The sequence below is a fragment of the Kribbella sp. NPDC006257 genome (assembly GCF_040613535.1).
In the GTDB taxonomy this organism is placed as follows: domain Bacteria; phylum Actinomycetota; class Actinomycetes; order Propionibacteriales; family Kribbellaceae; genus Kribbella.
In genome coordinates, this window is record NZ_JBEXSJ010000032.1 from 57,672 (window position 1) to 98,723 (window position 41,052).

Genomic DNA, 41,052 nt, shown 5'->3' on the forward strand with positions numbered 1-41,052 from the left:
AGTCCGCGAACGCCTTCGGCCAGTCGTACTCGATGCGCTCGACCTCGTCGGTGAGCGGCGAAACCTCGGCAAGCTGCCGCGTACTGGCGAGGCAAAAGGATTGACGGCTGTGCCCCTGAAGCCTCTGATCGAAGACCCGACGCCGTACGTCGAAGCGCCCGGCGACAGCTTCGTCATCATCCGCGACCTCCCGGCGAACACAAGACCGTCGGATGTACCGGCGGTTCTCCAGAAGTATGAAGAGGATCTGCAAGCGCTGCTCTCAAAAGAAGCGTTCGGCAACATCGTCGAGGCCGAAACCTCGCCGACTGCGATCCGATGGCTGGTGCAACTACCACGCGCCAACGATTAGCCAACCTGCAGCTCCCAGCAGACGCCAGAACCCCCTGATAGCTGCCAGGCATGCGCGTCACGGCCTAACCGTGATCTGCTGCGCGATCTCCACCACCCGGTCGCGGTCCACCACAGCGTCGTGCGTCGATCCCGGCGGCATCTGAGCAGCTGAGCCCACGTATACCTGAATTCTGTCTGGTCGGACCAGTCGCACGCTGTACTGATGTCCGCCTAGCGCCGCAGAATCGCGGATGAAGGCTGTGCATCCATCCGCCAGCTTGCGAACCTCTGAGCAGCGCCGGCTGGACGGTGCGTCCATGCCGTCACAGACACGCGGCACGGGCTGCCAACCCGTCGTGACCTCAACGGTCAGATCCACCAGATTCGCCACGGAGCCGAGGGGATATGCCCAGTTCGCTCCTGCCCAGAGGTGGCCCAGTTGCGTGCCGTCAATCTTCAGGGTTTCTGAGTCGCCAAGCACAGCACCGGGTAACCGCATGATCTCCGGGGCAACCCGCACCAACTGGCGGCCAGGGGGACGGGGCTAACCAGCGGGGATGCTGCCGCCCACGGCCCAAGGGCTCGCCGCCTGATCCGGGGTAGAAAAGACGAAAGGCCCCCGGGTGGGGGCCTTTCGCGTTTTGAGCGGGTGACGAGAATCGAACTCGCGTAGTCAGTTTGGAAGACTGGGGCTCTACCATTGAGCTACACCCGCATGCACCCACCGGAGTGGGTACGCCGCCATGATTCCACATCGGCCGGGGTGGTCTCAAACCGGTTCCGATGAGGTCTGGATCACGGGCTGGGGGAGGGTGGGGGCGCGAGCACTCCTCCGCGTCCACTAGACTCGTGCGGTCACTGCGGGGCGTAGCGTAGTGGCTAGCGCGCCTGCTTTGGGAGCAGGAGACCGCAGGTTCGAGTCCTGTCGCCCCGACAAACCCCTGCAGCACCCTGCAGCGTGGCCTGCCCGGTCACGGCTGTGAACGTCACCAACCAAGGAGAACCGCCACCGTGAAGAGCACCGTCGAGTCCTTGAGCCCGACCAAGGTCAAGCTCATCGTCGAGGTGCCGTTCGAGGAGCTCAAGCCGAGCCTCGACGCGGCGTACAAGAGCATTGGCAGCCAGATCGTCGTCCCGGGCTTCCGCAAGGGCAAGATCCCGCCGCAGGTGATCGACCAGCGCGTCGGTCGCGGCCCGGTGCTCGAAGAGGCGATCAACGACGCGCTCCCGAAGCTCTACTCGCAGGCTGTCCAGGACAACCAGGTCAAGGCGATCGGCCGGCCTGAGGTCGACGTGACCGAGTTCAACGACAAGGAGAGCCTGCAGTTCTCCGCCGAGGTCGAGGTCCGCCCGGAGATCACCCTCCCGGACCTGGACGGTATCGAGGCCGGTGTCGAGGACATCGCGATCAGCGACGACGAGGTGAACGAGCAGATCGAGGCGCTGCGCCAGCGGTTCGGTTCGCTGAACCCGGTCGAGCGCGCGGTCGCCGACAAGGACTTCATCACGATCGACCTGTCCGCCACCAAGGACGGCGAGAAGATCGAAGAGGCGCAGGCGACCGGCCTGTCCTACCAGGTCGGCTCCGGCCAGCTGCTGGACGGTCTGGACGAGGCCGTCATCGGCCTGTCCGCCGGCGAGTCCGCGACCTTCACCACCCAGCTGGTCGGTGGCGAGCTGAAGGGCGAGGACGTCCAGGTCGAGGTCAAGGTGACCGCGGTCAAGGAGCAGGAGCTGCCGGCGTACGACGACGACTTCGCGCAGACCGCGTCGGAGTTCGACACCGCCGACGAGCTGACCGCCGACGTGAAGGCGCGGCTGGAGCGGGGCAAGCGCCTCGAGCAGGCCGGTGACGCCCGCGACGCGGTGCTCGAGAAGATCCTCACCCTGGTCGAGGTGCCGGTCCCCGAGGGCCTGCTGACCGACGAGCTGGCGGCCCGCCGGGAGAACCTCGAGCAGCAGCTCGGGTACTCCGGGATGACGTTCGCGCAGTTCCTCGAGGGCGAGGAGCAGACCGAGGAAGAGTTCGACGAGGACCTGAAGAAGCGTTCCGAGGACGCGATCAAGGCCCAGTTCGTGCTCGATCTGGTGGCCGAGCAGCAGGAACTGAGCGTCAACGACCAGGAGCTGACCGAGCACATCGTCCGGCACGCGCAGCGTTCCGGCGTCAGCCCGGACCAGTTCGCCCAGCACGCCGTCGAGAACAACCTGGTGCCGAGCCTGGTCTCCGAGGTCGTCCGCGGCAAGGCGCTCGCCCACCTGGTCGAGAACGCCAAGGTCACCGACGCCTCCGGCAACGTGGTCGAGCTGAAGACGCTGCAGCCGGACGGCACCTACGCAGACCCCGAGGCTGAGGCCGCCACCGACGAAACCCCGGTCGAAGAGCCCGCCAAGGCCTGATAGATCGCTGACGGCCCCGGAGTCCTCCTGGATTCCGGGGCCGTTGACGTCGTACGCCGTACGCAGGTCCTGCTGGGCTACAAAGCCGGCGATGAGCTCGTCAGCACCCTGGTGCCGTCGCTGTGTTCGCCATCAGAGTCACCGCGGTTTGGGACAGAGCCCGGCCCGGTGTGAGTTTCGCGCCGCTCTGGGCCACGATGCCGGTCTTGCCGAGCGATCCTGGTGCGCGGCGGAGATCACCGTGCGGTATCTGGTCCGCAGCCATCCGCTACGTCGCGTGTCTCCTTGACTCCGCTATGTAATCACGGAGTGGCTCAATGCCCAGGCCTGGCGGCACAATGACGGAAATCATCGCTCGGGCAGAGGCGCAAAGTAGTTGGCTGAGGGCAGATGACGTGCGCCGTGAGCGAACACTTGCCTACCGGGCTCCGGTCTGTCGTCGCCGACCAGTAATGTCGGCTTCGTGAACGAGACATTTGCAGCCAGCCCCACCGCCGCGGGCGGCAACGGATCCGGCGGACTCGACGACCACATCTACCAGCGCCTGCTGAGCAACCGGATCATCTTCCTGGGGTCCGAGGTTCGCGACGACAACGCGAACGCGATCTGCGCTCAGATGTTGCTCCTCAACGCCGAGGACCCCAACAAGGACATCTGGCTGTACATCAACTCGCCGGGTGGCTCGGTGGACTCCGGTATGGCGATCTACGACACCATGCAGTGGATCTCCAACGACGTCGCCACCGTCGGTATGGGCCTCGCGGCGTCGATGGGGCAGTTCCTGCTCTGCGCCGGTGCGAAGGACAAGCGGTTCGCCCTCCCGCACGCGCGGATCATGATGCACCAGCCTTCCGGCGGCATGGGTGGTACGGCCTCCGACATCAAGATCCAGGCCCAGCAGTCGCTGCACATCAAGGCGCAGCTGTTCAAGCTGATCGCCGAGCACACCGGCCAGGCGCTCGAGCAGGTCGAGACCGACGCCGACCGGGACCGCTGGTTCACGGCTGACCAGGCGAAGGACTACGGCTTCATCGACCACGTCGTGGCGAGTGCTGCTCAGCTGAGCAGCGGCAGCCCCAACTCCTGATCTCCCACTCTGTAGTAAGGACACGAGCATGAACTACTTCATCCCGCAGTGGGAGGAGCGCACGTCGTACGGCATGCGCCGCGTCGACCCCTACACCAAGCTGTTCGAGGAGCGCACCATCTTCCTCGGTACGCCGATCTCCGACGAGATCGCGAACGCCGTGATGGCGCAGCTGCTCTGCCTGGAGTCGATGGACCCCGACCGCGACATCAGCATCTACATCAACTCGCCGGGCGGCTCCTTCACGGCGCTGACCGCGATCTACGACACGATCCGCTACATCAAGGCCGACGTCCAGACGGTCTGCCTCGGCCAGGCGGCGTCCGCCGCCGCCGTGCTGCTCGCAGCCGGTACGCCGGGTAAGCGGATGGCGCTGCCGAACAGCCGGATCATCATCCACCAGCCGGCCACCGAGGGCACTTACGGCCAGTCGAGCGACATCGAGATCCAGGCGAACGAGATCCTGCGGCTGCGCTCGCTGCTGGAGAAGATGCTCTCCGACGCCAGCGGGAAGTCGCTGGAAGAAGTCTCCCGCGACATCGAGCGGGACAAGTTCCTGACTGCCGAGCAGGCTGTCGAGTACGGCCTGATCGACTCCGTGCTGGAGTCCCGCAAGACGCCGCTCGCGGTCGGCGCCTAGTTTTCTGCAAGATTTCTGCGGTGCCGCCGCCTGGCGGCCGGGACGTTCGCCACGGGCGTAGACACGACGCGTGGGAGAGGGCAGCGTTCGGACTCCAGGCGCGGTACCGTCGGAATCTAGGTTCGGGTTCCGGCCCGGCCCGGCCTCAGCTAGTGAGAGAAGGGATCTGTCCCGGTGGCACGCATAGGTGACGGCGGCGACTTGCTCAAGTGCTCGTTCTGCGGGAAGAGCCAGAAGCAGGTCAAGAAGCTCATCGCCGGTCCCGGCGTCTACATCTGCGACGAATGCATCGATCTCTGCAACGAGATCATCGAGGAGGAGCTGAACGAGGGCTCCGAGGTCGGCCTCACGGAGCTGCCGAAGCCCCGCGAGATCTACGACTTCCTCAATGCCTACGTCGTCGGACAGGACGTGGCGAAGAAGGCCCTCGCGGTGGCCGTCTACAACCACTACAAGCGGGTGCGCGACGGGCAGGCATCGTCGACCGCGGGCCGGCACGCCAAGGACGAGGCCGTCGAGCTGGCGAAGTCGAACATCCTGCTGATCGGGCCGACCGGGTGTGGCAAGACCTACCTGGCGCAGACCCTGGCCCGGATGCTGAACGTCCCGTTCGCGATCGCCGACGCCACCGCGCTGACCGAGGCGGGTTACGTCGGCGAAGACGTCGAGAACATCCTGCTGAAGCTGATCCAGGCCGCTGACTACGACGTCAAGAAGGCCGAGACCGGCATCATCTACATCGACGAGGTCGACAAGATCGCCCGTAAGAGCGAGAACCCGTCGATCACCCGCGATGTCTCCGGCGAGGGCGTCCAGCAGGCCCTGCTGAAGATCCTGGAAGGTACGACGGCCTCGGTGCCGCCGCAGGGTGGCCGCAAGCACCCGCACCAGGAGTTCATCCAGATCGACACCACCAACGTGCTGTTCATCGTCGGCGGCGCGTTCGCCGGGCTGGACCACATGGTCGAGCAGCGGGTCGGCAAGAAGACCCTCGGTTTCAGCATGTCGCGGGAGACCGAGAAGCCGCGCGAGGCCGGCACGTACGCCGACGTGATGCCGGAGGATCTGCTGAAGTTCGGCCTGATCCCCGAGTTCATCGGCCGGCTCCCGGTGATCACCACCGTGTCGCCGCTGGACCGCGACGCGCTGATCAAGATCCTGTCGGAGCCGAAGAACGCACTGGTCAAGCAGTACCGGCGGCTCTTCGAGATCGACAACGTCGAGCTGGAGTTCAGCGAGGACGCGGTCGAGGCGATCGCCGACCAGGCCCTGCTCCGCGGCACCGGGGCCCGCGGCCTGCGCGCCATCATGGAAGAGGTGCTCCTCAACGTGATGTACGAGGTGCCCAGCCGTGAAGATGTCGCGAAGGTCGTCGTCACCGGCGAGGTCGTGCTGGAGAACGTCAACCCGACGCTGATCCCGCGCGACCAGATGGAGCGGAAGCGCGAACGACGCGAGAAGACCGCCTGACCCTCTTCCAGGGGCACTCTTCGTGAGGGAGGCCGGAGTCCGCTGCAAGGCGGACCCGGCCTCCTTTCTCGTGGCTCATCTTCCGGTCGCTGCACTCGACGGCGCAGTGGCCTGGCTTGGCGGATCTCTTTACCCAGTTGGCCTCAGCGTTTTCAGAGAAAGTTGCTGCTGGCAACTTTCCCGCGGTGCCGCAGAGCTCAGGGTTACTTCATTGCGTTGAAGGCTTCGTCGGAGATGGGGCCGACCTCGTCGACGGTGACGCCTTCGTTGCCGGCCTGGGCGATGACGGTGAGCTTGTTCGAGCTGCGGTAACACTGTGCTTGCAGGGTGGCGGTTGCCTCGACGCAGATGGACTTGCCGACCGTCTTCACCTTGTCAGGTGTGACGCCGGAATCCTTGATGGTCTTGTCGACATCGACACTTCCGCGCACCGCGATCACGACGAACAGCCGCTTGCCGTCGACACTCCCGTACGCCTCGACCGTCGCCTGCTTGCCGTCGTTGAGCCGGCTCAGTTCCTCCCGCGTCTGGTCGAGCTGCAGCTGGCTGCGGATCTGCGAATCCGTGATCCGATCCAACCCACCCAGCTTCGCCGGCGGATCGATCGTCCGCGCAGTGTTCAACCGGCTGAGCGGCCCGATCCCGCTGAAATACCCAAGCGCAGCCACCAGCAGCAACACCACCACAACCCCACCCACCACAACCCACGGATTCCTCCGCACCCCCACCTTCTTCTTCTTCTCACTCCCCACCCCGTACGCCGAACTCGCACCCGCAGCGGTAGATGAGCCAACCCCACCCGCACCTGCAGCCGAGCCGGAACCACCCCCACCTGCAGCCGAGCCGGCCCCACCCGCACCTACCGAACCCGCTGCCGCAGACCCGGAGGCCGACCCAGCCGCACCAACCTTTGCCACCGAACCCGACCCAGCAGCTGCGGAGGCGACCCCGCCGCTACCCGAGGCCGCCGAGCTGGGCGCTCCGGCTGAGGAGCCCGGTGTTGTCTTGTCCGAGGTCGAGCCAGCCGCAGTACCTCCCGCCGCCGAACCTGATCCGGCAGCAGCGGAGGTGATTCCGCCGCTACCCGAGGCCGCCGAGCTGGGCGCTCCGGCTGACGAGCGCGGTGTTGTCTTGCCGGTGTCGCCGGGTTTGGTTGCCGACGCGGACCTGTCTGCTGCGGCAGCCGGAGGTGTCACACCAGGCGCGCCCGCAGGCGAGCTGTTGGTGGTCGAGCCAGCTGTGCCGCTGCCCGGTGCGGCCGGTCTCGGAGCAGGCGTGGGGCTGCTGCTGAGCGGGGTTGTGGGGCGTGAAGTTGCTGGGGACGAGCTGGTGGGGGTGCCAGAGGCAGGCGTGGAAGGCGGGCGGGGAGTGGACGGGGTTGCTGAACTTGGGGCGGGTGTTCCGGTAGGCGTACCTAGTGAGGGAGTGCCCGAAGTAGAGGTTGGTTTGGTGCTCGGGGCGGCCGACGCTGAGGTCGGCGTGGGTGTACCTGGAGCCGCGGCCGAGGCGGCTGGAGGAGTGGAACCGGCGGTCGAGGTAGACGTGCTCGGGGTTTGGGGAGCTGCGTCCGAGGGCGTGGTGCTGCGGGTGGAGGCAGGTGCCGGTGCGCCGTTGCCTCCTGTGGGGGCTGGTGCTGGAGCGGAGGTGGTGCGGGGGCGGGCTGTGGTGCTTGCGGCGGCTGCGCTGGAGCCGAGGGTCGGTCCGGCTGGAGGCGTCGCCGGGGGAGTTGGGGAGGGAGCGCCTGAGGATTCCTTGGGGGAGCTTGGATCAGTCCTGCTAGGCGTTTCTGTTGGTGCTGTGCCGGAGGACGGCGTGGTGCGGATGGGGGTTTGGGCGGGGAGCGGAGTCTGGGCAGGCAGGGGTGTCTGCTTGGGGAGCGGGGTTTGCGTCGGCATCGGAGTCTGCCGGGAGGTCGTTTCCGGGGCTCGACTAGCGGGTGTTGCCTGGGAGGTGGACGCGGAAGACGACTTCGATGCGGGACCGCTCCCAGATTCCTGTACTTCGGGCGCTGTGGCCGGCGTCGCCTCATCGGTGGCGGCGTCGAACGGCAAAGGCTCCGGAGCCGGCGGCGTGGAGGAGGTGTTTTTGGCAGCCGCCCTGGCCGCGGTACCCGAGGTGTTCGCGCTACCCGAGGCAGCTGGGGTGGCGGGGCTAGCTGAAGTGGCCGGGTTGGGTGGGGTGGTGGAGGCCGCAGGGGTAGCCGGTGTGCCTGGGGCCGGGGTGGTGGTGGAGTTTGCGGCGGGGGTCTTCGCCGGCGGGGTGGTGGGGGAAGGCTTGGGTTGGGCGGTTTTGCGGGGGGCTCGTTTGCGAGGGGTGGCTGACTTCTTCGCAGCCGCCTTTTTGGTGGGAGCGACCTCGGGCGGGGTGTCGGATGCCGGGGTGGGGCGGTCCGAATCGGCCGGGGTGTTCGGGTCGCTCATCAGGCATGCTCCTCGGGACAGATCACGGGCCAGCCCGATGCTTGCACATCGGGGCAAACTGGTTCCGCAGCGTAGCTGTTCGGTTCATAGCAGTAGCGCCCGCCTCCGAAGAAGCGGGCGCTACCAGTGTCTGCTGCTGAGGAGCCGGACGGTCAGAGGGCCGCGATCACCGAGACCGCGTCGGACTCGTCCGGGCTCCAGACGATCTCGCCGATGATCCGGCCTGCGGCGCGCAGGTCGACCTCGGCCTGCTCGGCCAGGGCGAGCCGGTCGGCGAGGCCGCTGACCTCGACCTTGGAGACCTCGGTCTTCATCGAGACCTGGGCGGTCGACTTCGCGCCGCGGATCCCGGCGAGCACCTCGGAGACCGCGTCCAGGACCGCCGGGTCGTGCGGGGTCGAGGCAACGTCGACGTCTGCGACCGGCCAGGAGGTGAGGTGGATCGAACCGTCCTGCCACCACGACCAGACCTCTTCGGTCGCGAACGGCAGGTACGGCGCGAGCAGGCGCAGCTGGACGGACAAGGCAACCGCGAGCGCGGCCTTCGCCGAAGTGGCCCCGGTCTCGCCGTGACCGCCGTACGCGCGCTCCTTGACCAGCTCGACGTAGTCGTCACAGAAGGTCCAGAAGAACCGCTCCGCGACTTCCAGCGCACCGGTGTAGTCGTACCGGTCGAAGGCCGCGGTGGCTTCCTCGACGACCGTGCGGAGCTGAGCCAGCATCGCCAGGTCGACCGGCTCGGTGACCGCGCCGGCGTCGACCGAGGTCGCACCGAAGCCGAGAACGAACTTCGACGCGTTCAGAACCTTGATCGCCAGCCGCCGCCCGACCTTCATCTGCGACTCGTCGAAGGGCGAGTCCAGCCCAGGGCGAGCCATCGCCGCACGCCAGCGAACAGCGTCCGACCCGTACTTGTTCAAGATGTCGTCCGGCAGCGCCGCGTTGCCCTTGGACTTGCTGAACTTCTTCCGGTCCGGGTCGACGACGAAGCCCGAGATCATCGAGCGCTTCCACGGCAGCGTGCCGTTCTCGAACTGCGCGCGGACGATCCGGGAGAACAGCCAGGTCCGGATGATGTCGTGCGCATGCGTGTTCAGGTCCATCGGGAAGGTCCGGGCGAACAGGTCCGGGTCTCGCTCCCAGCCGGTGACGATCTGCGGCGTCAGCGACGACGTCGCCCAGGTGTCCATCACGTCCGGATCGGCCTGGAAACCGCCCGGCTTGCCGCGCTGCGACTCGTCGTACCCCGAAGGGACCTGGGAGGTCGGGTCGATCGGGAGGTCTTCCTCGCGCGGCAGCAGCGGGTGGTCGTAGTCCGGCTCGCCATCGGCGTCGATCGGGTACCAGACCGGGAAGGGAACGCCGAAGAAGCGCTGGCGGGAGATCAGCCAGTCGCCGTTCAGGCCGTTGACCCAGTTCAGGTAGCGGTGCCGCATGTGCTCCGGGACGAACTCCTCCTGCTCGCCGAGTTCGATGAACTCGTTGCGCAGGTCCTCGCTGCGACCGCCGTTGGCGATGTACCACTGCCGGGTGGAGACGATCTCGAGCGGCTTGTCGCCCTTCTCGAAGAAGTTCGTCATCCGCTGTGTCGGCTTCGGCTCACCGTCGAGATCGCCGCTCTCGCGAAGTTTGGCGACGACCAGTTCGCGGGCGCTGAAGACGGTCTTGCCCGCCAATTCGGCGTACAGGGAAGAGCCCTCGAGCCACGCCGGGGTCTCACGCAGCAGCCGGCCGTCGCGGCCGATGACCGTGCGGACCGGGAGCTGCAGCTCGCGCCACCAGACGACGTCGGTCAGATCGCCGAAGGTGCAGCACATCGCGATACCCGCGCCCTTGTCCGGCTCGGCCGCCTCGTGCGCCAGAACCGGGATCTCGACGTCGAACAGGGGCGAGCGGACCGTCGTACCGAAGAGATCTTTGTAGCGCTCGTCGGTCGGGTGCGCGATCAGCGCGACGCAGGCCGGGATCAGCTCGGGACGGGTGGTCTCGATGTAGATCGGGCCGGTCGGGCCGTGGAACGCGATCTTGTGGAAGGCGCCCGCGTACTCCCGGGCCTCCAGCTCGGCCTGCGCAACGGCGGTCTGGAAAGTGACGTCCCAGAGCGTCGGCGCCTCCGAAAGGTACGCCTCGCCCCGGGCATAGTTGCGCAGGAAGGCACGCTGCGACGTACGACGCGAGTCGTCCGAAATGGTCGTGTAGAGGTACGACCAGTCGACGCTCAGGCCGACCTGGCGCCACATCCGCTCGAACGCCTGCTCGTCGATGTGCGTCAGCTCACCGCAGAGCTCGACGAAGTTCTGCCGGGAGATCGGGATCTGCTTCTTCGGGTCCGGCTTCTCCGGCGGGACGAACGACGCGTCGTACGGCAGCGTCGGGTCGCAGCGGACGCCGTAGTAGTTCTGGACGCGACGCTCGGTCGGCAGGCCGTTGTCGTCCCAGCCGATCGGGTAGAAGACCTTCTTGCCCCGCATCCGCTGGAATCGCGCGATCAGGTCCGTGTGGGTGTAGCTGAAGATGTGGCCGACGTGCAGCTTCCCGGAGACGGTCGGCGGCGGGGTGTCGATCGAATAGACGTCTTCGCGGGAAGCGGTCCGGTCGAAGGCGTAGGTCGCCTGCTCCTTCCATACGGCAGCCCATTTCTCCTCGAGGCCTTCGAGGGTGGGCTTGTCAGGAACACGGGACGCTTCGCTCATGCGCCAATCCTAGTGGTTGTCAAGGGGTGCTCTCGACGGGTTATCCACACCCCCTCCTAGACTGGGCAGCCTGATGAGTGACCTTTCGTACGCCGAAGTGTCGGCGAAGCTCCAGGCCCGTTGGCCGGAGACCAAGATGGACCCGAGCCTGGACCGTATCCGGCGCCTGGTCGAGCTGCTCGGCGATCCGCAGAAGACCTACCCGGTGGTGCACCTGACCGGGACCAACGGCAAGACCTCGACCGCGCGGATGGTCGACTCGCTGCTCCGCGAGGCGGGGCTGCGGACCGGCCGGTTCACCAGCCCGCACCTGGAGTCGGTCCGGGAGCGGATCACGCTGAACGGCGACCCGATCGACGAGCAGCGGTTCGTCGAGGTCTACACCGAGATCGTGCCGTACGTCGACGTGGTGGACAACGAGTTCGAGCACCCGTTGTCGTTCTTCGAGGTGATGGTCGCGATGGCGTACGCCGCGTTCGCCGACGCACCGGTCGACGTCGCGGTCGTCGAGGTGGGCCTGGGCGGCGCATGGGACGCCACGAACGTTGCCGACGGCATCGTTTCGGTGATCACCCCGGTCGCGGTCGACCATGCGCACATCCTGGGCGCCGATCCGGTCACCATCGCGGGCGAGAAGGCCGGCATCATCAAGCCCGGCGGCACCGCGGTGATCTCGCAGCAGAGCCTCGACGTACTGGAGGTGCTGCAGCGCCGGGCCAACGAGGTCGGCGCCCAGGTCGCCCGGGAAGGGCTCGAGTTCGGCGTCACCAGCCGGACGGTCGCGGTCGGCGGGCAGCTGATCTCGGTCCAGGGGCTCGGCGGCACGTACGAGGAGATCTTCCTGCCGCTGTATGGCGAGTACCAGGCGCACAACGCGGCCACGGCGCTCGCGGCGGTCGAGGCGTTGCTCGGGGCGACCGCGCAGACCGAGGGCCGGATCGACAACGAGCTGGTCCAGGCGGGCTTCGCCGAGGTGACCAGCCCGGGCCGGCTGGAGGTCGTCCGGACCAGCCCGACGGTGATCGTCGACGCGGCGCACAACCCGCACGGGGCCGAGGCGACGGCGGCCGCGGTGACCGAGGCGTTCGCGTTCAACCCGCTGATCGGCGTACTGGGCTGTATGAAGGACAAGGACGTGTACGCGATCCTCGAGGCGTACGAGCCGATCATGGAGACGGTCGTCTGCACCCGGAACTCGTTCGTCGACCGGTCGATGCCGGCCGAGGAACTGGGTGAGCTCGCCGCCGAGGTGTTCGGCGAGGACCGGGTGCTGGTCCGGCCGAAGCTGCTCGACGCGATCGACGACGCGATCCGGCTGGCCGAGGAGAACGCGATCGCGATGGGCACCGGCGGCGTCCTGATCACCGGCAGCGTGATCACCGCCGGCGAGGCCCGCACGCTGCTGGTCCGCAAGCCGAAGGGCGCGCAGAACCCGTACGGCGAGCAGCAATGAGGTCGCTCGCGTCGATCGTGCTCGCTTTCGAGGCGTTGGTGCTCGCCCTGGTCACCCCGGTGATGATCTCGGTCGCCGACGTGAAACCTGGTACGGCGATCCCGCTCTGCCTCGGTCTGGCCCTGCTGGCGATCGTCGCCGCCGGCCTGCTCCGCAACCAGGTCGGCTACGTCCTCGGCTGGGCCATCCAGGTCGCCACGGTCGGCCTCGGCTTCGTCGTACCGGTGATGTTCGTCCTGGGACTCGCGTTCGCCGCGTTCTGGGTGCTGGCCTATGTCCTCGGCAAGCGCATCGACGAAGCCAAGAAGGCGCAGCAGGCCCAGGCCGGTTAGGCTCGGCGCCCGATAGAACTGCCGCCCCAACTCGAAGGAAAGAGTGGAGACATGTCGCAGCGCACCCTGGTCCTGCTGAAGCCCGACACGGTACGCCGTGGGCTGGTCGGCGAGATCCTCGGCCGGTTCGAGGCGAAGGGACTGAGCATCGTGGCGATGGACCTGCGCACGATCGACGGTGAGATGGCCGACCAGCACTACGCCGAGCACGTCGAGCGGGACTTCTACCCGCCGCTGCGCGAGTTCGTCACCAGCGGCCCGCTGGTCGCCCTGGTGCTCGAGGGCGACGAGGCGATCGAGGTGATCCGCGGCCTGAACGGCGCGACCGACGGCCGGAAGGCGGCACCCGGCACGATCCGCGGCGACTTCTCGCTGTCCAACCGCGAGAACCTCGTGCACGGTTCCGACTCGCCGGAGTCCGCCTCCCGCGAGATCAAGATCTGGTTCCCCGACCTGCCGTAGAACAGGTGCGGTACTGCGCTCGATCGGTTCAGGTGTCGATCGAGCGCAGTTTGCTGTCCAGGGTCTCCGCAGCGGGGTGGTTGAGATCGGTGAGGAGGTCCAGGGCCTGCTCCCACCAACCACCAGCCGACTCGAGGTCGCCCTGGTCGTACTCGACATCGCCTAGGTTCTGCAGCATCAGGGCTTGGTAGTAGCTGTCGTGAAGTTCTTGATAGAGCTCCAGTGCTTTCTGATAGCAGCTGGCCGCTTCGGCGAGGTTCCCTAGACCGCGGTGGGCGTAGCCGAGATGGTCCCAGGTCGCTGCCTCACCGAGCTTGTGGTCGACCTCTTGGTAAAGCCGCTGCGCCTGCGTGCAGTACTCAACAGCCTGGTCGTACTCCCCGAACGTGGAAGCGTGCAGCCATCCCAACGAGTTCAGTGCGAGTGCCTGACCGGTTCTGTGCCCACTGGCCTTGAACAGCTCGGACGCGATCAGGTCGTGGTCATACGACTCCTTCAACCGCTCCTGCTGAGCCAGCACGAACGCCACAACCCGCTGACACCACGCCTGCGCTACCTGATCACCAGTCCGTACTGCGAGGTCGAGGGCGGACTCTGACTCCGCGAGTGCTTCGTCCAGGCGGCCCTGGCGAGCCAGAGCATGCGCCCGGTAGCGGTGAGCCATCACCTGGCCGTGCACGTCCCCGGATCGCCTGGAGGCATCCACTGCGGTCCGCATGATGTCGATCCAGTTGTTCCAGAGCCCACGACGCTCCAGGAACCCGGTGATCGTCCGGGCGAGATGCGTCGCGTGACTGTCGAATCCCTCGCGTGCGGCGTGTTCGATCAGCACGAGCAGGTTGGGGTGCTCGGCCTCGAACCAGTCGAACGCCTCCTGGTAGCCGTCGAAGCTCAGGACGTACGGCGTACCGGTGGCTTCGGGTAGTACGTCGGGATCGCGGTGTGGGCGGAGCCATTGGTCGCCTGCATCCGCAGTACGGAGGTAGTGGTCGAGGAGGCGCCACAGTGCTTGGCGGCACTCCTGCTCCTTGTCGACGGAGCCGGCCAGCTCCGCGGCGTACACGCGGAGGAGGTCGTGTGAGGCGTAGCGCTGCGGTGCGAGCTGGCTGATCAGGTGTGCGCGCTCCAGCTCGGCCAATGCGAGCTGGACGCGCTCTGGCGTAGTACCGGCTAGGGCCGCTGCTGCTGCGACGGACAGGTACGGTCCGGGGTGCAGTCCGGACAGCCGGAAGACGCGGGCCGAGGTGCCGGTCGCCAACTGGTACGACCACGAGAACACCGCGCGCAAGTCGGTCATCTGATCCTCACCGGTGAAGGCGTCAAGCCCTTGTCTGGTACGCCGTAGGTCCAACGCCACTGTCTCCAGAGACCAGGTCGGGTGTGCCGCCGCGTGAGCAGCCACGAGCGACAGTGCGAGTGGCAAGCGAGCGGAGAGCGCTATGAGCGACTCGGCAGCTGCCGGCTCGGCAGCGATGCGTGCGGCGCCAAGAGCGCCGACCAGGAGCGACTGGGCCTGGTCCCAGTCCATCAGGTCGAGCGACACCGGACGGGCGCCCTCGCTGGCGAGCAAGCCTGGCAGGCGGTTCCTGCTGGTCACTAGTACGCGACAGCCACGACCACCAGGCAGCAACGGCCGTACCTGCTCCGCACTACGAGCGTTGTCGAGCACGATCAACAGCCGTCGATCCGCGAGCAACGTCCGGTAGAGCGCAGCCTGCGCAGTCGGTCCGAACGGAATCCGACCAGGCGCAGTCTGCAGTGCATCGAGAAAGCCCCGTACTGCGTCCTCCGGCGAAACCATGTCGCCCGAGGGATCGAAGCCGCGCAGATTCACGTACAGCTGTCCGTCGGGGAACTCCGCCGAGACCCGCTCACCCCATGCCACCGCCAACGCCGTCTTGCCGACCCCTGCTGTCCCGGAGATCACTGCGATCGAGGAGGTAGGACCAATCGACCCCAGCAGCGCCTGGTCGAGCTCGGCCAACTCTCTGGACCGCCCGACGAAGGTACGCCCGACAGAAGGCAACTGGTGCGGCACAACCTCCCGAGAAGTCCGTACTGCGGCTGCCCGCGCGTCTGTGGCGAGCACTGTCTGGTGGAGACGGCGCAGCGCCGGACCAGGGTCTAGACCGAGCTCGTCGGCCAGCCGTCGGGACGCTTCGCTGTAGGTGGCGAGTGCGTCGGCGGGTCGCCCAGACCGGATCTGTGCCTCCATCAGTAGAGCCCAAAGCGGCTCCCTGAGCGGGTGGCGCTTGGTGAGACCGCTCAGCTCGGATGTCATCTGCGCGTGTTCGCCAAGCTCGAGCCGGGCGCCAAGCAGCAGCTCAGTCGCATGCAGGCGCTCCTCGGCCAGCACTGGAATCGCCTCCCGGATCAGTGCTCCTGCAGCCAATCCAGCTAGCGGCTCTCCGCGCCAGAGGTTGAGGGCTTCGGTCAATAGCCGGGTGCGTTCGTGCGGCTCGGCGGTAGCCGTAGCTGTTGCGACCAGTGCACGGAAACGAGCCAGGTCGACTTGCGCCGGGTCCACCCGGATCAGGTAGCCGGCCGACTCGGTGCTGATCATCGGCGTACCGAGCATTGTGCGCAGTCGTGAGATGTAGGTCTGCAGTGCCGACCGTGGTCTGGCCGGCAGCTCGTCTTCCCAGAGCGTGTCCACCAGAGCTTGGGCGCCGACCACCCGGTTCGGCTGCAGCAGCAGGGCAGCGAGCAGCACCCGCAGCCGGTTGGCGGCCAGCTCGATCCGCGCGCCGGAGTCGTCCACCACCTCCACCGGACCCAGCAGCCGAAACTCCATGCGGGCCATTGTCACCGGGAAAGGGTGACGGCGCTCGTGGTTGCGTGAAACCACCGCGAAAGCGTGGTGAAGGAACCGCGCGTCAAGCTACCAACGCGGGGGATAGCCGGCCTGACCGTACCCGGGCCCACCGTGGGAGGAACAGGGCTCGCCCGTCAGGGGAGGGGCGAGCGCTGGGGGCGAGTGGTGCCGCTGCAACAGGGAGCAGCGGTACCACTCGATACTCCCAGCCCGCCAGTTGCCTACGGTGAGTCACCGGATACCATCTGTGCCGGGCGGACGGGGACGTGTCGGTCCCTCGGTGGCGCACGCTGCGCGCTTAGCCTGAGATCTACGAGCAGCAGGAGGCGCCTGCGATGGCGAACAGCATGCTCGGCCGCGACATGGCGGTCGACCTCGGCACAGCGAACACCCTCGTCTACGTACGGGGGCGCGGTGTCGTCCTCAATGAACCATCGGTGGTCGCGACCCGGACCGACGAGCCGCGCGAAGCGGTCGCCTTCGGGCACGAGGCCAAGAAGATGATCGGCCGCACGCCGGGCAACATCACCGCGATCCGGCCGCTCAAGGACGGCGTGATCGCCGACTTCGACGCGGCCGAGCAGATGTTGCGCTACTTCATCCAGCGCGTGCACCGCCGCCGGTACTTCGCGAAGCCGCGGATCGTGGTCTGTGTGCCGTCCGGGATCACCGCCGTCGAGCAGCGCGCGGTCCGCGACGCCGGCTACATGGCCGGGGCGCGCAAGGTCTACATCATCGAGGAGCCGATGGCCGCGGCCCTGGGCTCGAACCTCGAGGTCCGTGACGCCACCGGCAACATGGTGGTCGACATCGGCGGCGGTACGACGGAGGTCGCGGTGATCTCGTTCGGCGGCATCGTCACGTCGCAGTCGATCCGGGTGGCCGGCGACGCGATCGACAAGGCGGTCGTGAACTACTGCAAGAAGGAGTACTCGCTGATGCTCGGCGAGGCCACCTCCGAGCAGATCAAGATGACCATCGGCTCGGCCTTCCCGACCTCCGACGGACCCGACTCCGAGATCCGCGGCCGGGACATGGTCTCCGGCCTGCCGCGGACCGTGAAGGTGTCCTCGGCGAGCATCCGGCAGGCGATCGAGGAGCCGATCACCGCGATCGTCGACGCGGTCAAGGCGACGCTGGACAAGACGCCGCCCGAACTGGCCGGCGACATCGTCGACCGGGGCATCGTGCTGACCGGCGGCGGCGCGCTGCTGAAGGGTATGGACGAGCGGCTCCGGCACGAGACCGGTATCCCGATCCATGTCGCCGAGAACCCGCTGGACGCCGTCGTGCTCGGCGCCGGCAAATGCGTCGACAACATCGAGACGCTGAACCGCATCCTCGTCACCGACCGCCGCTGAACCATGCTCAAAGACCTCGGTACCCCCGCCAGAGGCCTGGTCAGGTCGGCCGGCCTGCCGCGGGAGATCCGCCGCCGCCGGGCGATCCTGGCGCTGGTGATCCTGGCCTCGTTCACGCTGATCGTGCTCGACGCGCGCCGCTCGGCCGGTTCACCGGTGGAGCCGCTGCGGCAGGCCGCGGCGTCGGTCTTCGGTCCGCTCGAGTCGGCCGGCTCGTCGGCCCGGCAGCCTGTGGACAACCTGCGGGACCGGTTCGCGGAAGTGGATAGTTTGAAGGCTGAGAACGAAAAACTCCAAGCCGAGAACGAGAAACTCACCACCGAGCTGCGATCGACCGACTACGCGCGCAACCGCGCCGCGGAGCTGGACCGGCTGCTCAAGGTCGCCCCGTCGTACACGATCACGCCCGCGCGGGTGATCGGGATCGGCGGCGCGCAGAGTTTCGACCACACAGTGACCATCGATGCCGGAACAGCGGACGGGGTGAGACCGGACATGACAGTACTGAACGGCGACGGCCTCGTCGGCCGCGTGGTCCGTACGACGGAGGGCACGGCGACCGTGCTGCTGATCGGCGACCGCAACTCCACCGTCGGCGGACGGCTGAACTCGACGCTCGCGCTCGGGTTCGTCTCCGGCCGCGGCGACGTGACCGGTTCGCTGGACTACAAGCTGGTCGACCTGCGTGCCCGGCCCAAGGTCGGCGACCGGATCGTCACCTGGGGTTCGAGCGGCAACGCGCCGTACGTGCCGGGCGTGCCGATCGGCGAGATCACCACCGTCACGCCGAACGAGGGGACGCTGGGGTCGACCGCGGTGGTGAAGCCGTTCGCCGACCCGACCCGGATCGACACGGTCGGCGTGGTCACCGGTCCGCCGGCCCGGCCGCCGCGCAGCACGGTGCCGCCGCAGAAGGGCGGCTGAGATGACCTCGCTCCGGATCGTGATCGCCGCACTGTTGCTGATGATCGCCGTCACCGTGCAGACCTCGATGCTGCCGCAGCTGGCGGTCGCGGGCGTGACGTGTGACCTGGTGATGATCGTTGTCGTCGCCCTCGGATTGGCCCGTGGGCCGGAATGGGGTGCGATCGCCGGCTTCGCCGGCGGGCTGCTGCTCGATATCGCGCCGCCGGCCGATCACACCGCCGGACGGTGGGCGCTCGCCCTCGCGCTGTCCGGGTATATCGCCGGGATGATCCGGCGGGAGGCTTCGGCCGGACCGGTGGGGCCGCTCGGCGTTGCACTGACCGTCGTGCTGGCCGCCGCGGTCTCGCTCGTCGTGTACTGCGCGACCGGTTCGCTGCTGCACGATCCGGCGGTCGACTGGAGTGAGCTCGGGGTCCGGCTGGGGATCGCGGCCGGGTACGACGTGGTCGGGGCGATCGTGGTGATTCCGCTGGTGCTGTGGGTGATGCGGCGGTTCGTCCCGGTTCGGGAGCGGCGGGTGCTGCCATGAGTTTCGACAGCTTCAACCCGGCCCCGCTGAAGCCGCGGCTGCGCCTGTTCGTCATCGGGGTGCTGGTCTTCTCGTTGCTGAGCACGTTGTTCGCGCGGCTCGTCTACATGCAGGTGCTGTCCTCGGCGGACTACTCGCAGGCGGCGACCCAGAACCACACTCGCGAGGTGCTGATCCCGGCACCGCGCGGAACGATCGTCGACGCGGCCGGCCGGACCCTGGTCGGCAACCGGGTGTCCCTGGTGATCACGGTCGACCGATCCGTGCTGGCCAAGCTGCCCGACGCGCAGCAGCAGGCGATGCTGGTCCGGCTGGCCAAGGTGCTCGGTCAGAAACCGGCCGACCTGAAGGCGCGCACGATGCTCTGCGGTGAGCCCGGCGCCTCGAAGCCGCCGGCCTGCTGGAACGGTACGCCGTACCAGCCGATCCCGGTCGCGAAGGACGTCAGCGAGCAGATCGCGATCGAGGTGATGGAGCGCCGCGAGGACTTCCCGGGTGTCGCCGCCGAGTCGACCGCCTTGCGGGCCTACCCGGCGCCTTACGGGGTGAACGCGGCGCACATGCTCGGGTATCTCTCGCCGATCACGACGGACGAGCTGGACGCACTGGACAAGGCCGGGCAGGACTCGGTCGGGCACCGGTCCGATCTGGTCGGCCGGGCCGGTCTCGAGCGCACGTACGACGCGATGCTGCGCGGGACACCAGGTGTGAAGAACGTGGTCGTCGACGCGGTCGGGTACACGACCGGCGTGAAGAGCCAGACCGCGCCGGTGCCGGGGTCGACCTTGATGACCAGCATCGACGCGCGGGTCCAGGCATCGGTCGAGAAGGAGCTGCGCGGCGCGATCATGACCGCGCGCAAGCAGACCGACCCGGTGACCAAGCGGAAGTACGTGGCCGACTCGGGCGCGGCCGTGGTGATGGACACGCACACCGGCCAGATCGTCGGGATGGCCAGCTACCCGACCTACGACCCGGGCGTCTGGGTCGGCGGTATCTCCCAACGCGAACTCGACGCCCTGTACTCACCCCAAGCCGGTACGCCGTTGCTGTCGCGCGCGTTGCAGGGCCAGCTCGCGCCCGGTTCGACCTTCAAGCCGATCACCACCGCGGCCGCCCTGGCGAACGGCTACAGCACGAAGACCCGGCTGGACTGTGCGCCGTCGTTCACGGTCGGGGACCGCAAGTTCAAGAACTACGAGACCACCCCGTTCGGGATGATCGGTTTCCAGCAGGCGCTGGCGATCTCCTGCGACACGTTCTTCTACCAGATCGCCTACGCCCTGTGGCTGCGCGAAGGCGGCAACTCCGGCGACATCAACGTGCGCGATCCGCTGGTCGAGATGGCCAAGAGCTTCGGGCTCGGCCGGCCGACCGGGATCGATCTGCCCGGCGAGGCCTCCGGCCGGATCGCGGACCGGAAGTGGAAGAAGCAGTACTACGACGCCCAGAAGGACTACTACTGCAAGCTGGCCGACAACCCGCCGGCCGGGACGTCGTCCTTCCTGAAGCAGTTCTCCCGGGAGTTCTGCGCCGATGGGTACCGGTACCGCGCCGGTGACGCGGTGAACTTCTCGATCGGGCAGGGCGACACCACGCTGACTCCGTTGCAGTTGGCAACGGTCTACTCCGCGCTCTCGAACGGCGGCACGCTGTGGGAGCCGCGGGTGGCCAAGAAGGTGATCGGGGCGAACGGCAAGGCCAAGGCGATCCCGCCGAAGGTGGCCGGCCGGCTGCCGGTGCCCGCGTCGACGCTGAAGTTCATCGACAAGGGCCTGCTGGACACGACCCGGATCGGCACGGCGGCGTGGAAGTTCACCGGGTTCCCGCTGGACCAGGTGCCGGTGCGGTCCAAGACAGGGACGGCCGAGGTCTACGGCAAGCAGACGACGTCGTGGTTCGCGACGTACACCGATCGCTACGCCGTGGTGATGATGATCAGCCAGGCCGGTAGCGGTTCGGGCGCCTCGGGAACGGCGGTGCGGCACATCTACGAGACGCTCTACAACATCAAGCCCGCGCCGCCCGAGAAGAAGGCGAAGCAATGAGTCTGCTGACGCCGCTGCGGGCGTCCCGGCCGAGGGTGGATCGACGCTCGGCGTTGTGGCAGGCCGACTGGGTGCTGGTGATCGGCGTGCTCGCGCTGGCGGCGATCGGCAGCCTGCTGATCTGGTCGGCGACCTCGCACCGCAGCTCGCTCACCAACGGCAACCAGCACGAGTTTCTCGTCCGGCATGCGCTCAACTTCGCGATCGGCCTGATCCTCGCGATCGGCGCCGCCCTCACCGACCACCGGCGGGTCCGCATCCTCGCCCCGGTGCTGTACGCCGGATCCGTGGTCGGGCTGATCCTGGTGCTGGTGCCAGGGGTCGGCGCGGTGATCAACGGATCCCGGTCGTGGATCGAGCTGCCCTGGATGTCGATCCAGCCGAGCGAGTTCGCCAAACTCGCGGTGATCGTCGGGATGGCCCTGCTGATCGCCGAGAAGGGCGAGACGAACCACCGGGAGAACGCCCGGACCATCGACATCGCCCAGGCGATCGCGGTCGCCGCCGTCCCGGTGCTGCTGGTGATGCTGCAACCGGACCTCGGCACCGTGATGGTGCTCGGCTCGATCGTGTTCGGCATCATCGCGGTCTCCGGCGTCCCGAAGCGCTGGATGCTCGGCATCGTCACGGCGGCCGTGGTGATCGCGGTGCTGGCGATCCAGTTCAACGTGCTGAAGAAGTACCAGATCGCCCGCTTCACCGCGTTCGCCGACCCGTCGCACGACACCCAGGGCATCGGCTACAACGTCAACCAGGCCCGGATCGCGATCGGCAACGGCGGCGTGTTCGGCCAGGGGCTGTTCCACGGCTCGCAGACGCAGAACGCCTTCGTGCCCGAGCAGCACACCGACTTCGTCTTCACCGTCGCGGGGGAGGAGCTCGGCCTGATCGGCGCCGGCGCGATCATCATCCTGTTCGCGGTGATCCTCTGGCGCGGACTCCGGATCGCCGTCAACGCCCGGGACGCCTTCGGCCGGCTGATCGCCACCGGCATCGTCTGCTGGTTCGCCTTCCAGGCCTTCGAGAACATCGGCATGACCCTGGGCATCATGCCGGTCACCGGCCTCCCCCTCCCGTTCGTCTCCTACGGTGGCTCGTCCATGTTCGCCGGCCTCCTCGCCGTAGGCCTCCTGCAGAACATCCACCTCCGCTCCCACCAGATCTGAAGCGGTAGCTCGTCAGGGCCGAAGCGGTGGCTGAGCAGCTGGTGCGGTGGGGATCCACTGGGCGATCCCATGGCGCGACTCGACCAGAAGCTTGCGGCGAGTGTTCTCGAGATGCTTCTCGACCGTGCGCACCGAGCACACCCGGCGCCGGGCGATCTGGGCGTCGCTGAAACCCTGCGCCGCCAGCAGCGCGACCTGTTGCTCCGTCGGCGTCAGCTCGCCCCAGCGGCTGCCGCGACCCCCCGACCGGCTGCCCTCGGCGTTGCCACCGCCCAGCCAGCTGCTGCCCTCGGCGTTGCCCGCGTCCGGCCGGCTGGCCTTGGGGTTGTTGTCCACGCCATCGGCGGTGCTGCTGTCGGTGTTGTCGTCAGGGGCGACCAGCGCCGCGAGGTCGGCGTACTCGCGTGCTTGGGCGGCCTGGAAGGTCTCGTCGAAGCAGGTCCGGCCGAGGATCTGGACAGCGACCCGTTCGGCCTCGGCGTTCGCGTCCCGGAAGGGAGGGAGCACGGAGAGGGCGACGCGATACCGTTCGCCCAGCCGGTGAGCGCCACCCAGAGCGCGAGCCGCCCGGAGCGCGTTCGCGTGGTCCGACTCCGGCCCGGTCGGCTGATGCTTGATCACCGCGGCTGCCCTCCAGGCGATCAGATGGATCAGGTAGAGCAGCCCCCAGTGGTCTCCCGGCTCTTTTCTCGGCCGTTCGATCGGCGGCAAGTCGCGTGGGTTGCCATGCCAGATCACGGCGAGACCGCACGCCAGCAGCGCCCACGCGTACGCCCAGTTGGCACCGACGGCCTTCGTCTCCGCGGCGTACCGGCTCGTGAGTTCTGCCGCTTGCTCGTCCGAGCCGTACCAGTCGGCGGCCAGGCCAGCGAACAGCAACGAGGTGGCGCGTTCCCCGGCGTATCCCGGTCCGGCTTGCTCGAACAACTCGACGGAGTGCTGCAGCGCGGCGATCGACCGCGGATCACCCTGGGCGAAGAAGGCGTAAAGACCGACGAACCGTGCGGTAAGCGCCGCGGTCACGATGTCGTCCGGATCGACGGGCGCTGCTCGGCACAGCGTCAGCATGTCGTCGGCAGTCTTGAGATCGCCCTGGCAGAGCGCGGTCACCCCGGCCAGAGTCACTGCCCAGAGTCTCAGCTCTGCCGGCCCGTCGGGACCGACAGCAGTCAGGCCGTCCCGCAGCCAGTCGATCGTCTCGCCGGAATTGCCGAGGTAGAACTGCAATCTCAATCGCGCCAGGGACACTGACAACTCAAGGCCGGCCGCTTCCTCGCCGGGAGTCGCCGTACTCCAGGCCAAGGCCGCCCGAAGGTTGGCCAGGTCGGAGTGGGCCCGCCGGAGGTATGTCAGCTCATGCTCGCCGAACCATTGATCGGCGGCTTCCCGGGCAAAAGCCAGCAGGTAGTCGCGATGGCGGCGCCGTAGCTCATCGGCGTCGGTGAGCTGGGCGCTGCCGTACTGCCGCAGCGTTTCCAGCATCCGGTAGCGCGTCGTGCCGTCGCAGCGGTCGGCAATCACGACCGACTTGCCGACAAGCTCGGTGATGACGGTCAGCACCTTGTCCACCGGCAGATCCGGTCCGGTGCAGACCGCCTCGGCAGCAGCCAAGTTCCAACCGCCCTCGAAGACGGACAGACGGGTCCACAACGCCTGTTCGGCAGTTGTGCAGAGCCGGTAGCTCCACTCGACGACCGCCTGGATGCTGTGATGCATGGGGTGAGCGCCATGCCGGGGTCCTCCGGTGAGCAGCCGGAAGCGCTGGTCGGCCGGCGTACCGTCCAGCCGGGCCAGAATCTCGTTCACCGACTGGCTGCGGAGCCCAGCCGCAGCCAACTCGATGGCCAGCGGCAGTCCGTCCAGCCGTTGACACAGCTGCGCGGCTGCCTCCCGCTCAGCAGCCTGGACAACCACTCCGACGGCCTTCGCCCGCTGTTCGAAGAGCTCGAGCGCCTCGGACTGTCCACCGCCGACTGTCAACGGTGGTACGTCGAACAGCTCCTCACCGGCACACCCGAGCGCCTCACGACTGGTGACCAGAATCTGCACCTGTTCGTCCGCCGCAAGCAGCGCGCTGACCAAGGAGCCGGCGGCGGCCACTACGTGCTCACAGTTGTCGAGCACCAGCAAGACCGGCTCATCGCACTCGGCGAGCCGATCGAGGATCATCCGACGCGCCGAATGCTCGGTGAGAAGCTCGGCCCCGAGGGCCTCCGCCACGGTTCGCTCGACGCTCGCGGCATCGGGAGCATCCTGGACGTCGCTCAAGGAGCACCACCGAACCTGCGTCCTGACCCGGGTCCGGGCCAGCGCGCGGACCAGCCGCGCGGCGAGCCGCGTCTTGCCGACGCCACCTGGACCGAGCAGCGTCAGCAGCCTGGTTCGCTCCAGCCGGACCAGCCCGGCGCGGATCTGCTGCTCGCGACCCACGAACGACGTGACCTCGACCGGCGTCCTGGACGAATCAGCAGCTGCCCCCACGGCCTCGGTTCTACCGCCTGATCGGGTCAACCTACGTACCCGGCTACGTACAGATACGGTCGCGCCAGACCGGTCTGGACCAGCAAGCTGGCCTGCGGTGACAGACCAGTGAGCAATGGAGTGAATGTGAAGATTCAAGTCAGAGTTGCGTCGGTGTTCCTGGCGCTTGCGGGGGTGATCGGCGGATCGGTGGTGGTCCCGGTGGCAGCGCAGGCGGGACCGATCGTCTGCTTCGAGCACTACCACGTGGAGAAGTACCGCTCGTTCGAAGGGCGAGAAATCGAGCTGCGCCGCTGCGAGTCCGACCATCCCGGCTCGTACTCCTACCAGGCCTGGCTTCTGAACGCGAAGCTGGGTGACGAGATTGCCCTGTACTACAACCCGTATGGCAAGGGTTACGTCGCGGGCTCTCGCAATGAGAACCGGCTTGGGGACGGCGAAACGGTCGCGACTCCGGCGTACTACGGGTTGATCGGTGAGCTGCAGCCGTGCCTGGTCGATGGCGACCGGGTCATCGCCTGCGCCTGGAGCTGATCCGGAGGGACGCCGTGATCGAGCCAGGGCGTTCGGCTCGATCACGGCGCGGCGCGGTGGACCGACCACACGGTGGACGCTCGGTGCGGCTCGGGCTGGTTGTCGGCGCAGGGCTGTAGGCTGCCGTTCTTGTTGCGGGATCCGGCCCTGGAAGGGACCATGTCGAAAATCGTCTCGTTCTCGCTCGTCGCGCTGATGGCCTTGTCGCTCGCATCCTGCGGGGACGACAAGAAGACCGGTACGCCGGCTCCGACGCAGACCCCGACGGCACCGAGCTCCAGTACGCCGACCGCCCCGGCGGATCCGACCACGACGCCGTCCACCGGTGGTCAGCCGGTCGAGCGCACCAAGGCCCAGCTCACGAAGGCGCTGCTGGTGCTGGCGGACCTGCCCAGCGGGTTGTCGGTCGTGCCGGACGATCCCTCGGACGCTTCGGCCAAGCCGTTCTCGTCCAAGGACGCGAAGTGCAAGACGTTGGTGAAGTACCTCAACGCCGACGTCGCCCCCGGTTCGACGGTGAGCGTGTCTCGCTCGTTCTCCGCCGGGCAGGAAGGGCCGGACATCGACTACGGCCTGGACGCGATGGGCGACGCGAAGAAGGTGCTCGCGCTGCAGACGGCGTACAAGGCGGCGGTGAACTCCTGCAAGAAGGTCACTCTGAAGGTCTCCGGTCAGGGCACCTCGTCGATGGTCGTGGAGGAGATCTCCGCGCCCAAGTTCGGCGAGCACCCGTTCGCCTTCCGGCTGACCGGCATCAGCGGACCGCAAGAGGGCGGCGAAGCCACCGCGGCCATCACCGGGGTGAACGACGTCATCCTCTCCGTCTTCATCTACGCCGGCGCCCCCGGCGAACTCGACGGCGCCACCAAACTGGCAGTCGACAAGGCCAAAAAGGTCCTCGGCGGCCCCAAGACCGGCACCTAGCCAAGCCCCACCACCAGCCTGCGGCGGCCGCCAACAGCGCGCGCGGTACGTCGTGGTTAGCGGTTGGGGAGGGGCATGACGGTGGTGCGGCGGTGGTGTTCGAAGACTACTGAGCTGCGGATGTCGGCGATCTCCTGACGTTTGGCGAGGTTGAGGACCAGGTCGCGGAGGGCGGTGGTGTCTTTGACGGCTACGTGGGCGAGGAAGTCGGAGGCGCCGGAGACCATGAAGATCTCGAGGGTCTGCGGCAGGTTCTGCACGTAGTCCTGGAACGTGAGCGCGACCGCCATCGCCTGCGGGCGGAGCTTGATCGAGATGATCGCCTGGGTCGAGCGGTCGATTGCCTTCAGCTCGACCTCGGCGTGGTAGCCGCTGATGACGCCGCGGTCGCGCAAGCCCCGTACCCGCTCGAGACAGGTCGACGGCGCGATGCCTAGCTCGGCCGCCATCTCGCGGTTGGTCCGCCGCGCGTCGTTCTGCAGGAGCCGCAGGAGAGCCGTATCAAGTTCGTCCATGACGCTCAGTTTCGCAGATTCGCCGAATTTCGTTCGGCAGGCGGGAAAGTCAGCCGATGATCTGCCTAGTGTTTCCGCGTTGGTCCGGACGAAGGAGACAAGGGTGCTGGCAGAGAAGATGGTCGTGGTGATCGCCGACGAGGCGCCGATTGGTGTCGCCCTGAACACCGCCGCATTGCTCGGCGTCGCGCTGGGGCATCACCACGACGACGTCGTCGGCAAGGACACCGTGGACGGGTCCGGCGGCATCCACACCGGCATGTGCGCTCACCCGATCCCCGTACTACGGGCAAGCGCCGAGCAACTCCACGAGCTCCGGACCCAGGCAGTCACCCGAGATGGCGTGACCGTGCACGACATGAACCAGGTCGCGCAGAAGGCCCGCACCTACGAGCAAATGTCGGCAACGCTCAGCGGAACGAAGTCCGAAGACGTCGAATACCTAGGCCTGGCCCTCTACGGCCCTCGCCCCACCATCGACTCCCTAACCGGCGCCCTAAAGCTCTACCGCTAGCCCCCGACCCAAGCCGAGCTGCCCCGGGCTGAGCCCGAGCTGCCGCGGGACGGCCCGGGTTGCACTGGGTTCGGCCCCGCCCGTGCCGGGTCTGCGCGTGAGCGGGGCTTTCCGAGCCAGGTGGTTGGCGCGCTAGAGCTTCACGATGATTTCGCCGACCGGTAGGCCGCCGCCTAGGACTTGGACCCTGCGGAGTTCGTCGGCAGCGGAGACATCGAGGCCGCATTTCTCCAGCAGCGCCAGGCCGAGGGCGGTGGTCGCTCGGGGGTTGCCGTCGATCACCTTCACCGCGACTGCGTGGCCGTTGGGGGCGGCCATGGCTATGACGCCCTCGGCGCCGCCCTTGGCGATGACGCCGGGGAGTAGGCGCATCACCTCGGTGTTGAGGTGGCCGTGGCCGCCGACGAGTGCTGGGTAGAGACGCATGGCGGCGGCTACGCGGCTGTCCGGCGTACCGGGTGGTGCTGTTGCCAGGCGGCCGAATGCGCGGGCCAGGCCGTCCAGCGGCATGCCGAGGAGGGGTGCGCCGCAGCCGTCGGTGGTGACGATCCCGGTTGCCGCGCCGGTGAGGCGTTCGATCTCGGCCGCGATCGTGCGCTGGACGGGGGAGTCCGCGTCGAGATAGCCCACGGGGTCATTGCTGCCAGCAACTGTTGCCATCAGCATCGCGGCGTGCTTGCCGGAGCAGTTCATCCGGACCGGCGACGGACCGATGCCCTCGGCAATCAATCGGAACCGGGTCGGCTCGTCCTCCGGCCGGTCCGGCGGGCATCCCAACGCGTCCCGGTCGAGCCCGGCCGCGGCCAGCATCCGGTCCACCAGCGCGACATGCCGATCGGTACCAGTATGCGAGCCGGCCGCGATCGCCGCCTCCTCGTCCTCCAGCACAGCGCCGGCGACGAAGCTGCCCACCGCCTGCAACGGCTTGGCCGTCGATCGCGGCAACACGACCGCGTCCACAGCGCCTGCGGCGAACACCCGGGACCCGTCCGGTGAAAGCGCCACCGCCAGCCCGAAATGCCGGCTCTCGACGAACCCGCTCCGCACCACCTCGGCCAGCTCCACGACCGAATCCAGCCCAGGGACACCGTTGCTCATGTCGCGCAGGCTAACAACGTCCGTAGGGTGGGATGTATGCGACTCGACTATGAGGTGAGTGGACCGGAGAAGGCGCCCGTCGTACTGCTCGGCTCGCCGCTGGGGGCGACCCGGGCGATCTGGGCGCCGCAGATCCCAGCCCTGTCGGAGCGGTTCCGGGTGATCGCCTTCGATCATCGGGGGCACGGCGGTTCCGGCGTACCGGCTGGGCCGTATGCGATCGAGGACCTCGGCGGCGATGTCGTCGAGCTGCTCAACGAGTTGATGGTGGAGCAGGCCGCGTACGTCGGGATCTCGCTCGGCGGCGCGGTCGGCCTCTGGCTCGCGGAGAACGCGCCGGCGAGGTTCAGCAGGTTCGCGCTGCTCTGCCCACCGGCGTACCCGGCGGCGGGCGCCCAGATGTGGACCGACCGGGCGGCTCAGGTCCGCGCCGAAGGCACCCAGGCGATCGCCGAGGCGACGCTCGGCAGATGGTTCCTTCCGGAGTACGCCGAAGCTCACCAAGCCGAGGTCGATCTGGTGCGCCAGCAGCTCCTCAAGACTCCCGCCGAGGGGTACGCCGCTTGCTGCGAGGCGCTCGGCGCGCTGGACCTCCGCGACGACCTCGCCAACATCACCGCTCCCGTCCTCCTGGTCACGGCAGAAGGCGACACCTCGATCCCGCCGGAAACGGTGGTCCCGCTGGCCGCCCAGATCCCCGGCGCCCACCTGGAAATCATCGAGAACGCCGCCCACCTGGTCACCTACACCCACCCCGACCGCATCAACCCCCTCCTCCTCGCCCACCTCACCTGAGCCCGAGCCTCTGTGAACCGGTCCAGTTTCCGGGTTCGCGAAGGCGGGTAGGAACATCCCTGGCCCAGGCTCGGAGACGCCCCTCCGGGCCGGCGCCCGGTGAGGAGACGTGGTCGGCATGTTCAGAGGTCGGCGGATACGGATCGCGGGTGGTGGCCTGCTGGCTGTCGCTCTGGTCGGTGGGGGACTCGTCGCTGCGAGCGCGCGGGACAACTGCGGGATGGTGCGACCGCCTTCGGTCGGGCAGCGCGCGGAGGCCAGCTGGGAGCGGGTCGAGCACAAGTTCTCCGGTGAGCCGGCCGAGACGGAGACCGCTGGGATGCCGGCTATCTGCGCCGCGCACTTCGAACTGCAGGAGCGGGCCGGCGCCGGAGCGACCGGACCGGCGGATTACCTCACCACCAAGTTCTCCTCCGGCAAAGACATCAGCCTCGACCAGATCCGCCAGGCGCGAGCCCAGGCAGCGCTGATTCCGCAGGACGCCGACAAGAAGAGCTGGAGCTACGTGGGCCCGTCCAACATCGGTGGCCGGATCGTCGGTCTCGTGGTGGACCCGAGCCGCCCGGACACGACGTACGTCGCTGCCTCGGGCGGCGGCGTCTGGCGCAGTACGGATGCCGCCAGGACCTTCACCCCGGCCTGGCCGAGTGGGCAGAACCAGACGATGGGTGCGCTCGAGCGCGGCTCGGACGGCACCCTGTGGGCCGGTACCGGTGAGGCGAACCCGCCAGGCGGCGGGCTGACGTTCTTCGGGGACGGGATCTACTCGTCCACCGACGGCGGCCGCTCGTGGCGCAACCGGGGCCTCAGGGACAGCGCTGCCATCGGGCGGATCGCGGTCGACCCGTCGAACCCCCAGCGAATCTTCGTGGCGGCCTCCGGCTCGCCGTACAAGCCGGTTGCGCAACGTGGTCTCTATCGCAGTGAGAACGGCGGCCGTAGCTGGCAGCGGGTCATTGCCCCGAGCAACGACACGACGGGCGCGGTCGACATCGTGATCGATCCGGTGAACCCGCGCCGGATGCTGGCGGCGATGTGGGACCACCATCGGACCGCCGGTCTCCGCACGTACGGCGGGGTGGGCTCAGGGCTGTTCCGGTCGAGCGACGGCGGGACCACCTGGACACGGCTGGAGAACGTCACCACGCTCTCCGCCGGTGATGCGACAGGTCTCACCTCGGATGCATCACTCGGCCGGATCGGGCTGGCGATCGCGCCCAGCCGACCGGACCGGGTCTACGTCATCACCGGCACACAGTACGGAGCTGACAAGGGCTTCTACGTCTCCAACGACTTCGGTACGTCGTTCGCAGCTGGCGGCAAGGCCGGCGGCAACAGCCGGTACGAGTGGTGGTTCGCCAAGCTCTGGGTCGATCCGGCAAACCCCGACCACGTGTTCAACGCAGATCTGAACATGCGCGCCTCCACCGATGGCGGCCAGACCTGGTCCGCGCTGGCCGGGCTTCACGCCGACCAGCACGCGATGGCCTGGGACCCGAACGTACCGAACCGCCTGTACGTCGGTAACGACGGCGGCGTCTACCGGTCGGATCAGAACGGTGCGACCAACACCTTCGTGCATGCCGAGGTCGAGCCGTTCAACCAGTCGTACCATCTCGCGGTCGCAAAAGACGACCCGAACCGGCTGGCTACCGGGCTGCAGGACAACGGCAGTGTTCGCTCGTGGACAGCGGCGACACCACCCGGCGACCTCACGCAGTTCAACTCGTTCGGCGGCGGTGACGGGCACTGGGTGCTGATCGACCCAACCAACCACGACATCTACTACGAGTGCCTGCAGCAAGGGACCTGCCACGGGCACCAGGACGTGAACGGCACCGAGACCTCCTGGAACTTCGGCACCCGGCACAGCGAGCGGACCACCACGGACGCTCCGATGGCCTTCGACCCGAAGGACCCGTCGATCGTGTACTTCGGTGGCAACGTGCTCGACCGATCCACCGACCGGGCGCACACGTTCACCGCGATCTCGCCGGCCGGCGCGGCCGACCTGGCCGGTGGCCCTCCCACCGAGCAGCCGGACCCGGTCTACACCAACGCGTACCACACGATCAGCGCGATCGGCGTCGGCAACGACTCCAGCACCTTGTACGTCGGTACGGACAACGGGCTGCTCTGGCGCAGCGGCGATCTCGGCCAGACCTGGACGAAGCTGACCGGCGTACCGCAGCGTTGGGTGAACTCTGTCGTCGTCGACCCGCGCTCGGCCGATCACGTCTGGGTCGCGCTGTCCGGGTTCCGCGAGGGATCGGCGGCGTCGTCGGTCTTCGAGACTCGCAACGGCGGTCGGACCTGGACGGATGCGAGCGGCAACCTGCCGAACGCCCCGGTCGAGATGCTCACCTATGACCCGGTCCGCAACCGCCTGTACGCCGCGACCGACTTCGGTGCGTACACGGTCCGCTCCGGTGCCCACCACTGGACCCAGATCGCCGGCGGCCTGCCGCAGACCTCGGTTCTGGACGTCAAGGTCAGCGGCGACGGGGCCACCGTCTACGCCGCCACCTTCGGCCGGAGCATCTGGAAAGCCCCAGCACCCCGCTGATGATCGGAGTCCGCCGCCGGGCGCGTTAGGCTGGTAGGCGCTTTGACCTCGATCTGGAAGTTCTGTGATGACTGTTGAGTCCTTGTTCCCGCGCCTGGAGCCGCTGCTGCCGACGGTGCAGAAGCCGATCCAGTACGTCGGCGGTGAGCTGAACTCGGTCAGTAAGGACTGGGATTCGGTCAGTGTCCGCTGGGCGCTGATGTACCCGGATGCCTACGAGGTCGGCCTGCCGAACCAGGGCGTGCAGATCCTGTACGAAGTGCTGAACGAGCGCGAGCACACCCTGGCGGAGCGGACGTATGCCGTCTGGCCGGACATGGAAAAGGTCATGCGCGAAGGTGATGCGTTGGGCCCTATCCCGCAGTTCACCCTCGACAGCCACCGGCCGGTCCGGGCGTTCGACGTGTTCGGGATGTCGCTGTCGACCGAGCTCGGCTACACCAACATGCTCAACGCCATCGATCTGGCCGGCATCCCGCTGTACGCCGTGGACCGGACCGACGAGGACCCGATCGTGCTGGTCGGCGGGCACTCCGCGTTCAACCCCGAACCGATCGCCGACTTCATCGACGCGGCGGTGCTCGGTGACGGCGAGGAGATCGTGCTCGCGATCTCCGAGGTGATCCGGGAGTGGAAGGACGAGGGTGAGCCGGGCGGCCGGGACGAGGTGCTGCTCCGGCTGGCGAAGTCTGGTGGCGTCTACATCCCCAAGTTCTTCACCGTCGACTACCTCGAGGACGGCCGGATCAAGCGGGTCGCCCCGAACAAGCCGGGCGTGCCGTGGCGGACCGCCAAGCACACCGTGATGGACCTGGATGCCTGGCCGTACCCGAAGAAGCCGCTGGTCCCGCTCGCCGAGACCGTCCACGAGCGGTACTCGGTGGAGATCTTCCGTGGCTGCACCCGGGGCTGCCGGTTCTGCCAGGCCGGGATGATCACCCGCCCGGTCCGCGAGCGCAGCATCACCACGATCGGCGACATGGTCGAGAACGGCCTGAAGCAGTCCGGCTTCGAGGAGGTCGGCCTGCTCAGCCTGAGCTCGGCCGACCACAGCGAGATCGCCGAGGTGGCGAAGGGCCTGGGCGACCGGTACGAGGGCAGCAACGTGTCGCTGTCGTTGCCGTCGACCAGGGTCGACGCGTTCAACATCACGCTGGCCAACGAGTTCTCCCGCAACGGCCGGCGCAGCGGTCTGACGTTCGCCCCCGAGGGCGGGTCGGACCGGATGCGCAAGGTGATCAACAAGATGGTCAGCGAGGAAGACCTGATCCGCACCGTCGCCGCGGCGTACAGCCATGGCTGGCGGCAGGTGAAGCTCTACTTCATGTGCGGGCTGCCGACCGAGACCGACGAGGACGTACTGGCGATCGCCGACCTGGCGAAGCGGGTGATCGCGACCGGTCGGGAGGTGACCGGGCGCAACGACATCCGCTGCACGGTGTCGATCGGCGGGTTCGTGCCGAAGCCGCACACGCCGTTCCAGTGGGCCTCGCAGCTCGGCGTCGAGGAGACCGACGCCCGGCTGGCCAAGCTCAACTCGGCGATCCGGTCGGACAAGAAGTACGCGAAGGCGATCGGCTTCCGGTACCACGACGGCAAGCCCGGCATCATCGAAGGCCTGCTGTCCCGCGGTGATCGCCGGGTCGGCCGGATCATCGAGCAGGTCTGGCGCGACGGCGGCCGGTTCGACGGCTGGAGCGAGCACTTCTCCTACGAGCGCTGGATCGAGGCCGCCGACACCGCACTGGCCGACGAGCCGATCGACCTCGCCTGGTACACCACCCGCGAGCGCGAGTACGCCGAAGTCCTGCCCTGGGATCACCTGGACTCCGGTCTCGACCGCGAGTGGCTCTGGGAGGACTGGCAGGACGCCCTCGAGGAGGACGGCGCGATCGAGGTCGAGGACTGCCGCTGGACCCCGTGCTTCGACTGCGGCGTCTGCCCGCAGATGGGCACCGAGATCCAGATCGGCCCCACCGGTAAGAAACTCCTGCCGCTCTCCGTCGTCTAACGCACTGTCAGTCGGAGCGTCGCCGCAAACGCAGTCGACGACGTTCCGACGTGCAGATCGAAATCACCCGGTTCGACAACAAGAGTTCCGGCAGCGTCGACCAGAGCAAGATCTTCAGCCCGTACTACGAGGCGCACGGTGATCCTGGCTCCCGGCTCCAGCGCGACCTTCTGTGCGCCCTTGAGCTGAATCTCCGGTAGCACGACAGACGCCGCCAAGTCGGTCACGTACAACTGCACGACCTCGCTGCCTGCCCGCTTGCCGGTGTTGGTGACCTCGACCTCTACTTCGGTCTGCCCCGACCGGCTGATCCGTGCGGCAGTCAACCGCGGCTTCCCCAACGAGAAGGTCGTATAGCTGAGCCCGTATCCGAACGGATACAGGGGCGACGCAGGCCCGTCCACATACCCTTCCGAGTGATAGCGCGAGCCTTTCTGGTTGTAGTACATCGGCAACTGGCCGACGCTACGCGGAAAGGTCACCGGCAGCCGGCCACCAGGCTCGGACACCCCGAACAGCACGTCGGCGACCGCATGACCGCCCTGCTCACCGGGAAGCCAGGCCTCCAGAATCGCCGGGACGTGCTCTGCCGCCCAGCGCACCGACAGCGCCCGCCCGTTCACCAGGACAAGCACGACGGGGGTCCCAGTCGCAGACACCGCTTCGAGCAGTTCCTGCTGCACACCGGACAGGTCGAGACTGGAGACGTCCGCCAGCTCGCCGTTCGTCCGCGCACCGAGGTAGCCACCTTTGGTCTGCTCACCCAGTACGACGATCGCCAGCTCGGCCTGCTTCGCCGCTGCGACCGCCGCGGCGAACCCGGACCGATCCTCGCCGGTCACCTCGCAACCTTTCGCATAGCTGATCGAGCGGGAGCCCGCGACGGCCTTGATCCCGGCCAGGATCGACGGTACGTCGTGCAACTGCGGGGAAGCCGCGTAGTCCCCGAGCAGGTTCTCGGCATCGTCCGCATTCGGCCCGATCACGGCGATACGCCGTACGCCGGGCTTGATCGGGAGCAGACCGCCCTCGTTGCGGAGCAGGACCATCGACTCGCGTGCCACCTGTGCCGCGATCGCTCGATGCACCGGCTGGTTGACGACCCGCTGCGCCCGCTCGGCGTCGACGTACGGATGGTCGAAGAGTCCGAGGACCTGTTTGAGGGCCAGCACGCGCGTCACCGCCCGGTCGAGCAACCGCTCGGAGACCAGGCCGCGATCGAGCGCGGTCTTCAGCGACTGCAGATAGGCGTCGCGCCAGCCCAGGCTGATGTCCAGGCCCGCCTTCAGCGCCAGCGCGCCCGCCTCGATGTCGTCGGCGGCGATGCGATCTTGGAGCATCCCGTCGAACCCGATCCCGATCACCGCGCCGGCGAACCCGAGCTCCTCGCGCAGAAGCCCGGTCAGGTACGCCGGGGAGCCGTGCACCGAGATGCCGTCGATCACCTGCTCGCTCGCCTCCGTCATCAGCGCACCGGCTGCGAAACCGGCTCGCCAGGGCGGCAGGTGGATCGCGCGCAGCTCCCGCTCACCGAGCTCGATCGGCGCTCCTTCCAGCCCGCCGGTGTTCGGCGACTCGACCGGAAACGTGCACAGGGAGGCGATCACCGCATCGTCCGCGCGCAAGTCGTCGCCCTGCAACCCGGCGACCAGCGCCACCACGTACTGGGTGGTGAGCCAGGGATCCTCGCTGAACGACCAGATCGCGCGGCCGTAGCGAGGATCGCGGGTGAGTTCGGCCATCACCGTGCTGACGGTGTGGATGCCGACCGCGCGAGCCTCGGTGCCGACCACGTCGAAAACCTTGCCGATCAGCGCGGGATTCCAGCTCGCGCCGAGGCCGAGGCCTTCGGGGAAGACGGTCGAGCCGGGGCCGACCGATCCGTGGGTGCCTTCGCTGATCTGCAGCAACGGGATGCCGAGTTCGGTGCCCGCGGCAATCTTTTGCAGCGCGTTGTGCCGAACCGCCTGCTCCCGCGGGGTCTTGGCGTCCGGCAACGGGAAGGATCCGAACACCGACTCGTTCACCAGGCCGAAGAAGCCACCGCCCGGGCCGAGTTTCAGCCCACCGGCCTCGACCCCGCCGCGGACGTACTTCTCCTGGTTCTCCGGTGTCCCGGTCGGATCGGTCGACGTCGCCGTGCAGGAACTGCGGCAGGACCAGCGGGATGTTCAGCTGGGCGATCTTGTCGGCGACCGACATCCGGCTCAGGAGCTGCTTGATCCGGTCCAGGTCGATGCCGTGGGGGAGCGGAGCAGCCTGGGTGACCCCGACCCCGCCGGCTACCGCCACAGCCAGGGACGACGCGACGAATCCACGGCGGGTGAGTGAAGGAGACATGCCACGGAGTCTGCCGAGCGAGTCTCATCGGCGCGTCCGACCGACGGTTCCCTTCATCAACTATCGGTGGACCCGGGAATCAGTCTTTGGTCGAAGAGACCTTCAGGATGACCTCGCTGAGGGGGAGGTCTGCTGCGCTGCCCAGGACCAGGTCGGCATGCCCGACCGCCTCCGGAGTGACGAAAGGGTTGGGGATCGCGACCGTCCACATGCCTGCGGCGGCGGCCGCGACCGTGCCGTGCGAGGTGTCTTCGACGGCGACCGTCTGCTCGCCCTTCAGGCCGAGCCGCTGCAGCGCCAGTTGGTAGATCTCCGGATCGGGCTTGTGCCGCGAGACCTCGTCGCCGGTGGTGATCTGGTCGAACAGGTTCACCGCACCGACGCGCTCCAGATTGCCGACCACCCACTCGCGCGTGGAACTGCTGGCGATCGCGACCCGCAAACCGCCGCTCCGGGCTTCGGCCAGCCAGTCCCGGATCCCCGGCCGGAAGTCCAGCCCTTGGTGCAGCTCTTCGCGAAAGGCCCACCGCCGCGCGAAACTCTCGTCGTGGTCGAACCCGGGCCCGACGGCCGCGGCGAGCTTCGCGGTGTGCGAGGCGAAGGTGTCGCCGCCGTGCCCCGGCCAGAACCCGTCGTCGAGATCGAGCTCCAGCCCGTGATGCCGCCACTCCGCCTTCCAGGCCTCCACCAGCGTCGTCTCGGTGTCCATCAGCAACCCGTCGAAGTCGAACACCACCGCCTCGACCAGCACCGGCACCAGCCGCGCCACCAGTCGATGGATCTCACCCGCCGACAGCCCGAGCCAGCCGAGATACCCACGAATCCCGCCGTACGCCGAATCCACGAACCCCAGCGAATCCAGAATCGTCTCCGGCGCCGTGCGACGGTACGGATCGGCGCCCTGCAGCCCTAGCCGGACCTCGCTCAAGGCGTAGTCTGCTGCGATCGCTTCCCGACGCACGCCGGCCAATTCCAGGAGCAGGGCGATCAGCAGTCCGGTTCGGTCCTTGCCGGCGTGGCAGTGCACCACGACCGGACGGTTGGCGGGCGCGTCAGCGACGGCCCGCAGCACCTGAACGATGTGACCGCGATTGCGGTCGAGGCTGCCGCGATACGTCTCGGCCAACGTGGGCGAGGGCACGAAGTGCTTGTCAGCCAGCGGATCGATCCAGGGAATACGCCGGTACGCCGGATCGCCGGCGCCTGGATGTCCCTCGCCGATCTCCGAGTCCGACCGGAGGTCGAGCACCAGGCCGGCGCCGAGCTCGGCGAAGGTGGTGCGGCCGGCGTCGTCCAGCTCATGCAGGGAATCGGTGCGGATCAGGGTTCCGGCGCGCGTGCGTACGCCGTACCGGGTCGGAAGTCCCCCTAGATCGCGCGTGTTGCGGCAACCACTCCAGTCCAGGTGCGTCACCCGGGCTAGCCTATTACGCCTCCCAGGGTCTCGTAGCCGGACCACGTGTCGCCGTCCCACGCCTTGTGGTGCAGGGCGTGGTCGGGTCCGGTGACGAAGACGTCGAGCCGGTTCGGGCCCCAGGCAACCACCGGACCGGCGACGATCGGCCGCTGCGCCACCGCCGGGACCAGCCAGCCCGCCAAGGCGGCGGCGTTCATTCGCAGGATCTCCGCGGCCAGCGACCAGTCGAGGAAGTTGAGCGTGTCGTTGGCCGAATGGATGTGCCCGTTCGCGCTGTCCGCACCCTCGATGGTCAGCACGGCCGGCATCGCCGCGTTGATGAACGGCACATGATCGCTGGCGAACGGATTCAGCGAGGTCTCAACCTTCAATCCGGTGTACGTCGCGGCCGCCGTCGCCAGATCCGCGATCTGCCCGGACGAAACCGCCGCTCCCTCCAGCAACACCGCCGGCACCGCACTGTTCTTGGAAGCAATCATGTCCATGTTGAGCACAGCCCGGACCCGCGATCGCTCAGCGGCCGGCAACGTCGCGACGTACTGCTTGCTCCCGAACAGCCCCTCTTCCTCGCCACCGAAGAGAATCAGCCGTACGTCGTGTTGCCAGCCTTGACTCGACAACAGCCGCCCGAGTTCCAGTACGCCGGCCGCCCCACTCGCGTTGTCGTCGGCACCTGGCGCATTCCCCGCCGGACCGCCCGCGAGGTTGATCGAATCAAGATGCGCGGTGATCACCACGAGCCCTCGCGGACCCGGTCCGGCACCGGGCCGATCGCCGATCAGATTCTCCGAATGCCCTGCTCCGACGGTGATCGGCATCCGGGTCGTGGTGTAGCCGAGGGCAACCATTCGCGCTGCAGCGAAATCCACCGCGGTCTTGAACGACGCGCTCAGCGAGTGCCTCGTCGGCAGACTCGCCAACCAGGTGAGATCCGCCTGGTACGACGTGGGCGAAAGCTGGCCGAGGAGGTTCGCCACCGAGGGATCGACCCGGGAAGCCCGAGCAGAAGCAACCTCGACGAAGGTTCCCGGCTGGAGCGGATCGATCCGCCAGCAATGGTTGGACCGCTTCCGGGGTTTGTCGGCAGCCGAGATCACCAGCTGACGGCCGTGATCCAGCAACGGCGTCACCTCCGGATACTCGTCCTGGAAACTCCGGCCGACCTGCGTGACGACCAGCAGACCGGGAGCCGTTCGGGAGCCCCGGCCGAGCCGCTGATCGGCCGGCACCCAGAGGATCGACTTGTCGCCGAAGTGCGCCGCGGTGGCGCCACCGGCGACATCCGCGGTCGGTACGACGAGATAGCGCACGGGTGCTCTCATATCTCCCTACCAAGTCATTTCGAGCCGATCGGGCGTGAGGCTGACGATCCGGGCCTCGCCGGGCATCCCGCCCTCGCGGGTGATCGCGCCCGAGGACTGCCACCGGCCGGGGTGCGGTTCAGGGGCGTCACCCCGGCCGATGGCCCATTCGACGAAGCTGCCGTCCGGGCCGAACTCCACCCCCCGCCGGCCACGGGCCGGCGGGAAGGCGAAGTCGTCGCGGCGGTAGACGGACAGCCCGTCGTGGTCCTCCTCGAAGGAGTGCGTCCACCGCCCGATCAGATCGGCGGTGTTCAGCTCATCACCACTTGCGGTGCCGCCGGCTCCTCGACGGGAAGGGGCAGCCTGAAGTCGGCGATCACGCCACCGAGTGGTTCGTAGCCGGTCAGCGACGGTCCCCAGTTCGAGCCGTCCCACCACTTGTGATAGAGCCCGCTGTCGGTTCCCTCGACGAAGACGTCCAGCCGATCGGAGCCCCAGGCGGTGACTCGTGGCTCGCCGACGCAGACGCCGCCCAGGTACTCCCAGTCGGCAGCCCACGAACCGTCGAACCACTTGTGATACAAGGCCGAATCGGTTCCGGTGACGAAGACGTCCAGCCGCCCGGAGCCCCACGAGACCGCGGTCGGCGCACTCGCGCAGATGCCGCCCAGGTACTCCCAGTCGGCCGACCAGCCGGTCCCGTCGTACCACTTGTGGTACAGCGCGAAGTCGGTTCCGATGACGAACAAGTCGAGCCGGTTCGGTCCCCACGCGACCGCCGTCGGGGTCGATGCACAGACACCGCCGAGGGACTCGAACCCATTCCAGGCCGAGCCGTCCCACCACTTGTGATACACCGCGTTGTCCGTGCCGAGGACGAAGACATCCAGCCGATCGGGGCCCCAGGCAACCACTTCGGGCGGACTCATGCAGACGCCGCCGAGGGACTCGAATCCGTTCCAGCCGCTCCCGTCGTACCACTTGTGGTAGAGCGCCCGGTCGGTGCCGAGGACGAACGCGTCGAGCCGGTTCGGTCCCCAGCTGGCCACTCTCGGCGGGCTCATGCAGATGCCGCCGAGGGACTCGTAACCGTTCCAGGCCGAGCCGTCCCACCACTTGTGGTACAGCGCCCGGTCCGTGCCGAGGACGAACGCGTCGAGGCGATCCGGTCCCCAGGACGCCACTTCGGGAGCACTCATACAGACACCACCCAAGGATTCGTAGCCACTCACCGACGGGCCCCAGCCCGCGTCGTACCACTTGTGCCACAGCGCGCGATCCGTGCCGATCACGAACGCGTCGAGCCGGTCCGCACCCCACGAGAGCACCGATCCGGCCGGCTCCGGCATACCGGTGGCGCCCGCGGAGCCCTGGTTGAGGTTCGGCCGGGCATTGTCCAGACACGCCTGCATCCGCGCCACCTGGTCGTTGGTGAACATCACCATGCCGCGGTCGTCGGTGTAGTCCATGTAGTCGACGAACAGATCGCCGTTCGGCCCGTTGCTGCAGGACAGCTTGGGGAACGCCGGTACGCCGAAGTTGGGGCCGCCCTGGTTCGGGGTGTCCGCGACCTCGTCGCTGCCGCTGCACCCGGTGCCGTCGTCGCCCCAGATGTGGAACAGGTTCAGGTAGTGCCCGATCTCGTGGGTCGCCGTCCGGCCCAGGTCGAACGGCGCCGCCGCCGTACCGGTCGTGCCGAAGCCGCTGTGCAGGATCACCACGCCGTCGGTGTCCGCCGGGCCGCCCGGGAACTGGGCGTAGCCGAGCAGGCCGCCGCCGAGCTGGCAGACCCAGAGGTTCAGGTATTTGTCCGGGTTCCAGGCGTCGATGCCGCCGGTCGCTGTCTTCTTCACCTTGTCGTCGGTGCCGAACGAGGCCTGGCTGGTCTGCGTCCGGGTGACACCGGTGGTCGGGTTGCCGTTCGGGTCGGTGGTGGCCAGGGCGAACTCGATCTTCGCGTCGGCGACCAGCGGCTGGAAGGGCGCCGGGACGAACCCGATGTCGGTGTTGGTCGCGCGGAAGTCGCGGTTCAGGACCGCGATCTGGCTGTCGATCTGGGCCTGCGAGATGTTCTGCGCGCTGGTGTTCCAGACCACGTGGACGACGACGGGGATCTTCGCGATCCCGGCAAAACGCTGCTGGCGGGCCACGTACTGCGTCGTCGCGTTCTCCAGCGCGGACCGGGCGGCGACGTACTCCGCCGAGGTGCTCAGCAGCCTGCGGTGGACATCCATCACCCCACACTCACGCCGCGTCGGCGGCTGGTCAGCCCGTCCCGGGTCGCCCCCGGACATCCCGCCCCCACCGCCAGGCATTCCACCACCGGCACCACCGGCACCGCCCGCGCCACCGGCACCGCCGGGCATTCCGCCGCCCGCACCCACACCGCCGGAGCCACCGCCCCCGGTGACCGCACC

31 protein-coding genes and 2 tRNA genes (1 of these 33 cut by a window edge) are annotated in these 41,052 nt (G+C 67.9%); 22 read left to right on the plus strand and 11 right to left on the minus strand.

Features of this window, described 5'->3' with window-relative positions; translation table 11 throughout:
- Positions 1 to 352 carry the 3' portion of a hypothetical protein gene (locus ABZ004_RS30770; RefSeq protein ID WP_355684584.1) on the plus strand. Its footprint begins 302 nt before the window's first position, so 352 of the gene's 654 nt are visible here — the last part of the coding sequence; its start codon lies beyond the left edge, outside the window; the stop codon is at positions 350 to 352.
- A 625-nt stretch (positions 353 to 977) separates the two neighbouring features.
- On the opposite strand, the gene ABZ004_RS30775 is transcribed toward ABZ004_RS30770, so the two are convergent.
- A tRNA-Gly gene (locus ABZ004_RS30775) sits at positions 978 to 1,048 on the minus strand.
- A 146-nt stretch (positions 1,049 to 1,194) separates the two neighbouring features.
- Between ABZ004_RS30775 and ABZ004_RS30780 the strand changes: the two genes are divergently transcribed.
- The 5 genes from ABZ004_RS30780 to clpX all read left to right on the plus strand — a co-directional run bounded on the left by ABZ004_RS30780 (position 1,195) and on the right by clpX (position 5,930).
- Positions 1,195 to 1,267: transfer RNA gene (locus ABZ004_RS30780), tRNA-Pro, on the plus strand.
- A gap of 77 nt (positions 1,268 to 1,344) precedes the next feature.
- Positions 1,345 to 2,733, plus strand: a complete 1,389-nt coding sequence (gene tig, locus ABZ004_RS30785; protein WP_355684585.1) for a trigger factor — start codon at positions 1,345 to 1,347, stop codon at positions 2,731 to 2,733.
- Between the two features lie 463 nt (positions 2,734 to 3,196).
- Complete coding sequence (locus ABZ004_RS30790) at positions 3,197 to 3,820, plus strand: ATP-dependent Clp protease proteolytic subunit (RefSeq protein ID WP_112245895.1); 624 nt, start codon at positions 3,197 to 3,199, stop codon at positions 3,818 to 3,820.
- 28 nt (positions 3,821 to 3,848) lie between these two features.
- Positions 3,849 to 4,460, plus strand: a complete 612-nt coding sequence (locus tag ABZ004_RS30795; RefSeq protein ID WP_355684586.1) for an ATP-dependent Clp protease proteolytic subunit — start codon at positions 3,849 to 3,851, stop codon at positions 4,458 to 4,460.
- 174 nt (positions 4,461 to 4,634) lie between these two features.
- Positions 4,635 to 5,930 carry an ATP-dependent Clp protease ATP-binding subunit ClpX gene (gene clpX / locus ABZ004_RS30800; RefSeq protein WP_355684587.1) on the plus strand — a complete coding sequence of 432 codons (1,296 nt, stop codon included), beginning with the start codon at positions 4,635 to 4,637 and terminating at the stop codon, positions 5,928 to 5,930.
- 203 nt (positions 5,931 to 6,133) lie between these two features.
- Here clpX and ABZ004_RS30805 read toward each other — a convergent pair whose 3' ends face one another.
- Positions 6,134 to 6,652 (minus strand): hypothetical protein, encoded by a 519-nt coding sequence (locus ABZ004_RS30805; protein ID WP_355684588.1) that lies wholly within the window; start codon positions 6,650 to 6,652, stop codon positions 6,134 to 6,136.
- A gap of 1,850 nt (positions 6,653 to 8,502) precedes the next feature.
- Positions 8,503 to 11,043 carry a valine--tRNA ligase gene (gene valS / locus ABZ004_RS30810; protein WP_355684589.1) on the minus strand — a complete coding sequence of 847 codons (2,541 nt, stop codon included), beginning with the start codon at positions 11,041 to 11,043 and terminating at the stop codon, positions 8,503 to 8,505.
- A gap of 73 nt (positions 11,044 to 11,116) precedes the next feature.
- On the opposite strand from valS, the gene ABZ004_RS30815 reads away from it, so the two are divergent.
- The 3 genes from ABZ004_RS30815 to ndk are packed head-to-tail and all read left to right on the plus strand — an operon-like array spanning position 11,117 to position 13,290.
- Entirely contained in the window at positions 11,117 to 12,496 is a 1,380-nt protein-coding gene (locus ABZ004_RS30815; RefSeq protein ID WP_355684590.1) for a folylpolyglutamate synthase/dihydrofolate synthase family protein, read from the plus strand.
- Entirely contained in the window at positions 12,493 to 12,828 is a 336-nt protein-coding gene (locus tag ABZ004_RS30820; RefSeq protein WP_355684591.1) for a DUF4233 domain-containing protein, read from the plus strand. Before ABZ004_RS30815 ends, ABZ004_RS30820 begins: the two co-directional genes overlap by 4 nt.
- A gap of 51 nt (positions 12,829 to 12,879) precedes the next feature.
- Positions 12,880 to 13,290: a nucleoside-diphosphate kinase gene (gene ndk / locus ABZ004_RS30825; RefSeq protein WP_355684592.1), complete on the plus strand. Its 411-nt coding sequence runs from the start codon at positions 12,880 to 12,882 to the stop codon at positions 13,288 to 13,290.
- Between the two features lie 28 nt (positions 13,291 to 13,318).
- Here ndk and ABZ004_RS30830 read toward each other — a convergent pair whose 3' ends face one another.
- Complete coding sequence (locus ABZ004_RS30830; protein ID WP_355684593.1) at positions 13,319 to 16,084, minus strand: BTAD domain-containing putative transcriptional regulator; 2,766 nt, start codon at positions 16,082 to 16,084, stop codon at positions 13,319 to 13,321.
- Positions 16,085 to 16,440: 356 nt separating this feature from the next.
- Between ABZ004_RS30830 and ABZ004_RS30835 the strand changes: the two genes are divergently transcribed.
- From ABZ004_RS30835 to rodA, 5 genes are read left to right on the plus strand one after another with little or no spacing between them, the layout of a single operon-like run.
- Positions 16,441 to 17,466 (plus strand): rod shape-determining protein, encoded by a 1,026-nt coding sequence (locus ABZ004_RS30835; RefSeq protein WP_355684594.1) that lies wholly within the window; start codon positions 16,441 to 16,443, stop codon positions 17,464 to 17,466.
- A gap of 3 nt (positions 17,467 to 17,469) precedes the next feature.
- Positions 17,470 to 18,390: a rod shape-determining protein MreC gene (gene mreC, locus ABZ004_RS30840; protein WP_355684595.1), complete on the plus strand. Its 921-nt coding sequence runs from the start codon at positions 17,470 to 17,472 to the stop codon at positions 18,388 to 18,390.
- 1 nt (position 18,391) lies between these two features.
- On the plus strand, positions 18,392 to 18,922 hold the full coding sequence (gene mreD / locus ABZ004_RS30845; protein ID WP_355684596.1) for a rod shape-determining protein MreD: 531 nt from the start codon (positions 18,392 to 18,394) through the stop codon (positions 18,920 to 18,922).
- Positions 18,919 to 20,970, plus strand: coding sequence for a penicillin-binding protein 2 (mrdA, locus tag ABZ004_RS30850; RefSeq protein WP_355684597.1), 2,052 nt, complete (start codon positions 18,919 to 18,921; stop codon positions 20,968 to 20,970). The genes mreD and mrdA overlap by 4 nt, the downstream gene beginning before the upstream one ends.
- A complete protein-coding gene (gene rodA, locus ABZ004_RS30855) occupies positions 20,967 to 22,136 on the plus strand; it encodes a rod shape-determining protein RodA (RefSeq protein ID WP_355684598.1) in 1,170 nt (389 codons plus the stop codon). Before mrdA ends, rodA begins: the two co-directional genes overlap by 4 nt.
- A gap of 12 nt (positions 22,137 to 22,148) precedes the next feature.
- On the opposite strand, the gene ABZ004_RS30860 is transcribed toward rodA, so the two are convergent.
- The gene (locus ABZ004_RS30860; protein ID WP_355684599.1) at positions 22,149 to 24,617 is read right to left on the minus strand and encodes an NB-ARC domain-containing protein; all 2,469 of its coding nucleotides are present in this window, start codon (positions 24,615 to 24,617) and stop codon (positions 22,149 to 22,151) included.
- A gap of 126 nt (positions 24,618 to 24,743) precedes the next feature.
- On the opposite strand from ABZ004_RS30860, the gene ABZ004_RS30865 reads away from it, so the two are divergent.
- Positions 24,744 to 25,151, plus strand: a complete 408-nt coding sequence (locus tag ABZ004_RS30865; protein ID WP_355684600.1) for a hypothetical protein — start codon at positions 24,744 to 24,746, stop codon at positions 25,149 to 25,151.
- 159 nt (positions 25,152 to 25,310) lie between these two features.
- The gene (locus tag ABZ004_RS30870; protein ID WP_355684601.1) at positions 25,311 to 26,075 is read left to right on the plus strand and encodes a hypothetical protein; all 765 of its coding nucleotides are present in this window, start codon (positions 25,311 to 25,313) and stop codon (positions 26,073 to 26,075) included.
- A 56-nt stretch (positions 26,076 to 26,131) separates the two neighbouring features.
- On the opposite strand, the gene ABZ004_RS30875 is transcribed toward ABZ004_RS30870, so the two are convergent.
- The gene (locus ABZ004_RS30875; RefSeq protein ID WP_355684602.1) at positions 26,132 to 26,590 is read right to left on the minus strand and encodes an Lrp/AsnC family transcriptional regulator; all 459 of its coding nucleotides are present in this window, start codon (positions 26,588 to 26,590) and stop codon (positions 26,132 to 26,134) included.
- A gap of 103 nt (positions 26,591 to 26,693) precedes the next feature.
- On the opposite strand from ABZ004_RS30875, the gene ABZ004_RS30880 reads away from it, so the two are divergent.
- A complete protein-coding gene (locus ABZ004_RS30880; RefSeq protein ID WP_355684603.1) occupies positions 26,694 to 27,104 on the plus strand; it encodes a DUF2000 domain-containing protein in 411 nt (136 codons plus the stop codon).
- A 132-nt stretch (positions 27,105 to 27,236) separates the two neighbouring features.
- Here the strand turns inward: ABZ004_RS30880 and ABZ004_RS30885 are convergent, their stop codons facing one another.
- The gene (locus ABZ004_RS30885; RefSeq protein ID WP_355684604.1) at positions 27,237 to 28,202 is read right to left on the minus strand and encodes an asparaginase; all 966 of its coding nucleotides are present in this window, start codon (positions 28,200 to 28,202) and stop codon (positions 27,237 to 27,239) included.
- Between the two features lie 36 nt (positions 28,203 to 28,238).
- Here ABZ004_RS30885 and pcaD point away from each other — a divergent pair, with 36 nt between their 5' ends.
- The 3 genes from pcaD (at position 28,239) to ABZ004_RS30900 (ending at position 33,574) form a co-directional block, all read left to right on the plus strand.
- Positions 28,239 to 28,997 carry a 3-oxoadipate enol-lactonase gene (pcaD, locus tag ABZ004_RS30890; protein WP_355684605.1) on the plus strand — a complete coding sequence of 253 codons (759 nt, stop codon included), beginning with the start codon at positions 28,239 to 28,241 and terminating at the stop codon, positions 28,995 to 28,997.
- A gap of 118 nt (positions 28,998 to 29,115) precedes the next feature.
- Positions 29,116 to 31,563, plus strand: coding sequence for a hypothetical protein (locus ABZ004_RS30895; protein ID WP_355684606.1), 2,448 nt, complete (start codon positions 29,116 to 29,118; stop codon positions 31,561 to 31,563).
- Between the two features lie 67 nt (positions 31,564 to 31,630).
- The gene (locus ABZ004_RS30900) at positions 31,631 to 33,574 is read left to right on the plus strand and encodes a TIGR03960 family B12-binding radical SAM protein (RefSeq protein WP_355684607.1); all 1,944 of its coding nucleotides are present in this window, start codon (positions 31,631 to 31,633) and stop codon (positions 33,572 to 33,574) included.
- Here the strand turns inward: ABZ004_RS30900 and ABZ004_RS30905 are convergent.
- Positions 33,571 to 35,589 (minus strand): glycoside hydrolase family 3 C-terminal domain-containing protein, encoded by a 2,019-nt coding sequence (locus ABZ004_RS30905; RefSeq protein ID WP_355684608.1) that lies wholly within the window; start codon positions 35,587 to 35,589, stop codon positions 33,571 to 33,573. The two genes, ABZ004_RS30900 and ABZ004_RS30905, sit on opposite strands and share 4 nt — an antisense overlap.
- Here ABZ004_RS30905 and ABZ004_RS30910 point away from each other — a divergent pair.
- Positions 35,558 to 35,905, plus strand: a complete 348-nt coding sequence (locus ABZ004_RS30910) for a hypothetical protein (protein WP_355684609.1) — start codon at positions 35,558 to 35,560, stop codon at positions 35,903 to 35,905. The two genes, ABZ004_RS30905 and ABZ004_RS30910, sit on opposite strands and share 32 nt — an antisense overlap.
- Positions 35,906 to 35,993: 88 nt before the next feature.
- Here ABZ004_RS30910 and ABZ004_RS30915 read toward each other — a convergent pair whose 3' ends face one another.
- The 3 genes from ABZ004_RS30915 to ABZ004_RS30925 all read right to left on the minus strand — a co-directional run bounded on the left by ABZ004_RS30915 (position 35,994) and on the right by ABZ004_RS30925 (position 40,869).
- Entirely contained in the window at positions 35,994 to 37,328 is a 1,335-nt protein-coding gene (locus ABZ004_RS30915; protein ID WP_355684610.1) for an HAD-IA family hydrolase, read from the minus strand.
- 5 nt (positions 37,329 to 37,333) lie between these two features.
- On the minus strand, positions 37,334 to 38,653 hold the full coding sequence (locus ABZ004_RS30920) for a M20/M25/M40 family metallo-hydrolase (RefSeq protein WP_355684611.1): 1,320 nt from the start codon (positions 38,651 to 38,653) through the stop codon (positions 37,334 to 37,336).
- Positions 38,654 to 38,946: 293 nt separating this feature from the next.
- A complete protein-coding gene (locus tag ABZ004_RS30925) occupies positions 38,947 to 40,869 on the minus strand; it encodes a M43 family zinc metalloprotease (protein WP_355684612.1) in 1,923 nt (640 codons plus the stop codon).
- Between ABZ004_RS30925 and ABZ004_RS30930 the strand changes: the two genes are divergently transcribed.
- Positions 40,858 to 41,052, plus strand: a 195-nt coding sequence (locus tag ABZ004_RS30930) for a hypothetical protein (RefSeq protein WP_355684613.1), incomplete at its 3' end; no start/stop codon positions are given. The two genes, ABZ004_RS30925 and ABZ004_RS30930, sit on opposite strands and share 12 nt — an antisense overlap.

What these genes read in the sequence shown, in the direction of transcription:
- ABZ004_RS30795 (WP_355684586.1), top strand. Translation starts at nt 3,849, where the DNA reads ATGAACTACTTCATCCCGCAGTGGGAGGAGCGCACGTCGTACGGCATG.
- valS (WP_355684589.1), bottom strand. Translation starts at nt 11,043, where the DNA reads ATGAGCGAAGCGTCCCGTGTTCCTGACAAGCCCACCCTCGAAGGCCTC.
- ABZ004_RS30815 (WP_355684590.1), top strand. Translation starts at nt 11,117, where the DNA reads ATGAGTGACCTTTCGTACGCCGAAGTGTCGGCGAAGCTCCAGGCCCGT.
- ABZ004_RS30820 (WP_355684591.1), top strand. Translation starts at nt 12,493, where the DNA reads ATGAGGTCGCTCGCGTCGATCGTGCTCGCTTTCGAGGCGTTGGTGCTC.
- ndk (WP_355684592.1), top strand. Translation starts at nt 12,880, where the DNA reads ATGTCGCAGCGCACCCTGGTCCTGCTGAAGCCCGACACGGTACGCCGT.
- ABZ004_RS30830 (WP_355684593.1), bottom strand. Translation starts at nt 16,084, where the DNA reads ATGGAGTTTCGGCTGCTGGGTCCGGTGGAGGTGGTGGACGACTCCGGC.
- ABZ004_RS30835 (WP_355684594.1), top strand. Translation starts at nt 16,441, where the DNA reads ATGGCGAACAGCATGCTCGGCCGCGACATGGCGGTCGACCTCGGCACA.
- mreC (WP_355684595.1), top strand. Translation starts at nt 17,470, where the DNA reads ATGCTCAAAGACCTCGGTACCCCCGCCAGAGGCCTGGTCAGGTCGGCC.
- mreD (WP_355684596.1), top strand. Translation starts at nt 18,392, where the DNA reads ATGACCTCGCTCCGGATCGTGATCGCCGCACTGTTGCTGATGATCGCC.
- mrdA (WP_355684597.1), top strand. Translation starts at nt 18,919, where the DNA reads ATGAGTTTCGACAGCTTCAACCCGGCCCCGCTGAAGCCGCGGCTGCGC.
- rodA (WP_355684598.1), top strand. Translation starts at nt 20,967, where the DNA reads ATGAGTCTGCTGACGCCGCTGCGGGCGTCCCGGCCGAGGGTGGATCGA.
- ABZ004_RS30870 (WP_355684601.1), top strand. Translation starts at nt 25,311, where the DNA reads ATGTCGAAAATCGTCTCGTTCTCGCTCGTCGCGCTGATGGCCTTGTCG.
- ABZ004_RS30875 (WP_355684602.1), bottom strand. Translation starts at nt 26,590, where the DNA reads ATGGACGAACTTGATACGGCTCTCCTGCGGCTCCTGCAGAACGACGCG.
- ABZ004_RS30885 (WP_355684604.1), bottom strand. Translation starts at nt 28,202, where the DNA reads ATGAGCAACGGTGTCCCTGGGCTGGATTCGGTCGTGGAGCTGGCCGAG.
- pcaD (WP_355684605.1), top strand. Translation starts at nt 28,239, where the DNA reads ATGCGACTCGACTATGAGGTGAGTGGACCGGAGAAGGCGCCCGTCGTA.
- ABZ004_RS30895 (WP_355684606.1), top strand. Translation starts at nt 29,116, where the DNA reads ATGTTCAGAGGTCGGCGGATACGGATCGCGGGTGGTGGCCTGCTGGCT.
- ABZ004_RS30900 (WP_355684607.1), top strand. Translation starts at nt 31,631, where the DNA reads ATGACTGTTGAGTCCTTGTTCCCGCGCCTGGAGCCGCTGCTGCCGACG.
- ABZ004_RS30920 (WP_355684611.1), bottom strand. Translation starts at nt 38,653, where the DNA reads ATGAGAGCACCCGTGCGCTATCTCGTCGTACCGACCGCGGATGTCGCC.
- ABZ004_RS30925 (WP_355684612.1), bottom strand. Translation starts at nt 40,869, where the DNA reads ATGGATGTCCACCGCAGGCTGCTGAGCACCTCGGCGGAGTACGTCGCC.